This is a genomic window from Rhizobium quercicola (genome assembly GCF_021168455.1).
In the GTDB taxonomy this organism is placed as follows: Bacteria; Pseudomonadota; Alphaproteobacteria; order Rhizobiales; family Rhizobiaceae; genus Ferranicluibacter; species Ferranicluibacter quercicola.
The window spans coordinates 55917-113299 of sequence record NZ_JAJOZR010000015.1 but is presented as its reverse complement, the minus strand read 5'-3'; the positions used below and the strand labels follow the sequence as shown (position 1 = coordinate 113299).

51 protein-coding genes and 1 pseudogene (2 of these 52 cut by a window edge) are annotated in these 57383 nt (G+C 64.3%); 16 read left to right on the top strand and 36 right to left on the bottom strand.

Translation table 11 applies throughout. The features are described from left to right. Nucleotides 1-209: the start of an ABC transporter ATP-binding protein gene (locus LRX75_RS20445; protein ID WP_231816491.1), read on the bottom strand. Its footprint begins 889 nt before the window's first position; the window shows 209 of its 1098 coding nt (coding positions 1-209); its start codon is at nt 207-209; its stop codon lies beyond the left edge, outside the window. Between the two features lie 94 nt (nt 210-303). Further along, nucleotides 304-1533 (bottom strand): extracellular solute-binding protein, encoded by a 1230-nt coding sequence (locus tag LRX75_RS20440; RefSeq protein ID WP_231816490.1) that lies wholly within the window; start codon nt 1531-1533, stop codon nt 304-306. A 178-nt stretch (nt 1534-1711) separates the two neighbouring features. Here LRX75_RS20440 and LRX75_RS20435 point away from each other — a divergent pair, with 178 nt between their 5' ends. The 4 genes from LRX75_RS20435 to LRX75_RS20420 all read left to right on the top strand — a co-directional run bounded on the left by LRX75_RS20435 (nt 1712) and on the right by LRX75_RS20420 (nt 5454). Next, nucleotides 1712-2887: an ROK family transcriptional regulator gene (locus LRX75_RS20435; RefSeq protein WP_420851242.1), complete on the top strand. Its 1176-nt coding sequence runs from the start codon at nt 1712-1714 to the stop codon at nt 2885-2887. A gap of 246 nt (nt 2888-3133) precedes the next feature. Next, complete coding sequence (locus LRX75_RS20430; RefSeq protein WP_231816489.1) at nt 3134-3364, top strand: helix-turn-helix transcriptional regulator; 231 nt, start codon at nt 3134-3136, stop codon at nt 3362-3364. After that, on the top strand, nt 3361-4650 hold the full coding sequence (locus tag LRX75_RS20425) for a type II toxin-antitoxin system HipA family toxin (protein ID WP_231816488.1): 1290 nt from the start codon (nt 3361-3363) through the stop codon (nt 4648-4650). Before LRX75_RS20430 ends, LRX75_RS20425 begins: the two co-directional genes overlap by 4 nt. Before the next feature lie 231 nt (nt 4651-4881). Then, nucleotides 4882-5454, top strand: a complete 573-nt coding sequence (locus tag LRX75_RS20420) for a hypothetical protein (RefSeq protein WP_231816487.1) — start codon at nt 4882-4884, stop codon at nt 5452-5454. Here LRX75_RS20420 and atzF read toward each other — a convergent pair. From atzF to LRX75_RS20370, 10 genes are read right to left on the bottom strand one after another with little or no spacing between them, the layout of a single operon-like run. Continuing rightward, nucleotides 5436-7250 (bottom strand): allophanate hydrolase, encoded by a 1815-nt coding sequence (gene atzF / locus LRX75_RS20415; protein WP_420851241.1) that lies wholly within the window; start codon nt 7248-7250, stop codon nt 5436-5438. The genes LRX75_RS20420 and atzF overlap by 19 nt on opposite strands. Continuing rightward, nucleotides 7247-7600: a cupin domain-containing protein gene (locus LRX75_RS20410; protein ID WP_231816486.1), complete on the bottom strand. Its 354-nt coding sequence runs from the start codon at nt 7598-7600 to the stop codon at nt 7247-7249. The genes atzF and LRX75_RS20410 overlap by 4 nt, the downstream gene beginning before the upstream one ends. Then, nucleotides 7593-8261: a cysteine hydrolase family protein gene (locus LRX75_RS20405; protein ID WP_231816485.1), complete on the bottom strand. Its 669-nt coding sequence runs from the start codon at nt 8259-8261 to the stop codon at nt 7593-7595. Before LRX75_RS20405 ends, LRX75_RS20410 begins: the two co-directional genes overlap by 8 nt. After that, nucleotides 8261-9811 (bottom strand): ABC transporter ATP-binding protein, encoded by a 1551-nt coding sequence (locus LRX75_RS20400; protein WP_231816484.1) that lies wholly within the window; start codon nt 9809-9811, stop codon nt 8261-8263. Before LRX75_RS20400 ends, LRX75_RS20405 begins: the two co-directional genes overlap by 1 nt. Nucleotide 9812: 1 nt before the next feature. Next, nucleotides 9813-10928 carry a cyanuric acid amidohydrolase gene (atzD, locus tag LRX75_RS20395; protein WP_231816483.1) on the bottom strand — a complete coding sequence of 372 codons (1116 nt, stop codon included), beginning with the start codon at nt 10926-10928 and terminating at the stop codon, nt 9813-9815. Next, nucleotides 10928-11629, bottom strand: coding sequence for a biuret amidohydrolase (gene biuH, locus LRX75_RS20390; protein WP_231816482.1), 702 nt, complete (start codon nt 11627-11629; stop codon nt 10928-10930). The genes atzD and biuH overlap by 1 nt, the downstream gene beginning before the upstream one ends. 11 nt (nt 11630-11640) lie before the next feature. After that, on the bottom strand, nt 11641-12657 hold the full coding sequence (locus tag LRX75_RS20385; protein ID WP_231816481.1) for a formamidase: 1017 nt from the start codon (nt 12655-12657) through the stop codon (nt 11641-11643). Between the two features lie 16 nt (nt 12658-12673). Then, complete coding sequence (locus LRX75_RS20380; RefSeq protein WP_231816480.1) at nt 12674-13600, bottom strand: ABC transporter permease; 927 nt, start codon at nt 13598-13600, stop codon at nt 12674-12676. Beyond that, a complete protein-coding gene (locus tag LRX75_RS20375) occupies nt 13597-14730 on the bottom strand; it encodes an ABC transporter permease (protein ID WP_231816479.1) in 1134 nt (377 codons plus the stop codon). Before LRX75_RS20375 ends, LRX75_RS20380 begins: the two co-directional genes overlap by 4 nt. A 57-nt stretch (nt 14731-14787) precedes the next feature. Then, on the bottom strand, nt 14788-15915 hold the full coding sequence (locus LRX75_RS20370; protein ID WP_231816478.1) for a BMP family ABC transporter substrate-binding protein: 1128 nt from the start codon (nt 15913-15915) through the stop codon (nt 14788-14790). Between the two features lie 380 nt (nt 15916-16295). Here LRX75_RS20370 and LRX75_RS20365 point away from each other — a divergent pair, with 380 nt between their 5' ends. After that, a complete protein-coding gene (locus tag LRX75_RS20365; RefSeq protein WP_269456286.1) occupies nt 16296-16916 on the top strand; it encodes a GntR family transcriptional regulator in 621 nt (206 codons plus the stop codon). A gap of 36 nt (nt 16917-16952) precedes the next feature. Here LRX75_RS20365 and LRX75_RS20360 read toward each other — a convergent pair whose 3' ends face one another. The 13 genes from LRX75_RS20360 to LRX75_RS20300 all read right to left on the bottom strand — a co-directional run bounded on the left by LRX75_RS20360 (nt 16953) and on the right by LRX75_RS20300 (nt 32553). Continuing rightward, on the bottom strand, nt 16953-18746 hold the full coding sequence (locus LRX75_RS20360; RefSeq protein WP_231816476.1) for a bifunctional diguanylate cyclase/phosphodiesterase: 1794 nt from the start codon (nt 18744-18746) through the stop codon (nt 16953-16955). A 141-nt stretch (nt 18747-18887) separates the two neighbouring features. Continuing rightward, the gene (locus tag LRX75_RS20355) at nt 18888-19688 is read right to left on the bottom strand and encodes a phosphodiesterase (RefSeq protein WP_231816475.1); all 801 of its coding nucleotides are present in this window, start codon (nt 19686-19688) and stop codon (nt 18888-18890) included. 70 nt (nt 19689-19758) lie between these two features. Beyond that, a complete protein-coding gene (locus LRX75_RS20350; protein ID WP_231816474.1) occupies nt 19759-21054 on the bottom strand; it encodes an ABC transporter substrate-binding protein in 1296 nt (431 codons plus the stop codon). Between the two features lie 50 nt (nt 21055-21104). Continuing rightward, on the bottom strand, nt 21105-21926 hold the full coding sequence (locus LRX75_RS20345; RefSeq protein WP_231816473.1) for a carbohydrate ABC transporter permease: 822 nt from the start codon (nt 21924-21926) through the stop codon (nt 21105-21107). Beyond that, nucleotides 21926-22780, bottom strand: a complete 855-nt coding sequence (locus LRX75_RS20340) for a carbohydrate ABC transporter permease (protein ID WP_338110343.1) — start codon at nt 22778-22780, stop codon at nt 21926-21928. Before LRX75_RS20340 ends, LRX75_RS20345 begins: the two co-directional genes overlap by 1 nt. A gap of 71 nt (nt 22781-22851) precedes the next feature. After that, on the bottom strand, nt 22852-24012 hold the full coding sequence (locus LRX75_RS20335; protein WP_231816471.1) for an ABC transporter ATP-binding protein: 1161 nt from the start codon (nt 24010-24012) through the stop codon (nt 22852-22854). Between the two features lie 147 nt (nt 24013-24159). Then, nucleotides 24160-24477 (bottom strand): helix-turn-helix domain-containing protein, encoded by a 318-nt coding sequence (locus LRX75_RS20330; protein ID WP_338110342.1) that lies wholly within the window; start codon nt 24475-24477, stop codon nt 24160-24162. Then, nucleotides 24474-25838, bottom strand: coding sequence for a type II toxin-antitoxin system HipA family toxin (locus tag LRX75_RS20325; RefSeq protein ID WP_231816469.1), 1365 nt, complete (start codon nt 25836-25838; stop codon nt 24474-24476). The genes LRX75_RS20330 and LRX75_RS20325 overlap by 4 nt, the downstream gene beginning before the upstream one ends. 333 nt (nt 25839-26171) lie before the next feature. Continuing rightward, nucleotides 26172-27275 carry an ABC transporter ATP-binding protein gene (locus LRX75_RS20320; protein ID WP_231816468.1) on the bottom strand — a complete coding sequence of 368 codons (1104 nt, stop codon included), beginning with the start codon at nt 27273-27275 and terminating at the stop codon, nt 26172-26174. Between the two features lie 10 nt (nt 27276-27285). Then, a complete protein-coding gene (locus tag LRX75_RS20315; RefSeq protein ID WP_231816467.1) occupies nt 27286-29229 on the bottom strand; it encodes a glycoside hydrolase family 127 protein in 1944 nt (647 codons plus the stop codon). 29 nt (nt 29230-29258) lie between these two features. Beyond that, entirely contained in the window at nt 29259-30128 is an 870-nt protein-coding gene (locus LRX75_RS20310) for a carbohydrate ABC transporter permease (protein WP_231816466.1), read from the bottom strand. Next, nucleotides 30128-31054, bottom strand: coding sequence for a carbohydrate ABC transporter permease (locus tag LRX75_RS20305; protein WP_231816465.1), 927 nt, complete (start codon nt 31052-31054; stop codon nt 30128-30130). Before LRX75_RS20305 ends, LRX75_RS20310 begins: the two co-directional genes overlap by 1 nt. A 254-nt stretch (nt 31055-31308) precedes the next feature. Next, entirely contained in the window at nt 31309-32553 is a 1245-nt protein-coding gene (locus LRX75_RS20300) for an ABC transporter substrate-binding protein (protein ID WP_231816464.1), read from the bottom strand. Between the two features lie 195 nt (nt 32554-32748). Between LRX75_RS20300 and LRX75_RS20295 the strand changes: the two genes are divergently transcribed. After that, nucleotides 32749-33762, top strand: coding sequence for a LacI family DNA-binding transcriptional regulator (locus LRX75_RS20295; RefSeq protein WP_231816463.1), 1014 nt, complete (start codon nt 32749-32751; stop codon nt 33760-33762). A 274-nt stretch (nt 33763-34036) separates the two neighbouring features. Here LRX75_RS20295 and LRX75_RS20290 read toward each other — a convergent pair whose 3' ends face one another. From LRX75_RS20290 to LRX75_RS20280, 3 genes are all read right to left on the bottom strand, one after another. Beyond that, entirely contained in the window at nt 34037-34420 is a 384-nt protein-coding gene (locus tag LRX75_RS20290) for a type II toxin-antitoxin system VapC family toxin (RefSeq protein WP_231816462.1), read from the bottom strand. Beyond that, nucleotides 34417-34617 (bottom strand): type II toxin-antitoxin system VapB family antitoxin, encoded by a 201-nt coding sequence (locus LRX75_RS20285; RefSeq protein WP_231816507.1) that lies wholly within the window; start codon nt 34615-34617, stop codon nt 34417-34419. Before LRX75_RS20285 ends, LRX75_RS20290 begins: the two co-directional genes overlap by 4 nt. A gap of 171 nt (nt 34618-34788) precedes the next feature. Further along, nucleotides 34789-36189, bottom strand: a complete 1401-nt coding sequence (locus LRX75_RS20280; protein ID WP_231816461.1) for a helix-turn-helix domain-containing protein — start codon at nt 36187-36189, stop codon at nt 34789-34791. A gap of 126 nt (nt 36190-36315) precedes the next feature. On the opposite strand from LRX75_RS20280, the gene LRX75_RS20275 reads away from it, so the two are divergent. The 8 genes from LRX75_RS20275 (at nt 36316) to LRX75_RS20240 (ending at nt 44431) form a co-directional block, all read left to right on the top strand. Continuing rightward, nucleotides 36316-37908, top strand: coding sequence for an isocitrate lyase (locus LRX75_RS20275; protein WP_231816460.1), 1593 nt, complete (start codon nt 36316-36318; stop codon nt 37906-37908). 427 nt (nt 37909-38335) lie between these two features. Continuing rightward, nucleotides 38336-39694 (top strand): NAD(P)H-dependent oxidoreductase, encoded by a 1359-nt coding sequence (locus LRX75_RS20270; RefSeq protein ID WP_231816459.1) that lies wholly within the window; start codon nt 38336-38338, stop codon nt 39692-39694. Between the two features lie 9 nt (nt 39695-39703). After that, complete coding sequence (locus LRX75_RS20265; RefSeq protein ID WP_231816458.1) at nt 39704-40009, top strand: putative quinol monooxygenase; 306 nt, start codon at nt 39704-39706, stop codon at nt 40007-40009. 19 nt (nt 40010-40028) lie between these two features. Beyond that, entirely contained in the window at nt 40029-40946 is a 918-nt protein-coding gene (locus LRX75_RS20260) for an NAD(P)-dependent oxidoreductase (RefSeq protein ID WP_231816457.1), read from the top strand. Nucleotides 40947-40977: 31 nt separating this feature from the next. Beyond that, nucleotides 40978-41973 (top strand): DctP family TRAP transporter solute-binding subunit, encoded by a 996-nt coding sequence (locus LRX75_RS20255; RefSeq protein WP_231816456.1) that lies wholly within the window; start codon nt 40978-40980, stop codon nt 41971-41973. An 80-nt stretch (nt 41974-42053) separates the two neighbouring features. Then, nucleotides 42054-42605 (top strand): TRAP transporter small permease, encoded by a 552-nt coding sequence (locus tag LRX75_RS20250; RefSeq protein WP_231816455.1) that lies wholly within the window; start codon nt 42054-42056, stop codon nt 42603-42605. Nucleotides 42606-42609: 4 nt separating this feature from the next. After that, nucleotides 42610-43890: a TRAP transporter large permease gene (locus tag LRX75_RS20245; protein WP_231816454.1), complete on the top strand. Its 1281-nt coding sequence runs from the start codon at nt 42610-42612 to the stop codon at nt 43888-43890. A 1-nt stretch (nt 43891) separates the two neighbouring features. Then, nucleotides 43892-44431 (top strand): gluconokinase, encoded by a 540-nt coding sequence (locus LRX75_RS20240; protein WP_231816453.1) that lies wholly within the window; start codon nt 43892-43894, stop codon nt 44429-44431. Here LRX75_RS20240 and LRX75_RS20235 read toward each other — a convergent pair. The 8 genes and pseudogenes from LRX75_RS20235 to LRX75_RS20200 all read right to left on the bottom strand — a co-directional run bounded on the left by LRX75_RS20235 (nt 44411) and on the right by LRX75_RS20200 (nt 55340). Next, on the bottom strand, nt 44411-45322 hold the full coding sequence (locus tag LRX75_RS20235; RefSeq protein ID WP_231816452.1) for a LysR substrate-binding domain-containing protein: 912 nt from the start codon (nt 45320-45322) through the stop codon (nt 44411-44413). The genes LRX75_RS20240 and LRX75_RS20235 overlap by 21 nt on opposite strands. A gap of 669 nt (nt 45323-45991) precedes the next feature. Next, nucleotides 45992-48292, bottom strand: a pseudogene (locus tag LRX75_RS20230) (DUF1989 domain-containing protein); the annotation flags it as partial. A gap of 32 nt (nt 48293-48324) precedes the next feature. After that, on the bottom strand, nt 48325-49680 hold the full coding sequence (locus LRX75_RS20225; protein ID WP_231816450.1) for an NAD(P)-binding domain-containing protein: 1356 nt from the start codon (nt 49678-49680) through the stop codon (nt 48325-48327). 68 nt (nt 49681-49748) lie between these two features. After that, a complete protein-coding gene (locus tag LRX75_RS20220; RefSeq protein WP_231816449.1) occupies nt 49749-50882 on the bottom strand; it encodes an aminomethyl transferase family protein in 1134 nt (377 codons plus the stop codon). Between the two features lie 50 nt (nt 50883-50932). Further along, nucleotides 50933-51973 (bottom strand): heme-dependent oxidative N-demethylase family protein, encoded by a 1041-nt coding sequence (locus LRX75_RS20215; RefSeq protein WP_231816448.1) that lies wholly within the window; start codon nt 51971-51973, stop codon nt 50933-50935. Nucleotides 51974-51985: 12 nt separating this feature from the next. Continuing rightward, the gene (locus tag LRX75_RS20210) at nt 51986-52951 is read right to left on the bottom strand and encodes a PDR/VanB family oxidoreductase (protein ID WP_231816447.1); all 966 of its coding nucleotides are present in this window, start codon (nt 52949-52951) and stop codon (nt 51986-51988) included. Beyond that, a complete protein-coding gene (locus LRX75_RS20205) occupies nt 52948-53550 on the bottom strand; it encodes a dimethylamine monooxygenase subunit DmmA family protein (RefSeq protein ID WP_231816446.1) in 603 nt (200 codons plus the stop codon). The genes LRX75_RS20210 and LRX75_RS20205 overlap by 4 nt, the downstream gene beginning before the upstream one ends. Before the next feature lie 77 nt (nt 53551-53627). Then, a complete protein-coding gene (locus LRX75_RS20200) occupies nt 53628-55340 on the bottom strand; it encodes a trimethylamine N-oxide permease (RefSeq protein WP_231816445.1) in 1713 nt (570 codons plus the stop codon). 580 nt (nt 55341-55920) lie between these two features. Between LRX75_RS20200 and LRX75_RS20195 the strand changes: the two genes are divergently transcribed. Further along, complete coding sequence (locus LRX75_RS20195; RefSeq protein WP_231816506.1) at nt 55921-56502, top strand: helix-turn-helix domain-containing protein; 582 nt, start codon at nt 55921-55923, stop codon at nt 56500-56502. An 88-nt stretch (nt 56503-56590) separates the two neighbouring features. After that, a protein-coding gene (locus tag LRX75_RS20190) for a class II glutamine amidotransferase (protein WP_231816444.1) crosses the window boundary here: on the top strand, nt 56591-57383 show its 5' portion. Its footprint extends 110 nt past the window's final position; 793 of the gene's 903 nt are visible here — the first part of the coding sequence; it begins with the start codon at nt 56591-56593; its stop codon lies off the right edge, out of view.

Sequence of the window (57383 nt, the reverse complement as noted above, 5' to 3'; positions counted from 1 at the left end):
AGCATGTCGATGCGCTGGCCGGCCAGACGGATCTCGCCGCCGCTCTGCTGGCTGATGCCCATGACGATCCGCAGGAGCGAGGATTTGCCGCAGCCGGACGGGCCGAGGATGGTCACGAACTCGCCCTTTGCGACGGAGAGCGAGACCGGATGCAGCGCGCGGCTGGCGCCGTAATCCTTGGTAATATCGGTGATCTCAAGCATGGTCATGGCTGTTTCCCGATGGGTCGGAGGAGACGTTTTAGGCTCTGGACCTGCCCCCGGCGGTCGCGGGGGCCACCGCGCAAGGGGCCGGGAAAGCCGGCTACTCGTTGAGAACCTTCTCGTCCAGCGCTTCGGAGAGTGCCGTCGCCATGTCCCAGAAGGCGGTGACGCTGAGGCGCGGATAGACGCTCGAGGGCAGCATGTGGGCCTGCGTCGCCGCCGGCACCTGATCGCTGGTCACGTCGGTGCGCGGCGAGCGGGAGGCCTTGGTCTCGAGCTTCCAGAGCTGGAACTCCTTGCTCATGGCCATATCGATCAGAAGGAGGGCCGAGGCCACATGGCTGGCATTGGCCGGCACGAACATCGCGTCGCCCGAGCCGACCTGGCCCTTTTCGAGCAGCGTCAGGCGGATCGTTTCCGGCACCTGCTTGGTGGCGAGGAAGGTCATCACCTGGTCTTCCCAGACGGTGCCGATCGCAAGTTGGCGATTGTTGATCAGGTTGAGCGTATCGGCATTGCCGTTGGTCAGCTCGGCGACCGCCAGCAGGCGGCGATAATAGTCCCAGACCGGATCGAGGCATTCCGAGCCCATGGCCCATTCCTCGGCCTCATCCCGCGTCTGGTTCGTGTCGGTCAGCTGTGCCTTGCAGTCGCCCGTCAGAAGGTCGAGCGCCAGCGAATAGAGGAACCCGCTGCCCGAGCCGCCCTTGGCGGGCGAGGTGACGCCGAGGCGCTTGGGGTTCTTCTCCGCCCAGGCAAGCAGGTCGGCAAAGCTCTTCGGCACCTCCGCCGGCGTCACGACCGCGCTGTCGTAACCGATGGCCGTCTGGTTGAGGTGGACGAGCGGGAAGCTGCCGCCATGGGGCTTGCCGAAGATGGTCTCGCTCAACACCGGATCGTAGTGTTCCATATTGGGCAGGATCCTGGTCAGCGCGATCTTGCCGACGACGCCCTTGGAGGAGAGCAGCGGATAGCCGCCGCCGCCGGCGAAATAGACGTCGACGGGCGAATCCTGGCCCGCGGCCTGCACGGCGATGAGCTGCTGGTTCGCCTGGTCGCCCTTGACGTCGGAATAGCTGACCTTGATGCCGTATTTCGCCTCGAAGCGGCGGATCAGCTCCTTCCAGGTGTCGCCGAAGCTGCCGGCGAAATTGTACATCGTCACCGTTCCCTCGGCTTTGGCGGCGGGCACGACGACCTCGTAGAAATTATCGCGGGTGACCGACGAAAGGTCGAAGGTCAGGTTCTTCATATTGGTCTCGGCCGCGCGGCACGGCGCGGTGGTGGCCGTCAAGGCGAGAACGGCGGCGGCAAGAATGGTCCTGAACATGGGGGCTCCTCGGGATCCGGTGGATGCGTGGCTGAGACACATGTGCGTCTGCGGCATGGGCAATTTGCTGACGCCTTATTACTACACATTAAGTGTAATATTTATGACGGTTCTGTAAAATGTGGGAGCATCGGCGCGATATCGTTGCCGCGCGGGGTCCGGCGGGATATCCAGAGCCATGACATCGGAGCGGACACGGACGGGTGAGCGCGGAACGGCGGCGGAGCGGGACGCCTTCGCGCGGCTGCCGCTTGCCAGCGACAACGAGCGCATGATCCTCGACATCATCCGCCGGCATGGCGCGATGGCGCGCGCGACGATCACCAGCCACACCAACCTCACGCAGCAATCGGTCCACCGGCTGGTCGAGGGGCTGGTGGCGCGGGGGCTGCTGCGCACCGGAGCGCCCATCGGCGGCACGCGCGGTCAGCCGAGCCCGACCATCGAGCTCGCGCGCGACGGCGCCTGCGCGATCGGCATTTCCGTCAACACGGACTCGGTCATCCTCTGCATCGGCGACCTGGCCTGCGACCTCATCGTGGAGCAACGGCTGGCGCTTCAGCCGCGCGACCGGCAGGAGACGCTGCGCGCCATCGTGGTCACGCTCGATGCGCTGCTCCGGGATCATCATATTCGCAGGGACACGATCGCCGGCCTCGGCTTTTCCATGTCGGGGTTCTTCGTGTCGGAGGATCGCGCCTTCAACGCGCCGGAGCCGCTTGCCGATTGGTCGCTCCGCGATCTCCGCCCGGAGCTGGAGCGCGTTTTCGGGCTGCCTGTCTGGCTGGAGAACAATGCGACGACGGGGGCGATCGGCGAGAGCATGCGCGGCGTCGGCCTCTGGTGCCGGACCTTTGCCTTCCTCTCCTTCAATTACGGCTTCGGCGGTGGCCTGATCCTCGACGGCCGGCCGTTCCACGGCTTTCACGGCAATGCCGGCGAGTTCAGCGGCATCTACATGCCGGGCGAATCCGAGCGGCGGCCGGCGCTGCAATATCTTCTGGCGCGGCTGCAGGAGAACGGCATCCCCATCGACAGCGTCGATGCGCTCCGCCGCGATTTCGACCCCGCCTGGCCCGGCGTCGAGGACTGGCTGGCCGAGACCATGCCGCAGGTGGACAGGCTGGTGGCCACCCTCATCGCCGTTCTCGACCCGCAGGCCATCGTCTTCGGCGGGCAGCTGCCGCCGGAGCTTGGACGGATGATGATCAAACGGGTGCACCTTCCCTCGCAGCGGGTGCACCGCTATGGCGTCGGGCCGAAGGAGGCGCGCCTTGTGCTTAGCGAGACGCTCGGCGACGCCGCCGCCATAGGGGCGGCGCTCCTGCCGTTGAAGATGCGGTATTTTAGTTGATCTCTCCTGTTCCCGAAGAGCCCGCCGAGATCCGAGCTAGAAAGTGATCATCAGGAGCCGTGGGGAACTTGCCAAGGGTGAAGGTATTGCCGCTCCTCGCTCGCCCTCGATCTCGGCGCACGATAATATTCCCGGTCGGGAAAATGGTCATCAATATGAGAGACGAATTTCTTAAAATTCCCGATCGGTAAATTTAACTCGACAATACCGTGGATCAGCTGCTATTTTCCCGATCGGGAAATAAATATGGCTCAACAAGTTAAAACTCCAGCCGACATCGGCGCCCTAGTCCGCAGCGCACGCAAGGAGCAAAACTTGCGGCAGGACGAGCTTGCCGGCGTTTCGGGTGTCGGCCTCCGGTTCATTGTCGATCTCGAAGCAGGCAAGCCGACAGCACAGATTGGAAAAGTCTTGCAGGTTCTTCAAACACTTGGTTGTTCGATTGACATTTTGGCCCCTGGGGAACGTCGAAAGTGACGGTAAGGGTTCTCAATGTGTGGTGGGATGGTCGCTTCGTTGGGCAATTCACCCAAGATAGACATAGCGACATTGGCTTTGCTTACACCGAAGCTTGGCTTGAGGATGAAAAGGCGCTTCCGCTTTCCGCCTCCCTTCCAAAGCGACGGGAGCGCTTCTCCCGTCGTGAATGCCGACCATTCTTCGGTGGTCTATTGCCCGAGGAAAGCCAGCGTCTGGTCGCGGCGCAGGCACTGGGAGTCTCACCTGCGAACGACTTCGCACTTCTCGATCGCTTGGGCGGGGACGTGGCTGGCGCGCTCCAGCTTTTGCCGGAAGATGAGGAGCCGACAGAAGAAGGGTCGATCACGGGCCAGCAACCGGCATCGCTGGACGATGCCGGGATTGTTCGGATACTGGACGCACTTCCGACACGGCCGTTATTGGCCGGCCAAGGAGGCCTGAGGCTTTCGCTCGCTGGCGCGCAATCCAAGGTACCGCTTATTCTGATAGACGGCCAACTCGCGCTTCCAGTGCCGGGACAGGCAACAACGCATATTCTCAAGCCGCCAATCGCGCGCTTTCCAGGAACAACCGAGAATGAAGCCTTCGTGATGAGGCTCGCAGCAGCGATCGGCCTGGATGTTGCGCCTGTCGAACCCAGATCGGCAACTGGGCGTCCATTCCTTTTGGTTGAGCGTTATGATCGTTATCGCGATGCCGAAGGTCTGGTTCGCCGCATTCACCAGGAGGACTTCTGCCAAGCACTTGGTGTACCACCCGAAACGAAGTATGCCAGCGAGGGCGGGCCGACCTTCAAGGATTGCTTCGAGCTGTTGCGTCGGGTCTCTGAGCGGCCGAGCACGGACATCGCCAAGCTCTTAGATGCTGTGATTTTCAACCTCATTGTCGGAAACGCAGACGCCCACGGAAAAAACTTCTCCATTCTATATGACGACCAGGGGCCGAGAATGGCTCCGTTGTACGACCTGCTTTCCACGGTGACCTATCCAGATCTTTCACCGAAAATGGCTATGCGGATCGGCCAGCGAGCAACGCTTGCCGATATGGACGCTGATGGTTGGCAAGCCTTCTCGAAGGAGACAGGTGTCGGCTTATTTTTAGTACGCCGTCGCGTGAGAGAACTAACCGATGCCACAGGGGACGCGATTCCCCGTTTATCAGAAAACATGTCCCCACTTGCCGCGGATTCCTTGACGTTAAATCACGTAGCGGCTCTGATCGCAGACCGCGCCAAACGCGTGGCCCTGAGCATGGAACTCAACAGCGCCAAGCACCTCCGCTGATATTATCCAAATATCGAATTGTAGCCCCGCTCGCAGCGCGCGCGACCGGGTAGCGGTGAAACCTGTTGAAACCAGACATCGCTGCAGAGCAATGAGGCAAAGAGGAGCGTTCATTTTTCTCTTGAAACCACTGTTTTTCCTTGAAGCGAGGAAAGGAGATCATGATGGCTACTATCGACGTGGATTTTGCAGTCTACAAGGCCCTCACCATCCGGCGTGAAACAGAGGAATTTGGCCATCAGACGCTCAGACCTCGTCAAGCTCGGCTGGCGAAACCTGGTCGGAGACCGCATCGAATTCATGTCGCAGAAGGGATCGGAAAAATATGCGCCGTCGATTAGCCTGCCGCTTAAAAGCGAGCTCGCGAGGCCCTGGATCAAGTCACGCATGATCAGCCGACATTCCTTATCAACGAATAGGGCAAGGCGTTCGCCGGCAATGGCTTCTGAAACAAACTACCCCAGTGACGCAACCACACGGATTTGCCGAAATGCTCGGCGCACGGCCTCAGAAAAGACGTCTGCGACGACCTTCGCCGAGGCAGATGCTACCGAATATCAGTTGATGGCGATCTTTGGCTGGTCTGATTCCAAGATGGCGCAGAACTCCACGAAAGCCGCCCAATCCAAGCGCACCATCGATGCGGGTTTCGAGCGCCACAAAGCCTACGGGGCCCGCAGTAATGTCCCACGTCTATCGAGCCGGAATTCCGGTGAGGCTCATCAAGGGAAAACCGATGGGAAATCAACATCCTTGGGCTCAAATGGTGGGCTCCGCAGGGAATGTCACGCCTTCGCGCAATAAGCGCGCCATCCCCCAAAGGCGCTGATATCCGCAGCGCCGGCCGCGATCGCGACCGGCTCGCAAAGAAAGCCCTTGGCCGACGTGCCATCGGAAAGGGCAATCGTGCCGATGCCGAGCGGCGCGGGAATGGCGGCGACGAAGCGGCCGAAGGCCGACGGTGTCAGTCGCCAGATCTCGACCTCGATATGCGTTCCTTCTCCATCCGCAACCCGGATCATGCCCGGCTTTGGCGGAACCGTGCCGGCAAGGGCATAGAGCCGGTAGTCGGCGGTGGTGCGGGCGGCGCGGGAGAATTGCCCGTCGAGCGCGACGAGCTGGTGGTTGAGCGGCATGCCGGAGAGATGCGCGCCGACCACGACGAGGTCGATCAGGCCGTCCCCGGACGTGTCCGGTTCAGGCGCCACAGTTGCGGGCTGCGGCCAGCCAGTGGCGCCGAGCGTCAGGCCGCTTGCGGCGTGAAGCGTTTGCCCGAGCGTTGCGACGAGGCCATCCTTGCCGGCGGGGGCCAGCAGGGTGACGCTGGCGGGCAGGCCGTCCGGCCGCGTGGCGGTCGGCACCGCGATGCCGCAGAGGTCGAGCAGGTTGACGAAGTTGGTATAGGTGCCGAGCCGCGAATTCTCGCGGATCGGCTCGGCTTCGAGCTCGGCCAGCGTATAGTGGCGCGGGGCCGTCGGCACGCAGAAGAGATCGACCGAGGCGATGACCGGCGCGAGCCGCTTCTTCAGCGCCTGCAGCGCATAGAGGCCGTTGAAGGCGTCGGCTGCCGACAGCGCCTTCGCGCCGCCATAGATCTTGCGCGTGACCGGATGGAACGCGCTTTCCCGCGTGTCGAAGAAGCTCTTCACCGCAGCATAGCGCTCCGCCACCCAGGCGCCTTCGTACAGCAGGTTGGCCACGTCGTAGAAGGGTGCAAACGGGATCTCCACCAGGCGGTGGCCGAGCCGTTTAAGCGTGTCGAGCGCCTGCCCGTAGGCCGCTTCCATCGCCGTATCGCCGAAGAAGGCGCGGTCGGCCGGGGCGGGCACGCCGATGGTCAGAACGGGCGGGGCGATGCGCGCGCCGGCCGGCAGCGCGCGGGAATAGGCGTCCGCAGGGTCCGGTAGGGCCGCGACGGAGAACACGGTCCAGGCATCCTCGACCGTCAGCGCGAAGATGGAGACGCAATCGAGCGTTCGGCAGGCGGGAATGACGCCCGTGGTAGAGAGCGCGCCGAGGCTCGGCTTCAGCCCGACGATATTGTTGAGCCCGGCGGGAATGCGGCCGGAGCCGGCCGTGTCCGTGCCGAGCGCGAAGGAGACGATGCCCTGCGCCGTGGCGACCGCCGAGCCGGAGGAGGAGCCGCCCGGCACGAGCGAGGGGTCGATGGCGTTCTTCGGGATCGGATAGGGCGAGCGGACGCCGACGAGACCGGTTGCGAACTGGTCGAGATTGGTCTTGCCGATCACCAGCGCGCCGGCCTCCCTCAGGAGGCGGACGACCTCCGCGTCGTGCTCGGGCAGATAGGCGTAATCCGGGCAGGCGGCCGTGGTGGGCATGCCGGCGACGTCGATATTGTCCTTCACCGCGAAGGGAATGCCGAAAAGCGGCCTTGCGGAATCATAGGCGCCAAGCCGGCTTGCCTCTGCCAGCACCGCCTGCCGGTCGGCGAGATGCAGGAAGATGCCGGGATCGTTCACCTGCGCGATGCGGGCAAAGACCCGCTCGACGATATCGGCGACGCTGCCGCCGTTGCGATAGAAATCCGACAGCGAGGCGATGTCGAACGCCGGGAGATCGGGTGCGGACATACCGGTCATGTCCTGTCCTCCTTAAGGATCGTCACGGGTCGGTCCCACTGGATCAGCACCACGCATCCGGGTTTGCTCCAGACCGAATGTTCGGTTCCCACCGCGTTCACCACATAGCTCCCTTGCGCATAATCGCCCGTCTCGTCCGACTGCACGCCGTCGAGAACGAAGATGGTTTCGAGCCCCTCATGGCGGTGGCGCGGCACGGAGGCGCCGGCTGCGTATTTCAGCAGCGCCACGCCCGGCTGATCGTCGTCGAAGCGCTTGATCCAGTGGATCGTCACGCCCGTGCGGAAGGCCTCGAACGGCAGGTCCTTCCAGCCGCCAGATGTCGAGAAGTCGCGGGTCGTTTCAGGCATCAGACAGTCCTTTCAGAATATCGTCGATATGGGCCGTCCAGCCGACGATCGCGCCCTGAGCGCGGATCATGGCGATGGCGGCAGCCTTGAAGTCGGGGAAATAGCTTTCGGTCGCCTCCTCGCAGAGCAGGCATTCATAGCCGCGATCATTGGCCTCGCGCATGGTCGTCTGCACGCAGACCTCCGTGGTGACGCCGGCGAAGACGAGCTGGGTGATGCCTTTCTCCTTCAGAATCGCGCCGAGCGGGGTGGCGTAGAAGGCGCCCTTGCCGGGTTTCTCGATCACGATCTCGCCGGCGATCGGCGCGACCTCCGCCAGAATGTCCGTGCCCGGTTCGCCCGCGATCAGCACGCGCCCCATCGGGCCTTCGTCGCCGATGCGCAGCGCCGGGTTGCCGCGGTCGCGTTTGGCGGGCGGCAGGTCGGAGAGGTCGGGCCTGTGGCATTCCATCGTGTGGATGACGGGCAGGCCTGCGGTCCGAAATCCCGCGATCAGCCGCTGCACGTCGGGCACGATCCGGCCGATGCGGGAGACGTCGTTGCCGAGGCTGGCACCGAAGCCGCCGGGTTCTGCGAAATCGCGCTGCATGTCGATGACGATGAGCGCCATCTCGCCCGTGCGCGCCGGGAAGGCGAAAGGGTCTGCCGTGATCTCCGCCATCAGTGATGCCCCGCCATATGTGCCCCGATCACGCCGATATCGGCGCCGCGCGCCGCCGTTTCGTAGACCAGCCGTCCTTCGGAGATGACGACGATGCGGTCCGACAGTTCGAGAAGCTCGTCCAGATCTTCCGACAGCAGCAGCACGGCCGTGCCGGCATTGCGCGCCTTCATGATGCGGGCACGGATTTCGGCGACCGCCGAGAAGTCGAGCCCGAAACAGGGGTTCGACACGATCAGCAGATCGACGTCGCCGGTCAGCTCCCGCGCGAGCACGGCGCGCTGCACATTGCCGCCGGAAAGCGCGGCGATCGGCGACGACGCGGATGCCGTCTTCACCTTGAAGTCGGAAATGAGGGCGCGTGCGCGCGTCTTCATGCCCGCCCTGGAAAGCCAGATCGCCTGCCCGCCGTCCGGCTTCAGGTCGAAGGTCCGGAAGGCGAGGTTTTCGCTCACCGTCATGCGCGGCGCGCAGGCGTTCTGCAACGGCTCTTCCGGGATGAAGCGGACGTTGTTCTTCCGCGTTTCGGCCCGCGTCGCGCCATAGGCCGCGCCATTGACCTCGATGCTGCCGGAGAGGGGCGGGCGCTGGCCGGCGAGGATCTCCGTCACCTCCTTCTGCCCGTTGCCCGAAATGCCGGCAATGCCGACGATCTCGCCGGCACGCACGCGCAGGTCGTTGATCTCGATGGTCTTCAGCCCGGAGCGGTCCGGCGCCGTGACCCCGGAGAGGCGGAGCACCGTCTGCGCCGTGTCCGTCACCGGCGCGCGGCTGTCGAGTTCAGCAAGCTTCACGTCGCCGATCATGAGGGCCGCCATGTCGGCGGTCGAGAGTTCGCCGATGCTACCGGCGCCCACCAGCTTGCCCCGCCGCAGGATCGAGACGGCATCCGCGAACTTGGTGATCTCGTGGAACTTGTGGGAGATCATCAGCACGGTCAGCCCGCCGCTGTCCGTCAGGCCGCGCACGAGACCCAGCATTTCGTCGGCCTCCGCCGGTGTCAGCACCGAGGTCGGCTCGTCGAGGATCAGGAAGGAACGGCCCAGATAGAGCTGCTTGACGATCTCGAGCTTCTGCTTCTCGCCGGCGGCGAGCTCGCGCACCGGCCGGTCGAGCGGGATGCGGAACGGCATGCGCTCCATGAAGCGCGCGAGGTCCTTGCGCTCCCGTCCCCAGTCGATCACGGCCGGGACGTCGGCGCGGCTGATCACGAGATTTTCCGCACCCGTCAGCGAGGGCACGAGGGTGAAATGCTGGTAGACCATGCCGAGCCCGAAGGTGGCGGCATCCCGCGGCGAGGCGACGGAAACCTCGCGGCCATCGACCACCAGAGACCCCGCAGTCGCGTGGTAGAAGCCCATGATGCATTTGACGAGCGTCGATTTGCCCGCGCCGTTTTCGCCGAGCAGCGCGTGGAAGGAGCCGGCGGGCACGCGGATCGACACATCGTCCAGCGCCGTGAAGCCACCGAAGCGCATGGTCATGCCGATGGTCTCTATGCCGGCCGCCGTTCCGGGCTCCGGCAGCGGGGTATCGCGAACGACTGGCATGTCAGCTCTCCTTGTCCATGGTTGCGATGTCCACGGTTGCGATGCGGTCCACGATGATGGCGACCGGTCCGCCGCCCGGCGGCCCCTGATGCTCGGCGCCGCCAGAAACATAGAGGTCGGTCATGCCGAAGACGCCAGCGAGCACGCCGCCGACGAAGGCGCGGGCGTGGCGGGTGCCGGCGATGTCGGAATCGTCCAGCATGGTGTGACGCCGCCCGCCGACCATGCCCGAGGGGTCGGGTTCCGCCTTGGCGAGAACGGCGGTCAGCCGCGCCGTCTCCGGCAGTCGTGCCTGCGCGGCGCGGACGGATACAGTGTCGATGGCGCTCGCCATGACGGCGTGATCGATGGCGAGCGGCCCGCGCCAGGCCCGGCTCATGCCGAGCACGATGATCTCGTGATCCGTGAGCTCGACGCCCGCGGACGTCGAGGCGCAGCGGGAGAAGAGGTCGAGACGGGCGCCGATGACGGCGTCGGTGATCTCCCCGGCATCGATCTCGCCCAGCGCCACGGCGACGCCGAGGGCGGAGGCGCCGCGCGACAGGCCCATGGATTTCAGCGTGTCCCGGGTGGCCACCGCCGCCCCGGCCGCATCCGCCTCATGGACGCGGGCAAGCGTCAGCAGCGGGCATTTGATCTGGACGAAATGCACGTCCTCCGGGGCGTCGATCCCGGCATCCGCCATCGCCGCCTTCACCCCTTGTGCGACCAGAAGCACCTGCTCCCGCCGGCCGAGATGGTGGTAGGGGAGATGCGGCGTGCGCGATGCGCCGATGGCGAGCGCCGGCGCATCCATCGTCTCCGTCGCGTCGGCCACGCTCTCGCGGGCAAAGACCGTCCAGTGCGGCGACAGCGCACCCTCCGTACCGCCGGACATGACGAGGCAGGGGGCGGCCACGCCGAGCCTTGCGAACAGCGCCTCGAAGCTCGCGGTGGCATAGCCGCGGGTGAAATCGTTGACGCAGCCATTGCCCTCGGTCTTGCCGAGGATGGCGACGACCGTTTCCGGCCTCAGGCCGGCCGCAAAGAGCGCTTCCACGCCCGACACATCGGCCGGGCCGCTCGCAGCGACCCGCCAGACACGGGCTTGCAGCAGGTCGCGGTGCGCAGGCGCCATCAGGGCAGGGCCTCGATCAGCTTCGCCGCATCGCTGACCGCCCCGAAGACGCCGCCCTGCATCTTGACCATCTTGATGGCGGCGAGGTGGTTGCCATAGTCGGTCGCGCCGCAGCAGTCTTCCAGAAGCAGGCATTCGAAGCCCCGGTCATTGGCCTCCCGCATGGTGGTGGAGACGCACACATCCGTGGTGATGCCGGTGAGGATGAGGTTCTCGATGCGCTTCTGGTTGAGGATCAGCTCCAGATCGGTCGCGCAGAAGGAACCCTTGCCCGGCTTGTCGATGATCGTCTCGCCCGCGATCGGATAGAGCTCCGGGATGATGTCCCAGCCGGGCTCCCCGCGCGTCAGGATCCGGCCGCAGGGGCCGGCGTCGCCGATGCCGGCACCGATGCGCTGCGAGCGCCAGCGCTTGTTGGCCGGCAGGTCGGCGAGATCGGGGCGATGGCCCTCGCGGGTGTGGATGATGTGGTAGCCCTTGGCGCGCATGGCCGCGAGCACCGCGCCGATCGGCTTGATCGGCGCCTGCACCAGCGAGAGATCGTAGCCCATGTGATCGACATAGCCGCCCTTGCCGCAGAAGTCGGTCTGCATGTCGATGATGATGAGAGCGGTATTGTCGGGCCGCAGCTTGCCGTTATAGGGCCAGGGATAGGGGTCGGCCGTGATATGGCGTTCCGCGGTTTCGGTCGTCGCATCCATGATCGTCTCTCCTATTCCGCCGCCAGTTTGGCGCTCTCGCCGTATTTTCGCGTGGGTTTTTCGAAGCCGCAGGGGGTGCCGTCGGTCACCTTGACCTCGTCTTCCCAGGGCAGCCGGTAGGTGCCGGCGACGAGATCGTGCATGTAGCTGTAGGGCGCGTCGCCCGCCCCGCCGGCAACGGCGACATAGCCGCGATGGCCGAGCTGGTAGATGTTGTTTTCCACGCCCCAGCCGCGCCGCGCCTCGCGCACCAGATCCGGCCGGACCTCCGCCGTGATGATCTCGTTCACCCGGCCCGCCGTGCCATGGGCAATGATCGTGCCCTCGAAATCGCAGATCATGCCTTCGCCCATGCTGTCGAACGTGCCGTCCGAGCCGCACATGCACACGCTGGCCGTGACCATGAGATTGCAGAAAGCGTTCGACTGGTTGGTGAAGCGCCAGGATTGGCGGATCGGCGCGGTGTAGCCGGCGGTGCGGATCATGATCTCCGCGCCCTTGTAGGCGCATTCGCGCGCCATCTCCGGGAACATGCCGTCATGGCAGATGATGAGCGCGAGCTTGGCACCTTTCGGCCCGTCGATGACGGGGATGCCGAGATCGCCCGGCTCCCATGGCTCGACCGGCACCCAGGGGTGCATCTTGCGATAATAGAGCTTCAGCTCGCCCTGATCGTCGATGACGATGCCGGAATTGTACGGCATGCCGTCCGGATTCCGCTCCATGATGGAGAAGCAGCCCCAGATGGCGTTCTCCCGGCAGGCCGTCTTGAAGGCCGCGACCTCCGGACCGTCGAGATCGCACATGATCTCGGGGTTGATGTCCATGGACAGGCCGTGCAGCGCATATTCCGGGAAGACGACGAGATCCATGCCGGGCTGGTTGCGCCGCGCCTTGGCCACGAGATCGACGACCAGCTGCGTCTGCCGGGCCAGATCCGCCTTCGTCACCGTCAGCGGCAGCTGAAGCTGCACGAGACCGATGCCGACGCCGTGTTCGGATTTGTTCAGACCACCCAGACCGTTCATGGGAAAGCTCCTTGCGTTATTTCGTCAGGGACAGCTCGCCCGGCGCGCCGGTGAGCGCGCGATGGGGCGAGGATGTGGCAATGAGAATGGCGAGCGTCAGCACGTAGGGTGCCGCGTAGAACAGATAGTAGCCCTGCGTCACGCCCACCGACTGCAGCGCAGGCCCGAGCGCGCCGGTGCCGCCGAAGAGCAGGGCGGCGAGGAAGCAGTTGATCGGGTTCCAGCGGGCGAAGATGACGAGCGCGACCGCCATGAGGCCCTGGCCCGAGGAGATGCCCTCGTTCCACGAGCCGGGATAGTAAAGCGAGAGATAGGCGCCGCCGACGGCCGCGAGCGCGCCGCCGAGGGCCGTTGCCAGCAGGCGGACGCGGTCGGGGTCGATACCCATCGCGCGGGCGGCATCGGTGGAATCGCCGACAACGCGCAGGATCAGGCCGGGGCGCGTGTTGCGGAAGGCCCAGGTGAGAAAGAGCGCGAGCAGGAAGCCCAGGAAGAACAGCACGTTGATGTTCAGCGCCGCCTGCACCTGCGGATAGGACGACCAGGTGCCGAGCGCGATGGAGGGCAGCTTGGGCGCAGCCGGCTGGATGAAGGGCTTGCCGAGGAAGAAGGCGAAGCCCAGCCCGAACTGCATCATGGCGATGCCGATGGCGATGTCGTTGACCCGGGGAAAGCGGCAGATGAAGCCGTGAATGAGCCCGAAGACCGAGCCCGCGGCCATGGCGGCGAGCACGCCTGCCCAGGGCGACCCGGTCAGCACCGCCACGGCATAGGCGGTCATCGCGCCGAAGACCAGCGTGCCCTCCAGCCCGAGATTGATGCGCCCCGAACGCTCGGTGATCGCCTCGCCGAGCGAGACGAAGATGAAGGGCGTGGAGACGCGGATGGCGCCGGCGAGGATGGCGAGCGGCACGCCCCAGAGACCGATATCCGTCTCGCTCATAGGTGGCGTCCTTTCCAGAGATCGGGATTGAAGACCTTGAAGCGGCCGTAGAAGGTTTCGCAGAAGAGGATGACGATGAAGAGCGTGCCCTGCAGCGCGACGACCGTGGCATCGGGCAGACCCATGCGCCGCTGGATCAGACCGCCGGAGGCCTCCAGACCGCCGAGCAGGACGGCGATGGGAACGATCGCCAGCGGATTGTGCCGGGCGAGAAAGGCGACGAGGATGCCGGTATAGCCGTAGCCGGCGGCCAGCGACGCATTGGCGCTGCCCTGCACGGCGGCGACCTCAAGCATGCCGGCAAGCCCCGCGAAGCTGCCGGCGATGGCGGTGAAGCCGACGATCAGGCGCCCCACCGGCAGGCCCTGGATCTGCGCGGCGCGGACATTGCCGCCGGCCATACGCGCGGCAAAGCCGAAGCGCGTCGCCTCGATCAGGACATAGGACAGGATGCAGGCGAGAACGGCGAGGACGAGGCCCCAATGGACATCCATGCCCGGGATGGCGCCGATCCGATAATCCGCCGGCAAGGTCATGGTGGACGGCTTGTTGAGGCTGGCGGGATCGCGCAGCGGCCCCTCCACCAGCTGGTTCATCAGGGCGATGGCGATATAGGAGAGGAGCAGCGAGGAGATCGTCTCGTTGACGCCGCGATAGTGGCGCAGGAAGCCGACGGCGCCGATCCACACCGCGCCGACGGCCATGGCCGCGAGCGCCATGGCGATGAGCGTGGGATAGGGCGGCAGGATGCCGGTCAGCGGCGTGGCGATGGCCGCCGCGGCGACGCCGCCCAGCACCAGCGCGCCCTCGCCGCCGATGATGACGAGGCCGAGCCGCGCCGGCAGCGCCACGCAGAGCGCGGTGAGGAGGAGGGGTGCCGCCCGCGACAGGCTGTTCTGGATGGAGAACCAGCTGCCGAAGCCGCCGGCATACATGATCTGGAACAGAGCGACCGGCGACTTGCCGATCGCGAGGATGAAGATCGAGAACAGCGCGAGACCGGCAAGGATCGCCGCCAGGCCGATGACGACGGGCTCGGCCCGCCGCGCCAGCCATTCGAGAACCGGGCGGAGGCTCGAGCCTCCGCCGGTGTCGAGCGACAGCGTGGAATGATTCGCTTCGACGGACATGACGCGTCTCCCTCAGGGGATGATGGGCTTCCTCGGATGGTCGGGCTTCGCAGGACCTCAGGACGTGGAGCCGAGCACGCCCTCGACGAGATAGGCCATGCTTTCCAGATCGATCGCATCCTCGGCATAGGCCTTGTCGGCGGGGATCACGGCATTGCCCTTGTTGTCCTTCAGGGGACCCTTGAACACGGACAGCTTGCCCGTCATGGCCTCGGCATGGGCGGCCTCGAAGGCCTTGCGACCCTCTTCCGACACGCCGGGGCCGAGCGGGCTCATCTTGACGAAGCCGTCCTTCAGGCCGCCGCGCACGAAGTTTCCGAGCGTCTCGCCGGCCTGCGCCTTCTTGATGAAGTCGGTATAGACGTTGCCCCAGGCCCATTCGGCGCCGGTCAGGTATTTTTCCGGTGCGAGCGGGCTCTGGTTGGCATGGTAGCCGCAGACGAAGGCGCCGCGACCGGCCGCGGTCTCGACCACCACCTTCGGGCTGTCGACATGGCAGGTGATGACGTCGACACCCTGATCGACCAGCGCATTGGTGGCCTCCGCCTCCTTGATGGCGAGCGACCATTCGCCGGTGAAGATGACCTGGCAGGTGATCGCAGGATCGACGGAGCGGGCGCCGAGCAGGAACGCATTGACGTTCTGCAGCACCTGCGGGATCGGCTTGGCCGCCACGAAGCCGATCTTCTTGCTTTTGGACGCATGGCCGGCGGCGATGCCGTTCAGGTACTGGCCCTGATGGATATAGCCGAAATAGGAGCCGGTGTTGGCCGGATGCTTGCCCTCCTGCCAGAGCCCGCCGCAATGGCGGAACTGGGTGTCGGGATATTTCGCGGCCATGGCCAGCATATGGGGGTCGAAATAGCCGAAGGAGGTCGGGAAGATCAGCGCGGCGCCGTCGAGATTGATCATCGATTCCATCGTCTTCTGGACATCGACGGTCTCGGGCACGTTTTCTTCCTCGACGAGCGTGATGCCCGGCATGGCCTTGATGATGGCCGCACCTTCCGCATGCGCCTGATTGTAGCCGTAGTCGTCCTTGGGGCCGACATAGATGAAGCCGACGGTAAGCGCCGTCTGCGCGAAGGCGGAAGACCCCATCAGGCCCGGGACGGCGCCTGCCGCAAGGCCGACAGCGGAGGCTTGAAGGAAACGGCGGCGGTTCATGGAAAGGCGGTTGGTCATCATCATGCTCCCCGTGCGGCACTGGGCCGGTGGCTGTTGGACAAGAAACTGTATGCAATGACCGTGCCATGTCCGAAGGCGTTGTAAGGATTGGACTTTCTGCAGGGATAGAGACCGGCCTGATAAAACTGTATGCAGTTTTGATGGATGATGCCTATTTTTAGATCGCTGCCCGGATCATATGCTGACCGGATCGCAGGATTTCATCGGGAACGATCGTTGTCATCTGTTTAAGATCATATTTTCAATGTATTAAACAGGAGATTGACATGCTTCGGTCTGCCGGTCATCTGTATGCAGGATCTGAGACTGGCATCGAGACGACTGTGACGCAGGCAAAACAGAGACCCATCATCCGCGCCGGAACGACCGTCGAGCAGATGGTGCGCGCGATCGCCGACATGATCGTGACCGGCGTGATGGTGCCCGGCGAGCGGCTGGACGAGCTGTCGCTGGCGGCGCGCTTCGAGGTGTCGCGCACGCCGGTGCGCGAGGCGCTGCGCGAACTCGGCGCCATGGGCCTGGTCGGCCGGGAGCCGAACCGCAGCGCGATCGTCAAGAACGTCGAGGAGGCCCATCTCCGCGCGATGTTCGAGGCGATGGCGGAGCTCGAGGGCATCTGCGCCCGGCTGTCGGCAACGCGGATGACGGCGGACGAGCGGAACGCGCTTGAGCGCGAGCACCGCACGTCGATGCAGCTCGTCGGTTCGGGCGTGGCGGAGGATTACGCCGCCTACAACACCGATTTTCACAACCGGCTCTACCGCGGCGCCCATAACGACCATCTTCTCGAACTCGCGACGCAGACGCGCGCCCGGCTCGCCCCGTTCCGCCGCGCCCAGTTCCGGCTCGCCGGCCGCCTGTCGAAATCCTATGCGGAACACGACCGCATCGTCACCGCCATCCTGCGCGCCGACGCCGCGGCCGCGGGAAAGGCCGCCTATGATCACGTCGCGATCGTCAGCGACGCGAGCACCGTCTTCGCCGCGACGCGGGGCTGACGCTCTGGGAACACCCCTGCCGAGACGACGGGCGGATTACGTCAGGCCATCCATGACGAGGCCAGAGCGGCTGGCCTTGGCACGGCTTTTCAGCTCCGCGACCCGGGTGGTGACGGCATTGACGTCGGTGAGGATCGTGCCCTTTTCCAGCGCCAGAACGCCGACGCTGCAGCGCATCAGCGGATAGGCCTGCTCGACGCCCGAGCGACCATAGCCCATGATGAAGCCCCGGGCGCGGTCGTCGTCCGAATAGAGCTCCTCCACGCCGGTTTTGAAGGCACAGAGCAGCCGCGTCAGCATGTCCTCCACCTCGGCCGCCGGCAGATCCGACAGGCCGACGAAGAAATCGTCGCCGCCGACATGCCCGACGAAATCGCCGTCGCCGATGAAGTGGCGGCGCAGCAGCGCCGAGAACAGGGTGATGGCGGCATCGCCGCGGTGAAAGCCGTAATTGTCGTTGAACGGCTTGAAGTTGTCGAAATCGCAGTAGCAGAAGAAGCGCATGCGGTCGCCGTCGAGCATGGCCTCGTGCACATGGTCGCGGATGGCACGGTTGCCGGGCAGGCCGCTCAAGGGGTTCTGGTCGCGTGCGAACGTCAGCTGCTTCTCGCTGATGATGCGCAGCAGCGAGGCGGAGGAGAGGATACCGGCATAGCGCATGTTCTCCGTGAGAATCAGGCAGTCGCTGCCGTTCGCCCCGGTGAAGATATCGAGCATTTCATGCGCCGGCATATGGACGTCGGCGACCGGGGCTGGGGTGACGAAGCTGGCGATGCGCCGCTGATAGACCCGGTTCTGCAGGAGATCGCGGCCGAACGGGTGATAGATCATCTCCTTCAGGTGATATTCGTGGATGATGCCGCGCGGCTCGTCATTCGCGTTCAGCACGGGAAAGAAGGCCTGCTGCGGTGCGGTGCGGAACAGCTCGAAGATCGTGTCGAGCTTGGCGCTTTCCTGCACGGTCGGCAGATGCTCGACCTGCCGGCGGATGAGCACGCTGTCGGCCGAGGCCGTGCGCCGCTTGGTGTCGTCGGCCTGGGCGAGATGCGGATAGCTTGCCTTCAGATCCGCATGGCAGACGGTCGGCATCGCCAGGAAATAGCCCTGCAGGAGATCGCAGCCGAGATCGCGGCAGACATGGAACTCCGCCTCGGTCTCCACGCCTTCGGCAATGACGCGCGCCCCGAGCTTATGCGCCATCGTCACGACGTGGCGCACCAGCTGGCGGTTTCGCGGAAGGCTTTCGATCTGCGACACGAAATGCCGGTCGATCTTGACGTAGTCGACGGTCGCGCGGGAGAGGAGCTTCAGACCGGAGAAGCCGGTGCCGAAATCGTCGATCGCCAGCTTGAAGCCGTGTTCGCGCAACCGGTCGAGCAGTGTGTCGAACGCGGCGAAGGTCTCGTTGTCATGCCGTTCGGACAGCTCGAAGCAGAGACTGGAGGGCGGAATGCCGACCCGCTTCAGGTGCGCGTCGAGCCGGTTGAGGATCGCCTCGTCATGCGTGCCGATCAGCCGCGTATCGAAATTGATGAACAGCGTCCGCTGCGCAAAGCCGGGCAGGGCGGCGAAGGCGGCGAGCGCCCGGCTGATGACCATGTGCTCCAGCGCCAGAAGCTCGCCATTCTCGTGCGCCCGGTCGAGAAGGGCCGGCGGCGAGGCGAAGCCCAGCCGGTCGAACCCCCGCATCAGGGACTCGTAGCCGAAACACGTCCCCGTCGTCGCCTCGACGATCGGCTGCAAGGCGGTCTCGATCACGAGCTTGGACAGGGTGACGATCTGGTCACGGCCGAGATGACGGGGCGAAAACGTTTCGAGAAGGGCACTCACCGGCGGTCTCCAGAACGACAACTGTGGCGACCATCGCAGGCGAGACTGAACGTTTGGTTTGCGCAGAATGACAGTTTCATGAAGATGCCGCGCCGGGTTCCGCCCCGCGCACCCCGCGAGAAGCGGGAAGGGGCGCCGCCATCACGGCCCGGCGCAGGGGCCGGCGCGCGCGGTCCGCGTCTCCCCGACCTCGGCGGCATAGGCACGAAAGCCGAGAGCGTCGAGGTGGATGATGCGGTAGCAGGGATGACCGGCCGTCCAGAACGGATCGGGCGCGTCGATATCGGTGATGAACTTGTGGGAGCAGGCCTGTCCCGAACTATAGGCGATGCCGGTCGCGCTCGTACCGGACAGCGGCACGTGGATATGGCCGAAGACGATGTGGCGGATGCCGGCGGGATGGGCGGCGAGGAGCTGCAGCATCGAACCGTCGTCATGCATCTCGATGTTCTCGAAATGCGCGATGCCCGAGGGAACGGGCGGGTGGTGGACGAAGACGGTGACCGGCTTTTCGCCGGCGCCGGCGAGGGCGGTCTCCAGCCAGGACAGGCGCGGCGCATCGTAGATGCCGCCGATGACGCCCGGCGCGTGGCTGTCGAGAAAGAGCAGCCGGCCGAACGGCGTGTCCAGCGACGACTGGACGAAGCCGTTTTCGTCACGCGGCTGCTCCGGGAAGGCGGCGATGAAGGCCGGGCGCGCATCGTGATTGCCGAGCAGAAGGCGGATGTCGCAGGGCAGCGGCGCGAGGATGTCGCGCAGCAGCGCGTAGGCCTCCGGATCGCCATCGTTGCAGAGATCGCCGGTGACGACGACAAGATCGGCGTCCCCGTGCCTCTCCCGGATGTCGGCGATGGCCGCCCGCAGATGGGCCTCGGGATCGACGCCGTGGATGGTCGCGCCCGGCGGCAGGAGATGCGTGTCGGTCAGCTGGATGATCTTCATGGGGTCAGGCGCCTTGTCGGGATGGAACGCGGCTGCGGAGGCAAGCCTCCGCAGCCGCGGGCGGGTCGGCTCAGTTCATCAGGCCGTTGGTCTGGGCGACGATCTGGCTCAGGCCGTCTTCCGGCGTGATCTCGCCGCGCATGACGGTGCCGATGACGTCCCGCTGGGTGCGCCAGATCCGCACCGAGTCCCCGCCCGGATAACCGGCCCAGGGCAGCGAGCGATCGGCCTGCAGCGAGGCCGTCTTGACGTTCGGATGCTCGGCATAATACGGCGCCAGATAGTCCGGGCCGGTCGCGAGCCTGTTCGTCGGCAGGTAGCCGGTGATGCGCACGATGAGGTTCTGCGCCTCGGGGCCGGTGATCCATTTCAGGTACTTCCAGGCGGCATCCTGCCGGGCCTTGTCCTGCGTGAGGATGACGGCAGAGTTGCCGCCGGTGGGCACGCCGCCCTTTTCCGCATTGTCGAGCGGGAAGGTCGTGGTCTTCAGCTCGAACCGGTCGCCGACCAGCCCCTCGATCGTCTGCACATGGGCCGGCGTCGAGAAGATGAAGCCGGTGAGGCCGGCGCCGAACTGCTGACGCGACTGGTCCCAGTCGAGCAGCGTCTGGCCGCCCTCGGTGACGAAACGACGGGTAAGCTTCAGGGCGTTGAGACCGGTCTCGTTATCAAAGGCGACCGTCTTGGTGGCGGGATCCACCAGCTGTCCGCCCTGCTGGAAGATCAGCGACTGCCACAGCCAGTCGTCCGGCCAGCCATTGATGTCGTAGCCCATACCGGCGATCTTCGGATCGAGCGCGTGGATCCTGGCGGCAAGCGCGATGAGCGCCTCGAAAGTCTTCGGCATGTTGTCCGGATCGCCGCCGGCCTTGCGCACGAGATCGGCGTTCACATACAGGATCGGCGAGGAGGCGTTGACCGGCAGGCCGTACTGCTTGCCGTCCACCTGGCCGAGCGCCGCCATCTTCGGGCTGTAGTTCGTGTCGAGGAAGGCCGCGCCGCCTTCCGCCGCGATGAAGGGACCGAGATCCGTGATCTGGTTGCGCGGCGCCAGCGTGTGCACGAGTTCGCCGGTGAGGTTATAACCCGAGAAGTAGACGTCGGGCAGGTTGCCCGTGACCGCGGCGCGCAGCACCTGCTGCTGGCCTTCGTTGTAGCCGCTCGCGGGTGCCAGGAAGTTGATCTTGATCGTCGGATTGTTCTTCATGAAGGTATCTGCCAGCGGCTGATGGAATTTCGTGAAGCCGGGCAGGTTGTAGAGGACGTTCAGCGTGATCTCGTCGCTGGCCGAAGCCGTCGCGCTGAGACCGGCCATGGCAAGGCCGAAGACGAGGCCGCGGATGGCGGTGCGCCGGGTGAGGGTCATTGAGGTCTCCATAGGGACGTGGATGTTCGGGAGGGGTGGTTCGGGTGGCGTCACTTGACGCCGGTCATGGTGATGCCCGCGATGAAGTGCCGCCGGACGAGCAGGAAGCAGATCAGCATGGGCGCCGTGATGAGGGTGGCGCCGGCCATCAGCGCGCCGTAGTTGGCGCCCGTCTCGACATCCGAGAAGAACAGCATGCCGAGCGGCGGCGGCGCGAGAAGGGTGTCGGACACGACGATCATCGGCCAGTAGAGATCGTTCCAGTGCGCGACGAGCGAGAAGACCGTGAAGGCGGCAAGCGACGGCAGCGAGCCGCGCAGGACGAGCCGCCAGCAGATCTCCAGTTCCGAAAAGCCGTCGAGCCGCGCCGCCTCGATGATCTCGGTCGGATAGCTGCGGAAGGACTGGTGAAAGAGGAAGATGGCGAAGACCGAGAGGAAGAACGGCGCCATCATCGCGAAATAGGTGTTGAGCAGCTCGGCCCTGGCGAGACCGACGAACAGCGGCAGGGCCAGCGCCTGGATGGGCACGCAGAGCGCCGCGATGACCAGCGACAGGAGAAGCCGGCGGCCGGGAAAGCGCAGCTTGGCCAGCGCATAGGCGGCGGGCACCGCGGTCAGCACCTGCACCACGAGAATGCCGAGGCAGACGATCACGCCGTTCAGCATGAACCGGGCCATCGGCACCTGTCCGGCGGCGCGCGCATAGTTCTCCACCGCGTCGAACGACCTGGGGATCGGCCAGAGCGAGACGTCGAAGATCTCGGCCGGCGAGCGGATGGAGGTCAGCACCATCCAGTAGAAGGGGAGCAGCATGACGGCGGCGCCGAGCGCCAGAACCGCATGCGGAGCGAGTTTGCGCAGGACGGTCATCAATAATGCACCTTCCGGTCGAGATGCAGCGTCTGACCGATGGACAGCAGGAGCACGATGGCAAGGAAGATGAGGGTGAGCGCCGCGGCATAGCCGGTGTTCGAATATTCGAACCCTTCGAGATAGAGCGCAAAGAGCAGCGTTTCCGACCCGGACCGGCCTTTGGTCAGCACCGCCACGGTCTCGAACACCTTGAAGGCGGAGATCGAGGTGGTGACGATGACGAACATCGTCGTCGGCCCGAGCATCGGCCACGTCACAGTGAAGAAGCGGTCGAGCGGGCTCCTGGCTCCGTCGAGCCGCGCCGCCTCGTGGAGATCCTTCGGAATAGCGGTGAGGCCGGCGAGGAACAGGACCATGTTGAAGCCGAGCACCTGCCAGATGCCGATGAGCGCCATGGTCGGGATGAGCAGCGCCGGATCCGACAGGAAGCCGACCGGCGAAAAGCCGAGCCATGTGATGGCGGCGTTCACCGGCCCGAGCGACGGGTGCAGCAGAAACTGCCAGACGGTCGCCATCGCCACCAGCGTCGCCGTGACCGGCAGGAAATAGGCAACCTCCCAGAACGCCCGGCTGCGCCTCGTGCCGTGGACGAGGAGCGCGACGCCGAGGGCGAGAAACACGCCGAAGGGGATGACGAGGGCGGCATAGAGCACGGTGTTGGACAAGGCGCGCAGGAAGACCGGATCGTGGAGGGCCTTCGCGAAATTCTCCAGCCCGACGAAGCGGATCGACAGGGCGCCAAGCTGGTAATCCGTGACAGAGAAGACCGCGAGCAGCAGCATGGGCAGGATGTAGATCGCGAGCAGCAGGACGACGGCCGGGGCCGTGAACAGAAGCCCGTTGCGGATCATCCGGCGCTCGGTGCTGCCGGACGACGCGACGCCGGATGGGCGCGGCAGCGCCAGATCGGTGGACACGGCCGTCATGCCGGCACCCGCGCGCGCATGATGAGCGGCCGGCGCAGGTCGTCGGCACCGAAGAGATGCGCCCGCTCCGCACCGAAACCGAGATGGACGATGCCGTCGGACGTCACGCCCGGCCGCGCCGCCGCCGTCTGGCGCACGGTCAGGCGCACCGCGGGATCGGCCAGAAGCTGGCAGGTCATGTAGCAATCGGCGCCGTGGGTTTCGCTGCGCAGCACTGTTACGGCCAGCGTCTGTTGCAGGGCGGCGCCCTCGGCGGCAACGAACAGGTCTTCCGCGCGCAGGCCGAGCGTGGCCGGGCCGGCCTCACCGGTGCTGCGCAGGCCGAGCGCCTGCCCGCAGGCGGAAATCTCGCCCGCCGCATCGACATCGACGGGGAGAAGATTGATCGACGGCGCGCCGATGAAGCGGGCGACGGTCAGGGTAGCCGGCTGGCGATAGAGCTCGTCCGGCGTGCCCAGCTGCTCGATGCGCCCTTCCGACATCAGCGCGATGCGATCCGACATGGTCAGCGCCTCGATCTGGTCGTGCGTGACGTAGACGAAGGTCGCCCCGAGCCGGCGGTGCAGCGACACGAGCTCCTCGCGCATGTGGGCACGCAGCTTGGCATCGAGGTTGGAGAGCGGCTCGTCCATGAGGAAGGCTGCGGGCGAGCGCACCAGGGCGCGGGCGAGCGCCACCCGCTGGCGCTGGCCGCCGGAAAGCTGCGCGGGCTTGCGATCGAGAAGATGACCGATCTGCAGCAGTCCCGCCGCGCGCGCCACATCCTGCGTGATCGCGGTCCGGACCCCGGACGCCCCGAACAGGCGGCCGACCACCGGCAGGCGCGCGGGCATGGACAGGCGGCGCATGCGCAGCGGCGTGGCGATGTTGTCCCGCACGCTCATGTGCGGGTAGAGCGCGTAGGACTGGAACACCATGGCCAGATTGCGATCGCTCGGATCGACATCCGTCACCTCGGCCCCGCCGATGGCGACCGTGCCCCGATCCGGACGCTCAAGGCCCGCGATGATGCGCAGCAAGGTCGACTTGCCGCAACCCGACATGCCCACCAGCGACAGAAACTCGCCCGGCCGGATCGACAGATCGATACCCTTGAGGACGGCATCCGGCCCGAACCGTTTCTCGATAGTGCGAAGATCGATGGCTTGCGACGACATGATGCGCTCCTGTTCCGGGGCGCGTATGCCGCTTCGAGATGACAGGCGGACAACCGTTTGACGAAAGATCGATGACAGGCGGCGTGAGCGATCGACTTGGCCATCAAGAGTGTGTCGAGGGCTCCATCTCGCGCCGGGCGATAGCGCTCACCTCGTTTCTGGTTCTGGCTCTCGCAAGGATAGAGCTGTGGGACCGCTGCCAGCCCTTGGTACAAAGCCCAACGTAAACCCGAAGAGCTTCCCGATCTTGTTGAGCGTATCGAAAGTCGGATTGCCCTTTCCAGTCTCGATTTCGGCGACTTGTCGCTTGGTCATCCCCGTGAGTTCAGCGAACTTTTCCTGCGTCAATCCGAGAGACTTTCGGATGTCGAGGACCGCATCTGGCAGACGTAGCTCCGCCGCGGCTGAACACTCGCGGAGTCGTTGACGCCGAGCCCGTATCTCCTCTCTGGTGAGCTGCCTCATTTTGGGCATGAAGAATTTCCCGTCGTCATAAATTCATGTCTACGGCTTGAGGCTTCCAGGACCCCCTCGCAGACAGGGATCAGGTTTGCCGCCGCTCGCTTAGAGACGTCATCGCGGATGCCGAACGCGTTCAGATTTCCCAGCGAAAGTATTTTCTCCGCAAAGCCACTGATTTCGTCTAACAATCCCTGCGCCTCGCAGGGATTGTCGGGAAAGACCGCCTGACATACCGTGAGCCAGTCGGGCGCTGTATCCCTATGAATTTCCCTCATGGCCGCCCAACGGGTCGAACGGGCGATTCCTTCCGCAGCAAGACGCATGGGTGCAAAGTCGAACAGAGGCGCTAGACGGACAGAGCCGTCTGGCCCTTTGGAAAGAGCTGTATTGCGGCCGTGGTTATCCGGGTTGCCGAACGCTCTGTTGGCTATGTCTCTCTTCATGTACTCAAGGATATCTGCGAAGGGCTCTTCAGAATTGCGACGGAGAACATCAATGTAGTCCTCGTGGCTTGCAAGGTGGCCAAACTCCGCCACCCCAAGTGCCGAGACCATGCTTTCCTGGCCAAAGCGCTGAACCACCCCGTCCTTTACCTGCCGGTCGAACCTTGGGATGATAAGGACGCCTTCTGCGTACACGGAAGGTTCGTGAACATGCAGACCAAGTTCCTGAGCCAGTTTCGAATAACCTGCCTCGCCCTCCAGTATCAGTCGGTCCTGTTCATCACGACTCCTGAGCAGCTTGACAATGACGTGCCTGACAGCTTCGTCGTCGTGGACAAAGGCATCCGGATAGTAGAGCCCGTCAGAGGCCAACGTCATTGATGCTTTTGGCCACTCTCCTTGAAGGCCGCTCGAACCTGATGCAATCATACCGAACCTGTCAACGACTTCGACGAAAAGGTCGGTTCTTTCAAGTATATCTCGCTCCGTGACGCCTACGCGACGCACGGCAGCAAGTCTCTGCTCCTCGGCCTCAGCCGCTTCTTTGATGCGAAGATTGCCAATCGGATTGCCACCCGCTCGCAGAAGCAACGGAAGGTCGGACGCTCGTGCATCGACCCCTATCCGCAGATGCTCGGCAAGCTTTCGCCGCGCATGGCCTTGCGGCATCAGATCCAACATGAATGGTGGCCATGTCTGGCGGTAATATCTTTCCAAGCTGACGGGATAGTTTATCGAGAGAGCTCTCGCGTCCTTAACAGGTTTCTCGGTGTGGAAGTCAGCTGCTGCCGTATCGACAAAGTAGTCGAGCTCGTACTCGACATCCGAATGCCCTTCATACCCAAGGCTTTGGTCCTTGATTCGCGCTACGGCAGATATATGCCACTCACCATGCCAGTAGGTTTCGAAGGTTAAAAACATCTAATAGTACCTTTTGCGGGTCTTATAGACGAAAAATCGGCCAAGAACAACCCCTTTAGGGGTGTAAAACGTAAATGCGCTTTTCGCTGTCTGCGTGAACGAGCGATGAGAATAACGCCAGGCTCGACCGAGCTGGTTCGATCGGACGGTATCGCGATGTCGCGTTGCCAAGGGAGGCTCGCCAAGAGATGTACTTGCAAACGACTGGCTGATTTCGGCTTGTGACGAAGCGACAGGACGTCGAAACTCAGGTCCGATCGATGTCTAAAGACTGTGCCGTGTCCGTCGTCATGCCATTGCCGAGCAAGACGTCGTTGTTTCTCCAGTCTGTGGTCATGGATCGGGGGTAAGCGAAACGCCTGTCTCTCCGTCGAAAAGATGCATCTGGTTCATATTGACGGACAGAACGATCTCTTCTCCCGCTTTAGCGCCCGCCTCGGGGTCGATGCTCGCGCAGAGGGGCGTGGCTCCCACGTCGAAGTAGATCATCGTCGAAGGACCAAGGGGCTCAACAAGGTCAATCCTGGCGCGCAGCGGGACATATCCCGGACGCTGCTGTTCGGCGCTCAAGGATTCAGGGCGTATCCCGAACGTAACAGGCCGGCCAATATCGTTTGCGTAGAAGACGGCGCGTTCCGGCGGGACAGGCAAATCTGTGCCATCTTCAAGCCGCACGACGAGCCGATCCGCGGTCTGGAGAAGCCGGGCTTGCAAAAAGTTCATCGATGGCGAGCCGATGAAGCCAGCAACGAAGCGGGTGGCGGGATGGTGGTAGAGATGTTGCGGCGGGCCGCATTGCTCGATCAGTCCGCCATTCATCACAACGACCCGGTCTGCCATCGTCATGGCCTCGATCTGGTCATGTGTCACATAAACAGTGGTCGTGGGCAGCACCTGATGCAAACGTTTGATCTCGGTCCGCATCTGCACGCGAAGTTTTGCATCCAGGTTTGATAGCGGCTCGTCGAACAGAAATACCTTCGGATTGCGCACAATCGCCCGGCCCATGGCGACGCGCTGGCGCTGCCCGCCGGACAGCTGGCCGGGGCGGCGGTCGAGAAGCTCCTCGATATGCAGCGTGCGGGCGGCGTCAAGGATCCGTGTCTCGATCTCGCTCTTCGGCAGTCGTTGCTGTTCGAGACAGAAGGCGATGTTCTCGCGCACGGACATATGCGGGTAAAGCGCGTAGTTCTGGAATACCATGGCAATGTCGCGTTTGCCCGGCCCCAGGCGATTGACCACCTGATCGCCGATGACGATGTCGCCGCCGGTGATGTGCTCAAGCCCGGCGATCATCCGGAGCGTCGTCGATTTGCCGCAACCGGACGGGCCGACGAAGACGACGAACTCCTTGTCCTCGATCTCCAGATCGATGCCGCGTACGGCCTCGTAAATGCCATAGGATTTGACGACATTTCGCAGTTCGAGCCGGGCCATCGTCTGTCTCCTACTTTTCGTTCAGCCACACAAGCATCGCGCCGGGGTCGCGATTTGCCCAGAGATGATAGGGGATCGCCTTGAAAGCGCGGGGAGTGAGCGCCGGTGGTGTCGTGCGGTAAAGCCCGTCCCAATCGCCCGTTTCGGCCTCCAGTGCCTCGCCCGTCAGCACGGCAGCGCCGCCCAGCAGGTCCGGATCATAGGCGACGTCGAGCCTTGCCTCCGCCGGCAGCCGCAACCGCTGCGGCTCGGTTCCGATATCGGTTTCCTCGACGCAATAGACCACGGGACCGCGCTTCAGTGCCACCCGTCCGGCATCCTCGCCGACCGCCGGATGCGCATAAAGGCGATCGACCGGCATATCGAAGGACAGACGCACCTCGTCGCCTTCGCACCACGTTCGCTGGATCGCCACATAGCCTTTTGTGACTTCCGTCTCCACATCGACGGCCTCACCATTGACCGTCACCCGTGCTGCCCCGCACCAGCCAGGGATGCGCAGATGCAGTGTGAAGGATGAGGGCGTCTCAAGCTTGAGCGCGAGCCGGATATCGCCGTCCCAAGGATAGCGGGTGTCCTGGGTGAGCCGCACGATGGTTTGCCCAAGCGTTATCTCCGCCGTGTTGGCCCCGTAGAGATGCACGGCAAGATCCGCATCCGTCGCGGAATAGACATATCCGCCGAGCGAGGTGATGAGGCGGGCGATGTTGGTCGGGCAGCAGGGGCAGTAATGCCACTTCCAGCGGCGGTTCTGGCCGTGGCTCTCCAACACGTTCTCGTAGAAATAATGCTCGCCGTCGCGCGAGATACCGGACAGCGCGCCGTTGAAGAGCACGGTTTCCAGCTTGTCGGTGTATTTTGCATCCAGATCGAGCTGCGCCATGCGGTGGCTCCAGAACCCGAGCGCAACGGCAGCGCAGGTTTCGGCATATGCTGTCTCGTTGGGCAGGTCGTATTCCCGCGTGAAGCCCTCGTTGGAGGCGGATGGACCAAGCCCGCCCGTGACGTAGAGCTGGCGGCCGGTGAGGTTGTCGAACAGCCGCTCGCAGGCTGCCTTCAGGGTCGGATCGTCGTTCTCATGCGCGAGATCGATCATGGCGGAGAAGAGATACATGGCGCGCACCGCATGGCCGACGACCTTTGTCTGCTCTCGTACCGGCATGTGTGCCTGACTGTAGGCGTAGGTCTGGTAGACGTAATCCTCCGGGTTCTCGTCGCGACGGCGGGCCTCCTCGTCGTAATAGGAGGGCATCTGGCCGCGCTCGTTGACGAAGTAGGTCGCAAGGGCCAGATGGCGCGGATCGCGCGTCACGCGGTAGAGCTTGACCAGCGCCAATTCGATTTCCTCATGGGCATCATAGCCGCGCAGCTTGCCGGGCTCCGGGCCGAACGTGTCGATGATTTGATCGACGGCGCGGATCATCACGTCGAGGAAGCGTCGCTTGCCGGTCGCTCCGAAATAGGCGACGGCTCCCTCGAGCAGATGCCCCATCGAATACATCTCGTGAAGATCGCGCAGGTTCGTCCAGCGTTTCTCCGGCTCACGGCGGATGAACCAGCTGTTGAGGTAGCCGTCGGCCATCTGCCCCTGTTCGAGTTTCTCGACGATCGCGTCGATCTTCGCCTCGATCTCGGCGTTCGGATGCGCTTTCAACGTGTAGCTTGCGGCCTCGATCCATTTGCCGAAATCGCTATCGAAGAAATGCTGCATCGACAGCCCGCTCGGCTGGATGCGGCGCACCAGCGGTAACGGCGGCTTGTCGAAGTCGAGGACCTCCAGAAATCCTTCCTCCTCCAACCGCATATGCTGGGTGGGGATGGTGACGTTGCGCACGGTGTTCGACCAGCTTTCCCAGAACCCGCCGGTGAAATCCACGCGGGCATGATCGACGGGGACAAACCGGCGGGGTGAGGTCAACGGCTGGACGCGCGGAGAGGCGGGCGTGGACGACATGGGAGAAGCCTTTTTGGAATGCACGATGCTTATTTTACGGCGCCGGCGGTGAGACCGCGCACGTAATAGCGTTGCAGGAGGAGGAACAGGATGATGCAAGGGACCATGGTGACGGTGACGCCGGCTTGCAGCGCACCCCAGTCGATGATGCCGTAGATGCCGGAGGAGACGTTGACCAGCATGATCGGCAGCGTGAACTTGTTCTGATCCGACAGGAAGATCAGCGCGGCGAGGAACTCGTTCCAGGAATTGAGAAAGGCGAACATGGCGATCGTCGCGACGCCGGGCAGGGCGATCGGCAGCATGATCCGCCTGAGAATCGTCCATTGCGACGCCCCGTCGATCCGTGCCGCCTCGATCAGCGCGCGCGGCACCGCATCGAAGGCATTGCGCATCATGAAGATCGAGAAGGGGAGCTGGAAGGTCACGTAGATTAGCACAAGGCCGAACAGATTGTTTTGAAGTTTGAGCACCTTGAGAATGAGGAAGAGCGGCGTGAGGATCGACTGGAACGGGATCATCATCGTCGCCATCACCACGATGAAAAGCGCGGACTGACCGGGAAAGCGGAACTTCGAGAAACCGTAGCCGGCGGGAACGGCGACGAGCACCGTCAGCACCACAGTTCCGAGCGCAATCATGACCGAGTTCCCGGCATAGACGGTCCAGCCGGCACCGACCGTATTCAGCCGCCTGTAGTTCTCCAGCGAGAAGGCCTTGGAAAACAGTGCGACGGGATGGGCCAGAGCCTCTGCGGCCGGCTTGAAAGAGTTGGCGAACGACCAGACGATCGGTAGCAGGAAGAACAGCGCAAAGACGATCGAGACGAGGATGAAGGCTGCAAAGCCGAGCCGTTCGCGGGCCGGCATCGGTGCGGAAGTGGGAAGGGTGCGGCTCATTAGCTTTCCTCCGGCCGCTGGCGCAGGAAGGCAAGCTGGATCGAGGATATTGCGACGAGGACGACGAGCAGGACGAAGGACATGGCCGAGCCGTAGCCGAGGCGATAGGAGGAGAAGGAGGCGAGGTAGATCGAGAACACCGCGGAGATGGTGCTGTTCGACGGGCCACCCTGTGTGATGATGAAGAACTGATCGAATGCGAGCATCGACGACGTCACGTTCAGCACCAGGGCCAGAAGAAGCGAATTGCGCATTAACGGCAGCGTGATCCGGCGAAAGCGGCTGAACACGCCGGCGCCGTCGATCTTGGCCGCTTCGGTCACGTCGGCGGGAATGGCCTGAAGGCCGGTGAGAAGGATGACCATGGTGAAGCCTGCCGTCTTCCAGACCACCATGAGGATGATGACGCCGAGCGCCGGCCAGAAGCTTTCAAGCGGCCGCGGCGCGCTGTCTACGAGGCCAAGGCCCCGCAACAAATGGGCAAAAACGCCATTGTCAGGATTGAGCAACCACATCCACAGCGTCGAGGCTGCGCCGAAGCCGATGACGACCGGCATGAAGTAGACCGTACGGAAAAAGCCGGCAAGCCTGAGCGGACGGTCCACCAGCAGTGCCAGGGGCAAGGCGATGACCATGATGGCGGCTGTGACGAGCACAGTATAGAGCAACGTGAAGCCGAGCGAATGCCAGAGCTGCATGTCCGCCAGCAGTTCTGCATAATTGCCGAGCCCAATGAACTTCCGGCGTCCGAGCAGCGGCCAGTTGTGAAGGCTCATCCAGAGCGCCATGACCAGCGGTACGACGAAAAGGCCGAGAATGAAGACGAGGCTCGGTGCCATGAAGGCGAGGCCGAGCCAGCCCTTCGGCTCAGGGTCGTTGCTCGCAGCCGTCACCGTCTGCGTCGGTCTGTGGGCCGTCGAAGCCAAGATTTCGCTCCTTGTTGATGATGGGACGGGGTTGACGATGGGACGGGCGGCAGGCACGACGTGATCGTTTCGGGTCGCATCCGCCCCTCATCCGCCTGCCGGCCCCTTCTCCCCGCTCGCGGGGCGAAGGGGCTCGGAGCGACCGTGTGCCACGTCCCCTCGCCCCGCACGCGGGGAGAGGGTTAGGGTGAGGGGCGGCCAAGACCGCAAACAGGATTGGTCATGACGATCCCGGACGGCGATCCGTAAAGCCCTTACGGGTTGGTTCGCTCAAGAACCTTGGTGAAAGCGTCCTGCGCCGTCTTGATCGAGCCGTCCACATCCTCGCCGAAGATCGCGCCCTGGATTAGATTAACGAAGGGTCCGGTGCGGCTGACGAAGAGTTCGTCCGAGGAGAAGGTATAGGGCGTGCGTGCCTTCGACAGGATGTCGTAGGAAACCAGATTGCGCTTGTCGAAGCTCGCATAGGCATCGCCTGCGAGATCGGTGCGCGAGGGCATGCCGGATTCCTTGGTGATGTAGACCTGCTGCTCCGGCGTCATGTAGAAATCGACGAAGTCGAGCAGGACCTTCTTCTTTTCCTCATCGATGCCCTTCATGACGGCCAGCGTATCGCCACCGGCAAAGCTGGAGGCGCCGCCCTTGGGGCCAGGGATCGGGGCGACGGCGAACTTGACGTCAGGATATTTGCTCGTCAGCAGGTTGACGATATAGGACCCGGTCATGAGAACGCCGACCTTGCCAGAGGCGAAGGCCTCGACCGCGTTGTTGCCGTTGCCAGAGCGGGAGGTGGGATGGATCGCGCCGGCCTTCCACATGTCGCGATAGGCCGCGATGGTCTCGCGCAGAGCCGGCGTATCCACCGTTGCCGTGCGGCCGTCTTCGCTCAGGATGTCGGCGCCGGCCGCCCAGAGATGCGGCAGGAAGTCGTAGATCAGCCAGCTGCCCGAATTGGCGACGAAGTAGAAGCCATAGGTCTCGTTGCCGAGCCCTGCGATCTTCTTCGCGTCCGTGGCAATCTCTTCGAGAGATGCCGGTGCCTTGTTCGGATCGAGCCCGGCCTTTTCGAAAAGATCGATATTGTAGGCGATGATCGAGGCATCAGGCAGGGCCGGTACGCCGTAAATCTTGTCCTCATAGGTCGCGAGGCGGATATGGGAGGGACTCATCGCGCTCGCGTAGGGGCGGCTTTTGACGAATTCGCTTATGTCTTCCAAGCCATCGGCTGCTGCAAATGTCGGCAGGTAGATCAGGTCCAGTACCGCACCATCCGGTGCTGCCCCGCCAGCAATGGCTGCGCCCAGCTTCGGCACCATCTGCTCGGCGGTGATCTGCGTCACGATGATCTTGTCGGAGTGGGAAGCGTTGTAATGATCGGCAAGACCCTGAAGAACGGCGCCTGATGAGGTACGAACCCACAAGGTAACATCGGTTGCATTCGCCAGGGTGGTGCTGGCAACAAGTGACAGCGCAGCAAGCGCCAATTTTATCTTTAGCATGGAGCGTTCCCTTTTTTCGTTGTCGCCAACTTTCCTCGACAGGCCGGACATTGACGTGACATGGACGGTAATCGAGAATATTTCTCTTGTCGACAGCGTGAACACAAAGCGAGCTGTGTGAAATGCTAAAACCTTTTATCACTTAGGATATTTCTTGATAGAACGTTTTATCAAGCGAGCGGTGAGGTTGAATGAATGAGCACGGGGCATCGAAAGAGAGCCACAATCCGCGATGTTGCGCTGGCCGCGGGCGTCAGCGTGTCCACGGCTTCAAATGCGCTGAACGGACAAGGCCGAACGAATTCTGAGACCCGGGACCGGGTAAAGCGCATCGCCGAGGAGATTGGATTCAGGCCAAATGCCCTTGCACGAGGATTGCTCAGCCGGCGCAGCCATTCGATTGGCGTCATCACCAATGACACCTACGGTCGATTGACACTGCCGATGACGGCCGGGGTGTCGGAAGCACTGGTCGATCATGGTGTGTCGGTTTTTCTGTGCGCCACCAACAACGATCCACGGCTGGCCCAGCTTCATCTTGAGGCTCTGCTGGATAAACAGGTCGACGGTATAATCTTCACGGCCACCAGGCTGGATCACACGCCTCATGTCGATCTTTCGAGCCTGCCGATGCCGGTCGTCTATGCGTTTGCCGAAGGGCCTGCAAACAGCGTATCTTTCGTTCCCGACGACAGCCAGGGCGCGCGTCTCGCTGTCGAGCATCTCATTTCTTTGGGATATCGACGAATCTTGCATATTACGGGGCCGGAGGATTTCGTTGCTGTGCGCCGTCGTGCGACAGCCTATCGTGGCTGCCTCGATGCCATGGGCGAAAAAAGCGAGGTGATGTTCGGAGCCTGGGGCGAGGAATGGGGGCACGAAGCGGTGCACCGGATCCTTTCGCGCCCGGAACCGCAACCAGACGCGATCTTCTGCGGGAGCGATGAGACCGCTCGAGGCGTCATAGACGCGTTAAGAGACCACGGCCTATCTGTGCCGAGCGATATTGCAGTTGTCGGTTTTGATAACTGGCATGTCGTCGCCGCCCAAACACGTCCCGCGCTGACCACGATCGATATGGGTTTGAAGGAACTAGGCCGCAAGGCAGGCTTGGCGATGCTGGACCTGACTCAAGGAAAACCCGTAGAGTTCGGGATCAAAGCCATAGGTTGCAGCCTTGTCATCCGAAAATCCTGCGGGGCCGTTTGAAGGATATAGAAATTTGCGTCCGATCTTGTTGGGTGGATTGAAGGAGAGAAAACGCCTTCCACCAATCTTCGGTGCTTTTACATGGAAGGTTAGGATACGGTGGCTGTGAACCTCTCGCGGACAAAAAAATGGTCGCGCTGTTCTGGGGCGCGTATGCCGCTTCGAGATGACAGGCGGACAACCGTTTGACGAAAGATCGATGACAGGCGGCGTGAGAATGCGCCGCACGACCGTCAAAGGCGGAGTGACCGCGCGAAGGTTCGTCGCTGCATGTCTAGTGGGGATGATCCGTGGACGGATAAAGCGTCGCCCCGACCTTTTGAGCCGCAGCCGCTAGGCGCTTATCCCTCGTCCATAAGCTGGATCGCCGGTCGAGAAGGGTTGACGTCAACAGATGGGCATCCGTGTAACCGATCCCCATACTGAAGATCGAAAAGCGATCGATGACCGTCATGACCTCCGCATGCGTCGCGATGACGGCTTCACGCTGAGCCGTCAGAAACGCGATGACCGCATCCCGTTCCCGCAGACTGCCGAGGGCCAGTTCTCCGACGACGAAGGGGTGGCACAGCAGCCGGTCATCTCGGATGATCCTGGCCAACGCCTCGTCGCCGTGTCGAAAGTGATCAATCCAGATCGAGCTGTCGACAAGGATCACCTGCCCACGTCGCTCCGGCGGCGCGGCGCCGCCTCGGCCTCGGGCATCGTGCCGCCAAGCGCAATCAGCCGCTTGCCGGATTCGACCCGGATCAGCGTCTCGAGCGCCTGGCGCACGAGAGCAGCTGTTTCCCGTGTGCCCGTCAGCGACTTGGCCCGTTCCATCAGGGTGTCATCGAGACTGATCGTCGATCGCATATGCAGCTCCCAAAGGTTGATGCGCTCACTAGCACCAATCGGTGCGAAAATCCATGCCTGATCGGGCCGGCCAGTGTTACCATGCGCATTGCGGGTCATCCCCTTCGCATCCATCGAGGCGAGGGGGCAGAAGCGAAGCTCCCGGGCTGGACGAGGGCTCCGGCGCTCGTCTCACGTATCCGCAAAGCCGAACGGTGCCGCCGTTCGGCGGAAGTCGTCGATGAGGATCTGGCGGCCGATCGGGGGTTCGGCGCGGGAGGTGCAGGTGGCGCGCTGGCAGAGGCGGCAGGCGATGCCGACGAGGGTCGGGGTGCGGTCGCTGTCGGGGCGGACATAGATCAGGCGATCGGCGTGCTGCGCATCGCAGACCAGCGCCACGGCGCGATCGACGCGCGTGACGCCATAGGCGCCGCCGCCGGCACTGACCGTGCGGGCAATCGAGAAGAAGCGTTGCCCGTCGGGAAACTCCAGCCATTGCGTGACGATCTCGCCCGGCATGCGGAAGACCTGGTGGACATTCCACAGCGGACAGCCGCCGCCCGAGGCGGAGAAGGGGAAATGCGCGCCATCCAGCCGCTTGGACACGTTGCCGGCGGCATCCAGCCGGATGAAGAAGAAGGGCACGCGCTCCTGTCCGGGCTTCTGCAGCGTCGTCAGCCGGTGCGCCGTCTGCTCGAAACTGGTGGTGAACTGGCGCGACAGGGCGGCGAGATCGTAGCGCCGGGTTTCCACCGCCTTGGCGAAGGCGCTGTAGGGCATCAGCAGTGCGGCCGCGACATAGCTCGCGAGCGACCGGCGCGCGAGACGGGCGCTCGTTTCCGTCGGGAAATGGCCCTCCTCGACGGCGTCCGTGATCTCCTTGCCGAATTCGAGATAAGCAAGCTGCTGGGCCAGCTGAAACTGTTGGCTCGCCATGTCCAGCGACTCGTCGAGCAGGATCTGCTTGTGGTGCAGGTCGTGCCGACGCAACGAGTCCGACATGATGGAGGAGGGGAGGCGGCGGATGCGAAGCCCGTGCCGCTCCAGCAGATACTGGGCGATGCCGCCCTTGTCCTTGACGGTGGCGGCCAGTCTCTCGGCCACGGTGTCGAGCGTGGGAAAACTGTTTCGCCGCGCGGCGAGGAAGCGGCGCGTGGCCGCCACCGGATCGACCGTCTCCAGCCTTTGCGCGCCCTGGTCGGGCAGGCGCTCGGCAAGGGCGAGCTGCTCCTCGCGATAGGCGGTGTAAAGCCGCAGCAGCGCCTCGCTGAAGCCCGGAAAGCCGTTCGCCACCTCCGAGATCTCGGTGGTGGAAAGGTCGATATCCGCGAAGATCGGGTCCTTCATCACCGTCTGCAACCGCGCGGCGTGATCGGCGCCGCCATCGCCGGCGAGATCCGCCATGTCGATCTTGTAGGATCGCGCCAGCCGCAGAAGCACCTCTGCCGTGACCGGCCGGTGATTGCGCTCCATCAGGGCGATGTAGGATGCCGAGATCTCGAGGTCGGCGGCCATGTCGGACTGGGTCAGGCCGAGATTGCGCCGCAGCCGTCTCAGGCGCGCGCCGACATAGACACCCTGCTTGTCCGACATGACACGTCTCCATCCTTACAACATTACAAGCAAAATTTGTAACGTTTGACAAGTGCACACCGAAGCCTCTGACGCAGTGGAAAAAGCCGGATTATCAAGGCTCCATCAAAACTGAGGAGTGTTCTGATGGCTTACAAGACCGACTACCGCAAGATCGAATACCTGATTTCCGCCAATGCGAGCTGGAGCGGCGTCACCGCCGAGGCCGTCAGCCGCATGCGGCTGCAGAACCGCTTCAAGACGGGTCTCGACATCGCGCGCTACACCGCCGACATCATGCGTCGCGACATGGCGGCCTACGATGCCGATCCGGCCAACTATACCCAGTCGCTCGGCTGCTGGCACGGCTTCATCGCCCAGCAGAAGATGATCTCGATCAAAAAGCACTTCGGCACCACGAAGGGCCGCTATCTCTACCTCTCCGGCTGGATGGTCGCGGCGCTGCGCTCCGAGTTCGGGCCGCTGCCCGACCAGTCCATGCACGAGAAGACCAGCGTTCCCGCGCTGATCGAGGAACTCTACACCTTCCTGCGTCAGGCCGATGCCCGCGAGCTCGGCATGCTGTTCCGCGATATCGATGCGGCTCGCGAGGCCGGCGACATCGCCCGCGAACGCCAGCTGCAGCAGGCGATCGAAAATTACCAGACGCATGTCGTCCCGGTTATCGCCGACATCGATGCCGGCTTCGGCAATGCCGAGGCGACCTATCTTCTGGCCAAGAAGATGATCGAGGCCGGGGCCTGCGCGCTGCAGATCGAGAATCAGGTTTCCGACGAGAAGCAGTGCGGCCATCAGGACGGCAAGGTCACGGTTCCCCACGAGGACTTCATCGCGAAGATCCGCGCCTGCCGCTATGCCTTCCTCGAACTGGGCATCGACAACGGCATCATCGTCGCCCGTACCGACTCGCTCGGTGCCGGCCTCACCAAGCAGATCGCCGTCAGCGCGTCCGCCGGCGATATCGGCGACCTCTACAATTCCTACCTAGATTGCGAGGAAGTTGCCGACATCAGCTCGCTCAACGGCGATGTCATCATCAACCGCGGCGGCAAGCTGATGCGCCCGAAGCGCCTGCCGTCCAACCTCTACCAGTTCCGCGAAGGCACCGGTGCGGATCGCTGCGTTCTCGATTGCATCACCTCGCTCCAGAACGGCGCCGACCTGTTGTGGATCGAAACGGAAAAGCCGCATATCGAGCAGATCGCCGGCATGGTCGATCGCGTTCGCGAGGTCATTCCGAATGCGAAGCTGGTCTACAACAACTCGCCTTCGTTCAACTGGACGCTGAACTTCCGCCAGCAGGTCTTCGACGCCTGGGTCAAGGAGGGCAAGGACGTCTCGGCCTATGATCGCGCCCGGCTGATGAGCGTCGATTACGACACGACGCCGCTCGGACAGGAGGCGGATGAGCGGATCCGGACGTTCCAGCGCGATGCCGCACAGCGCGCCGGGATCTTCCACCACCTGATCACGCTGCCGACCTACCACACGGCGGCCCTGTCGACAGACAATCTGGCGAAGGAGTATTTCGGCGATGCCGGCATGCTCGGCTACGTCAAGGGCGTCCAGCGCAAGGAGATCCGGGAGAGCATCGCCTGCGTCAAGCACCAGAACATGGCCGGCTCCGACCTTGGCGACGACCACAAGGAATATTTCGCCGGCGAGGCGGCCCTGAAGGCCGGCGGTTCGCACAACACGATGAACCAGTTCGCGGCCTGAGGCGGTCGAGGGGGCGGCCCCTCGGGGTCGCGGGCAACCGCGTCCTCGAGGCGTTCGCGAAAACAGAGCGAGGTACGCAAAAGCGCGGGGTGAGAGCCCCGCGCTTTTGCGTTTTCCGTGATGCGGCGGTCGAATGGCGACGATCACGCGAACCCTCTGACAATGTAGAATTTCTAATCTTTTCTCCGATTATTCTAAATGGAGCTAATTTCTCTTCCCTCGTAATGTCATGTCAGAAGCCGCTTCGGGAGGCGGCTGAGAGGGGGGCGGACAGAGGACCGCGCTCTTCGGGAGGAGACGAAACACGCAATCGACGCCGTTTCCACGGGCGGGCAGCCATGCCCGAACCCGGGACCGATGTCCTTTGCCGATCCTGTCTCCGGCCGGTCTCTCTTCACCTGCGTTGTCCCCAGCCGAGGATCTTGAAATGAATCTCTATTCACTGCTTCAACTTCGTGCCGACAAGGGCCGTCCGGTCCGCGTCGGGCTGATCGGCGCCGGCAAGTTCGGGTCGATGGTCATGGCGCAGGTGCAGCGCATCCAGGGCCTGCACCTCGTCGGCGTCGTCGATCTCGACGTCGGCAAGGCCAAGGACTCCATGGCCCGCGTCGGCTGGCCGAAGGAGCGCTATGCCGCCACCAGCTGCGGCGATGCGATCAAGACCGGCACGACCTTCGTCACCGACGACGCCAAGGCGCTCTACGAATGCGGCGAGATCGAGTGCATCATCGAGGCGACCGGCCATCCGATCGCCGGGACGCGCCATGCGCTTGGCGCCATCGAGCACAACAAGCACGTCGTCATGGTCAATGTGGAAGCCGACGTCATGGTCGGGCCGATCCTCGCCGAAAAGGCGCGGGCCAAGGGGCTGATCTATTCCATGGCCTATGGCGACCAGCCGGCACTGATCTGCGAGCTCGTCGACTGGGCCCGCGCCACCGGTTTCGAGGTGACGTCGGCCGGCAAGGGCATGAACTTCGAGCCGCGCTACCGCTACTCGACGCCGGATACGGTCTGGGGCCTCTTCGGCTGGACCGAGGAACAGGTCGCCGCCGACAATCTCAATCCCAAGCTCTACAACTCGTTTACCGACGGCACCAAGGCGGCGATCGAGATGGCGGCGGTCGCCAACGGCACCGGTCTCGATTGCCCGGATGACGGCCTGGCCTTTCCCCCGGCCGGCCTGCACGATCTCGCGCGCGTCTTCCGCCCCACCTCCGACGGCGGCCGCATGGCGCGCGCGGGCCTCGTCGATATTGCCGCCAGCCAGGAGCCGGACGGCCGCGAGGTGTTCAACAACATCCGCTACGGCGTGTTCGTCACCTTCAAGGCGCACAATGAATATGCCCGCGCCTGCTTCAAGCAATACGGCCTTCTGACCGATCCGTCCGGCTGGTACGCCTCGATGTGGCGTCCGTTCCACATCATCGGCCTGGAAACCTCGGTCAGCGTTCTCTCCGCCGTGCTGCGCAACGAGCCGACCGGTTGCTCCAAGGAATTCCGCGGCGATGCGGTGGCGACCGCGAAGAAGGACATGCAGCCGGGCGAGATGCTGGACGGCGAGGGCGGCTATGCCGTCTGGGCCAATGCGATCCCGGCCGCCCGCAGCCTCGACCTCAAGGCCCTGCCGATCGGCCTTGCACACAATGTCAAGCTGAAGCGCCCGATCAAGAAGGACCAGATCGTGTCCTTCGACGATGTCGAGATCGTCAACGACCTCGATGTCGTGCGCCTGCGCCAGGAGATGGAACAGAGCTTCCATCCCTCCAAGCTCGCCGCCGAGTGAGGGCCGGAGATGTCCGCGAACGCTTTCGTCGTCATCGCCGAATTCCAGGTGAAGGCCGGCCAGCTCGACGCGTTTCTGACCGCTGCGCAGGACGATGCGCAGCACTCGGTGACGGACGAGCCCGGCTGCCGGCAGTTCGACGTGATCTGCCCGGAGGCTGCCGGCGACACCGTGGTCTTCTACGAGGTCTATGACGACCGGGCCGCTTTCGACGCGCATCTGGAAACGCCGCATCTGGAGCGCTTCCGCAAGGCCTTTCCCCCGCTTATCGTCGAGGAGCGGCCCGTCCGCTTCGCGACGCGGCAACATCCCTAGGGGGAAGGATTTGAACGACATGACGGAAATGCGCGCCACCATCCGGACTATCGCGGTGATCGGCACCGGCATCATGGGCGGTCCCATGGCCGGCCGGCTGGCGGAAGCGGGCTATGCGGTCACCGCATGGAACCGCTCGCCGGACAAGGCCCACGGCCTGAAGGCGCGTGGCGTCGAGACGGCCGCCACCGCGCAGGACGCTGTCCGGCATGCGGATGTGGTGCTCTGCATGCTCAGCTCCGGCCCGGTCTGCGAGGCGGTGCTGAACGGCGAGGGTGGCGAGGGCGGCGTGATCGCCGCCATGCGTCCGGGCTCGGTCCTCCTCGTCATGAGCTCCATTCCGGTGGAGACGGCGGTGGCCTTGTCGCAGGCCGCGGCACGACGCGGCCTCGATTGTCTCGACGCCCCGGTTTCGGGCGGCGAAAAGGGCGCCAGGGACGGCACGCTCGCGATCATGGCCGGCGGGCCGGCCGACGTTGTCGGGCATCTCGCACCGGTCTTCGCCCCGCTCGGCCGTGTGACCCATGTGGGGCCGGCCGGCAGCGGCGCGCTGACGAAGCTCGCCAATCAGCTGATCGTGGCCTCCACGATCTGCGCCGTGGCGGAAGCACTGACGCTTGCCGAGCGCGGCGGTGCCGATCCGGCCAAGGTCCGCGAGGCGCTCCTGGGGGGCTTTGCGGATTCCACCGTCTTCAAACAGCACGGCCTGCGCATGGTGGAGCGCGATTTCAAGCCCGGCGGACCGGCGAAGTATCAGGTGAAGGATACCTCGACGGCCCTCGGCTTTGCCCGGCATCACGGCCTCAGACTGCCGATCAGCGAGGAGGTTGATCGTCTGTTCCAAGCTATGGTGGATCATGGCGACGGCGATCTTGATCACAGCGCCGTCATCCTCGAACTTCAACGCATGAATGCGCGCGGGGACAGTCCCGCGTAGAACCGATCCAACGTTATCTGGGAGGAATGAAATGAGACACTTTACGCTTCGCAGCCTGATGGCCGCCGCAACCCTGCTGACCGCAACCCTTGCGCAGGCGGAGACGCTGACCCTGTCGACGCCCGATCCGGATACGTCCGAGATCACGCTTGCCGCCAAGAAATTCGCCGAGATCGTTTCCGCCAAGAGCAATGGCGAGCTGACGATCAAGGTCTTTCCGAACGGCACGCTCTATGGCGGCGATCCCGCGGCGGGCGTCAAGCAGCTGGCCGGCGGCTCGCTCGACATGCTGCTGAACTCGACCTCGCTCTATGCGACCTTCAATCCGAAGTTCACGGCGATCGCCATTCCCTACCAGTTCCGCGACATCGACCAGCTGCGCGCCTATCTCGACAGCGAGAACGGCCAGGAACTGGAGGCCGACCTCGGCAAGATCGGCATCAAGGGCGTCGATCTCTGGTCGCGTCCGCTGCGCCAGATCACCAATTCGAAGCTGCCGATCACCACGCCGGCCGATCTGAAGGGCCTGAAGCTGCGCGTGCCGAACAATCCGCTCTGGGTCGAGTTCTTCGGCGCGATGGGGGCTGCCCCGACGCCGATGGCCTTTGCCGAGGTCTACAACGCGCTGCAGCTGAAGGTGGTCGACGGGCAGGAAAACCCGATCAACGTGCCGGTGAGCGCCAAGCTCTACGAAGTGCAGACCTATGCGACGATCAGCAACCACATCGCCGATGCCTGGGTGCTGGGCATGAACCCGGCCCGCTACGAGGGCCTGAGCGACGCCTTCAAGACGGCGCTGACGGACGCCGCCAGGGAGACGGAAGCCTGGAAGGCTTCGAACGACGCGTCCGACATCGAGAAATCCATCGCGACGCTGAAGGCCAACGGCATGCAGGTCAACGAGCTGACAGAAGCGCAGCGCAAGGCCTTCGTCGATGTGGCCGCCGGCCTCGAGGACAAGTTCGCGGCCCTCGTCAAGGACAAGGCCTTCTTCGACCGCACGCGCGCCTTCGTCACCACGAACTGAGGTCATGACGGCACCATGCCGCAATGGCATGGTGCCGGTCCCATTTCGTTGCACCGCACTCCATCCGGAAGGGCTTTCGCATGCGCGCTCCCCTTAGTTCGTTGCTGGGTACAGTCGTTCGCCTCGTCGCCGATGTCGCGGCCGGTATCGCCTGTGCCGGCATTCTCGTCGTCGTCCTGCTGCAGGTCATCGGTCGGCTTGCGGGCCACCCGCTCCCCTGGACGGAGGAGGCGACGCGCTTCCTGTTCATCTGGATGGTGTTCCTCGGGCTTGCGGCCGGTTTCCGCACGGTGGAAAGCGCCCGCGTCGTCGTCTTCCTCGTCATGGGCCGGCGCTTCTTCCAGAGGCTGGCCGTGCCGATCTATGTCGGCTCCTCCGTTTTCTTCTTCGGCCTCATGGGCTGGACGGGCTTCACGCTGATGCGCCAGCAGATCATGATGAACGAGACCGCGGCGACCGTGCCGATCCCCATGTGGCTGATCGGCATGGTGATGCCGGTGTCGGCCGTGATCGCGATCCTCGCCATTTTCGACTCGCTGCGAAACCGGCGCGAGCTCATCGCCCTTCCCGAACTCGGACTTCCGGCCGGCGAAATCGCCCATGCCGACGTGTCCATCTCGTCAGGATATTGAAGCCATGTCGGTCTTTCTTCTCGTCGCCTTCTTCGGCCTGAGCATGCTCGGCATTCCGCTCGCGGTGGCGCTGGCGCTCGCCAGCGTCGCCACGCTGACGCTCTTCACCTCCATGCCGCTCGATCTCCTGTCGCAGACGATGTTCTCCTCGATGAACTCGTTCCTGCTTGTGGCCGTGCCCCTATTCATTCTGGTGGGCACCGTGATGGAGCGCGGCCGGGTGGCCGAGCGCATCTTCGATTTCGCCGAAGCCATGGTCGGCTGGCTGCCGGGCGGCCTCGGCCATGTCAACGTCATCTCGTCGGTCATCTTCTCCGGCGTCTCCGGCTCCTCGGTCGCCGATATCGCCTCCGTCGGCGCCATCGAGATCAAGGCGATGGAACGCCACGGCTTTCCCAAGGGCTATGCGGTCGGCATGACGCTCTGCACGGCGACGCTGTCCTCGATCATCCCGCCCTCCATCCTCGTCGTCATCGCCGGCTCGATCGCCAATGTCTCGATCGGCACGCTTCTGGTGGCAGGGCTGGTGCCCGGCCTGTTCATCGCCTTCGCCTTCATGGTGTTCAACCATTTCTACTCGGTCTATTACGGCTACAATCCGCCATCGCCGTTCAACCTGCGCATGGTCGTGGTGACCGGCATCGGCGCGATCCTGCCCATGCTGACGCCGCTCATTCTCATCATCGGCATCGCCAGCGGCCTGTTCACGCCGACGGAAGCCGCCGCCATCGCCGTCGTCTATGTCGGTGTGCTCGGCGTCCTCGTCTATCGCACCCTGCCGGTGCGCGAGCTGCCGGAAATCCTCATCTCCACCGCGCGCATCTCCGGCACCATCCTCTTCATCGCCGCAACGTCGCAGATCGCCGCCTGGGTCTTCACCTATGACGGGCTGCCGGACAAGGTGGCCGAACTGCTGCAGGCGATGAACCTCGGACCCCTGTCCGGCATGCTCGTCATCTTCGTCTTCCTCCTGATCATCGGCATCTTCATGGAGGCGATCCCGGCCATGTTCATCCTCATTCCCGTGCTGATGCCGCCGGTGCAGGCGATCGGCATCGACCCGATCCACTTCCTCATCGTCACCGTGATGACGCTGACGCTCGGCCTCGTCACCCCTCCGGTCGGCGTCTGCCTGTTTGCCGCGGCGCAGGTCGCCAATATGAAGGTGGAGGATGTGATCCGGGGATCGCTGGCGCCGATGGCGGTGCTGACGCTCGCGATCTTCGCGCTCGTCCTCTTCCCCGTCCTGACCCTCGGCCCCATCCGCCTGCTCGGCATGTACTGAGATGACGGCGTCTTCTTCTCCCTCCGGCTTCGTCGTCGTCATGGGGACGGCGGGCACGGGCAAGTCCGAGATCGCACGGCGGATCGCCGGCCGGATCGGCTGCCGCTTCGTGGAGGCCGACGAGCTGCATGCACCCGAAGCCGTCGCGCAGATGCGTGACGGCTTCGGGCTCACCGACGAGCAGCGCAGGCCCTGGCTCGACGCCGTCTGCGACCGGGCGCTCGCGCAGGACGACCGGCCGGTGATCATCGCCTGCTCGGCGCTGAAACGGAGCTATCGCGACCTTCTGCGGGCGCGGCTCGGCAGTGCGCGCTTCGTCTCCCTGGAGGGAACCGCCGCGCTGATCCTCGAGCGGCTGCAGGCCCGTCGCGATCACTTCGCCACCGCCTCGCTGCTGGCAAGCCAGCTTGCGACGCTGGAAACGCCGCAGCCCGACGAGGATGCCCTGCGACTGGACATCGCCTCCTCGCCGGAGACGCTGACCGACCTCTCCTGCGCGTGGCTGTTCGATGGGGCCGTGTCAGCCCGGCATCGCGCCTGAGGGGTAGGCGGCCTGCCAGAGGTCGCGTTCGGTGCGCAGCCAGTCGAGGAACAGGCGCACCTTCTTCTGCCGCAGATGGTCGCGCGGGCAGACGATCCACTGGGTGGAGATGCGCACCTCCGGCGGCGCGACGACCGGGCAGACGAGGCGGCCGCGCCGCAGTTCCTCGTCCATCATCAGCGTGCTTTCCAGCGCGATCCCCATGCCGCGAACGGCGGCATCGATGGCCATGTGGCTGCGGTCGAACAGCACGCGCCGCCAGCGCTCCTCCGTTGCCACGCCCGCAAGCGGAAACCAGCTGTTCCACTGCGCCTGCGACTTCACCGAGTGGATCAGCCGATGGGCCGGAACCTCCTCGGCCCGCAGGCTGTGTGCGGCGGCGTAGTCGGGCGAGCACACGGGATAGAACTGCTCCTCGGCGATGCTCTCGACATAAAGGCCCGGCCATCGCCCGTCGCCGTGACGCAGCTCGATATCGACCAGCTCCTGATTGAAGTCCGTCGGTTCGTTCGTGCCGTCGAGGCGCAGTTCCAGATCCGGATGACGATCGAGAAAGTGCCCGAGCCGCGGTAACAGCCATTTGTTGGACAGCGTCGGCGTCGCGCGCACCGTGAGCGTGGTCACCGAGCGGAAGCCGCGCAGGGTCGCGGTCGCCTGCTCGATGCTCTCCATCTGCCCCGATATCATCGAGAAATAACGCTCACCGGCCTCCGTCAGCGCGATGCCGCGCCCGGCCTTCGTCATGAGCGCCACGCCGAGCTGGACTTCGAGAACCTGGATCTGCTGGCTGACGGCCGAAGGCGTCACGCTCAGCTCCTCGGCCGCCCGCGCAATGCTGCCGGCGCGTGCGGCGGCGTGGAAGACCAGTATGGCTTTGATGGGAAGCTGCATCGCGGGTTCCGGGTTGACGCGCGAACCTAAAGCATTTCCCGCCGGAGCGAAATCGCTTCGCCGTCGGACAATCCGGCAGAAACAACCGGATAGACCAGGATCGGCGCGCGCATTGCGACCTGTGATCGTCTCTCCCGCCGCACACAGGCGAAACCGGGCGCCCTTCGGCGTCGACGGCCACCGCACGGGTGCACGGCAGCCATGCGAAAACCAGCCTACCGGTCCTTCGCCGCGTCCCGTACATTGCGGTCAGGATTTAGCAGGACAAAGACCATGAAGACGGAAGCTCCCCGGAACCGCATCGCATTCGGCCAGAAGATCTGGGACGCCATCGTCCTCACGCGCTCGCACGAAACGCGCCGCATCCTCAACAATCACGGCTACAAGGGCTGATCACGTCGGGGAGGGCCTAGTTCTCCCGGATTTGACGTCGGCAGCAGCGTGAGCTGCCACCCCGCGGCGCTCGCCTGTTCGATGCGCCAGGGCATCCACGCCCGTTCTCCGCAGCGTGAGGCTATCGGCATGAGGGCCTCTGTCAGGCTCAGGCCTACAGACTATGAAACTTACCTACACACCCCTGTTTGCCGCACCACGGGGATCGTCGATCACCGTTGAGGCCGGGCTTTCGTCGGGTGCCACGCCTTTTTTAGGGGCGTCCGCGGGCGCTTCGGTTCGTACGCGTGTCTTCTGCGGGTCGAAATGCGGGAAGGGGACGATGGTTGCCGGGATGCGTTTCTGGTGGCCGTCGAGCTTGCCGATCTCCACTTTCGTGCCGATCTCGGCAAAGGCGATGTCGAGGCGGGCGAGTGCGATGCTGCGCCCGAGGATCGGCGATTTGACGGCGCTGGTGACGACGCCCACCTGTGCCCGCCCGACATGCACGCCGTCGCCATGGCCGATCGGCTCGTTGCCGGCAATGTCGAGGCCGACCATGCGGCGATGGGGGTGGTCGCGGCGGCGCGCGATGGCGGCGTCGCCCACATAGGCGTCCGGCTTGTCCTTGGGAATGGTGAAGCCGATGCCGGCCTCGAACGGGTCCGTCTGGTCGGAGAAATCATAGCCGGCAAAGACCAGACCCGCCTCGATGCGCACCATGTCGAGCGCGGCCAGGCCCATGGGCGTCAGCCCTTCCGGCGCGCCTGCCGCCATGACGGCATCCCAGACGATCACGGCATCCTGCGGATGGCACCAGACCTCGTAGCCGAGTTCGCCGGTATAGCCGGTGCGGGACACGAGGACCGGCCGGTCGGCAATCCGGCCGATGGCGAAGCGAAACCATTTCAGCTCGGCAAGCGTCGGCTGATGCGGCGGCGTCACCATGACCGTTGCGAGGATGTTGCGCGCGCGCGGCCCCTGAACGGCGATATTGTGCAGCTGGTCGCTGGAATTGCGCACGAAGGCCTTCAGGCCATGCTTGTCGGCGAGGTCCCGCAGCCAGGCGCCGGAAAAGTCGTCGCCGCAGACGAAGCGGAAATTGTGCGGGCCCAGCCGGAAGATCGTGCCGTCGTCGATCATGCCGCCCGTCTCGTAGGTCAGCGGCGTATAGACGATCTGCCCGACGGCGAGCTTCTTCACGTTGCGCGGTACGGCGCGCTGCAGCAGGTCTTCGGCATCCGGGCCGGTGATCTCGAACTTGCGCAGCGCGGAGAGGTCGATGATGACGGCGCGCTCGCGGCAGGCCCAGTATTCCGCGATCGGGCCGGCATCGGTGTAGCAACTGGCCAGCCAGAAGCCGCGATAGTCCTCGAAGGTGCGCGTCAGCGCGGAGGTCCGCGGGTGGAAGCCCGTTTCGCGGCTCATGCGGGGTTCGGCATCGGGTGTCATGCGGTGGGCGCTTCCCTTTTCAAACGGACTGTCGGCATCGTAGACGCGGACATGGATATCGGTCGGCACCCATCCATTGGCCGGGTCGATGTCGTCGGCGCAGGAGGACGCGGCGCAGACGAGGTCGGTCAGCGCCCGCAGGAGAACATAGTCGCCCGGCCGCGACCAGGGCTCGTCCATGGAGATCCGGTCCTGCGCATCCACGAACGTATTGTAGAAGAAATTGATGGCCGGCCAGCCCTTGCGCTCCGCGATGCCGAAAGGGGCGAGAACCCGGTTGAAGTTCTCCGTGCAGTTGGAATGGCCGGGATAGCCCATGTCCTCGTAATATTTGGCGGTGCAGGCGAGCAGGAACGTGTCGTGCCGGCCGACCGTATCCTGCACCACCTCCACCAGAGGCCGCATGCGCGCATCGAAATATTTGGAATGCAGGCCGGGGCCCGAAAAGCTCGAGCCCATCAGGGTGCGCGTGGTCGTGGGGTCGATGCCGAACTCGGCACCCTGCGCCAGATCGCCCGCATCGAAGGCGAGGAAATCCGAGCACTGGCGGCCGTCGACATCGATGATCTGGATATATTGCCCCGCCTTCACCCGGAAGGCCGAGGCGGTCGCCGCCGCGATGCGCACCTCCGCCACGACCCGGGGGGCGAGCGGCGGCGGGATCTCGCCGGCACGCTCCACGATCGGCAGGATCTCGACCAGAATGTCCGTCGGCGTGTCCTGCGCATCGGGTGCCATGGGCCGGCCGGGGGCGGCGACAAGGCAGAAGAGGTCGGCGCGCGCTTCCAGCGTCACGGCGGCGCCGGCCGGCGTTTCCGCGTCGAACAGGGTGGCTGATATCGGGGGGTCCTGCCGCGGCATATCGAGGATCTGCGCGACGGCCGGGGGGATCCGGTAGGCGGACGGGGACGGGGACAGGGCCGGGCCCGGCGACAGGGTGGCGGCAAGGCCCTGCAGGCTGCCCGGCGGGCCGAAGCCGTGGATCTCGACCGGCTGCGCGCCCTCCAGATTGCGCAGCGTCACGCGGTCGCCGGGGCGCAGGGCCAACAGGCGCGCCTCGCCGCCGCGCAGGATGGCGGAAGTCGGCCGGAGCGCCGGCACGGGCGTGCCGGTTTGCGCCATGTCGCTCGTCCAGATCCGTGTCATGTCGTCTCCCTGTTCCGCCCGGTTCTTCGGCTTTATTCCGCCGCTTCCTGCACGCCCAGAAAGGCTTCGAGCGAATCGTCCAGCGCCTCCATCCAGGGCGTGTGGTGCACCGGCGCCATGTCGCCGGTGAGAACGGACGGATAGGACTTGTTGCGATAGGTCAGAATGCCCTCGACCTTGTGATGCTCCCATTCCTTGAAAAGCTCGGCGACCTTTTCCACGTCGAAATCGGGATAGTCGGTGGCCGACAGCAGGTCGCGGACGTAATCCGTCTGGTAGTCGATGGCCTCGAACGGGTTGGTCAGAGCCTCCTCGCGGGCGCGCCAGTCCTTGATGTCGGCCTCCTGCGCGGCGGCGTGCGGAAGCGCGATCCGGCCGAGGATCACGTCGCGGGCAAACCAGGCCTGCGCGTCGAACATGTTGAACGTATAATACTGGTCCTGCATGCCGATGTAAAAGAGATGCGGGTTCCGCTCCCAGACGACCCCCTTGTAGAGCCCGAGCGGGTAGAGCCGGTTGTTGGTCTTCAGCCGCAGATCGTCGGGCAGGAAGGGGAAGGAATGCTGGTAGCCGGTGCAGAGCACGACCGCATCGACCGTCTTGCTCGTGCCGTCGATGAAATAGGCGGTCTTGCCGACGAAGCGGGCGATCAGCGGCTTTTCCTCGAACGTGTCGGGCCAGTCGAAGCCCATCGGCCTGGTGCGATAGCTGAAGGTGACCGAGGCCGCACCATATTTGTGGCACTGGGTACCGATGTCCTCGGCCGAGTAGGAGGAGCCGACGAGCAGCACGTTCTTGCCGGCGAATTCGTCGGCGGCGCGGAAGTCGTGAGCATGCATCACGCGGCCGAGAAACCCCTCGATGCCGGGGAAGGCGGGCATGTTCGGCACGGAGAAGTGGCCATTGGCGACGACCACGTCATCGAATGCCTCGGTATAGTGCTCGTCCTTCTGCAGATCCTTGACGGTGACCGAGAAGCTCTGCGTTTCCTCAGACCAGACGACGTTGCGCACCGGCGTCAGGAACCGGATATAGGCGCGCACGCCGCTCTTCTCGACGCGGCCGGCGATATAGTGGTGCAGCACGGCGCGCGGCGGGTAGGACGGAATGACCCGGCCGAAATGCTCCTTGAAGGAGTAATCGGCAAATTCCAGGCATTCCTTGGGACCGTTCGACCAGAGATAGCGGTACATGGAGCCGTGGACGGGTTCGCCGAACTCGTCGAGACCGGTGCGCCAGGTGTAGTTCCAGAGACCGCCCCAGTTGCTCTGCTTCTCGAAGCAGACGACCTCCGGCACGTCGATGCCGGCGCGCCTGGCCGTCTCGAAAGCTCTGAGGACGGCCAGTCCGCTCGGACCGGCACCGATGACGGCAACGCGTTTCTTCATGTTCGATCTCCATCCTGACGGGAAACCGGCGGCACGCGGGCTCGCGGCGCGCCGGCGGTGTCTTTGTTTCAGCCCTTGGCGGTGCGCTTCAGCTTTTTCGGGTCGTCGAAGGGCAGGGCGTGGGCGGCGGCGGCGATCGGGCCGCTCGCATTCATCACCTGAAGCGACGTGCCGGGCACCGCGCACGCCACCGCGAGCCGGGCGATCGCCATCGATGCCCCTGACATCGGCGAGACCATGCCGCAGGTGGCAACGCCGACCTGCCGGCCGTCCTGCATCACCGGCGCGCCCTCGTCGGCCGGCACCGCGCCGTCCAGACGCAGGCCGAAGATCCGGAAACGCTCGCGCCCCTTGAGGCGGGCATGCTCCTCGGCGCCGCGAAAGCCCGTCTTGCCGGGACTGACGGTGAAGTCGAGGCCGAGCTCCCAGAGCGTGTCGCCCGGCCCCTCGTCGGCAAAGGGATATTTCTGCGAATTGTCGTAAGGGTAGAACAGCAGGTAGCTTTCCACCCGCAGCATATCGAGTGTGGTGAAGCGGCAGGGGATGATGCCCATGTCGGCACCTTCCGCGAGGATGCGATCCCAGATCGCGGGCGCGTCCTGTCCGCGGCAGAAGATCTCGTAGCCGCGCTCGCCGGTATAGCCGGTGCGCGAGATCATCACGGGCAGGCCAAAGAGCCGCGTCTGGAGATGATGGAAATAGGGGAGATCGCGAATGCCGGGAACATGCGGCGCGAGGTAGTCGACGGCAAGCGGCCCCTGCAGCGACAGGTCGTGCAGGTCGTCGTCGAAGCGGATGGAGACGTCGCGGCCGACGGCCGCCTTCTGCAGCTCCTCGTGGCCGGTTCCCGAGCCGTGCACCACCATCCAGCTGTTGGGCGAGATGCGGTAGATGATGCAGTCGTCGGTGAACTTGCCGGCGTCGTTCAGCATGCAGGCATAGGCCGATTTGCCGGGATAGATCTTCTCGACATCGCGCGTGGTGGCGAGATCGATGACATGGGCGGCATGCGCGCCGGTGATGTGCACCTTCTTCAGGCCGGACACGTCCATCAGACCGGCTTTCGTGCGGATCGCCAGATATTCGCGATCGGCGTCGCCGTCATAGGACCAGGCGGTGCCCATGCCGCTCCAGTCTTCCAGCTTCGAGCCGAGTGCCCGGTGGCGGTCGGCCAGGGTCGAAAATCTCCAGGATGCCGTCATGTCGTCCTCCAAATCGTCTATCGGTCGTCTGGCGTCGGGTGAAAAACGGGTCAGTCCGGCGCAAAGCCGGGCGAGGTCGGCAGGCCGTCGTCATGGCGCGACAGCCAGGCGACGGTCGTGTCGCGGAAGCGGGCAAGACCCTTGTAGTCGGCAATCGGCTGCGGCAGGCTCGCCAGGACACGGTGGAAGCGGCGCGCCCATTTCTTCTGCGTGACCAGTTCGTCCATCTTGATCAGATAGCAGCGGATCGAGAACACGATGGCGTTGGAGCGCGGGAGCCGCCAGAGCGCCTGCAGCTCGACGCGCAGATGCACCTTGTCGCCGACGTTCTCCGGTGTCACGCTCGCCTTGTCGATGCCCCAGCGGTGGTAGTTTTCCGGGCTGGTGTCGAGGCGCGGATGGATCGTCATCGTCCAGTTCAGCCGGCGCACGGGGCGGCCCTGCTGCAGGTTGAGGAGAAACTTCAGCGCGCGCTCGAAGACGCCGAGATCATGGGCCAGCGGCACGGGGGCGTGCCACTCCATGAAGTTCATGCCGAGGTCGAAATCGAGCGACCAGTCGGCCTGCGTCGTCACCATGCCCGCATCCATCCAGAGATTGTCGTCGCGCTGGTCGAGCAGGCAGAAATCGCCCTGGCACTGGCGGGTGATGTACTCCATCGGCCCCTGCGGAAGGGTGGAGGCGTCGCCGAAGGTGAAATGCTGGTCGAGCCCGAGCGGCCGGTTGATCCAGTGCCAGCGGTCGCCGTCGCGTGTCAGGGTGAAGGTCTCGGGATAATGCGTCGCCATCGACGTCATCAGCAGTTCCACGAGATCCCACTCCGCCGTCATCATGTGCGGCAGAGACTGGCAGCGCAGCGGGTCCTGCGCGAGCGTGATCGCGCGGTCCTGCATCTCGGCCACGTAGTGCTCGTCGATATGGATCGGAAATTCGGTCGCCGACTGCACGGGGCCGGGCACGTGCTGCTCGATGTTGACCGTATAGGTGTAGTCGTCGCGCTCGAAGGGAAAGGGAAATGCCCGGATCGCCGTCGGGCTGTTGGCGAAGGTGTAATCGTCGCGGAAGGTCTCGGCATTGAACGAAAGGGTCATGGTGTCACTCCGTCACAGGTCGAGCACGAGTTCGCGGCCGCGCAGCCGCGAGACGCAGGTCATGATGGTTTGGCCGCAGGCTTTCTGGCTGTCCGTCAAGTAATGGTCGCCATGCAGCAGGTCGCCGTCGGCCGACAGCACGCGCGTCTCGCACTGGCCGCACGCACCGCCCCGGCAGAGGTAGGGCGCGTCCACCCCGGCCGCCTCGATGGCCTCCAGCAGGGTCTGGTGGTCGGCAACGACGGTGGAAATGCCGGATCGGGCAAGCCGCAGGGCGAAGGGCTCACCCCCTTCGGGCGCAAGGAAGCGCTCGGCATGCAGCGCGCTCTCCGGCCATCCGGCGGTCCGAGCGTCGGCCAGCACGCCCTCGATCATGCGCTCGGGTCCGCACACATAGAGATGCGTGCCGAGCGGCTGGCGGTCGAGGATGTCGCGCACCGACAGCCGCTCTTGCTTTTCGCTGACATAGAGATGCAGGCGGTCGCCGTGCCGGGCCGCAAGCTCTGCAGCGAAGGCGCCGCTTGCCGTATCGCGCATGGCGTAATGCAGCTCGAAGGGGAGATCGAGTGCTGCAAGCTCGCGTGCCATGGCCGCAATGGGCGTGATGCCGATGCCGCCGGCCACGAGGATATGGCGACGAGCGGTGCGGTTGACGGGAAAGAGATTGATCGGCGCCGACAGGGTCAGCGCCGTGCCGACGGTCAGGTGATCGTGGATGAAGGCCGAGCCGCCGCGCGATTGCGGGCTGCGCAGCACGGCGACCTCGTAGGCCGCGCCGCCGGCCAGCGTCGAGCCGAGGAGCGAATAGGCGTTGCGGATGAGGCGGGTGCCGCCATCGAGCGTCAGCACCGTATGGGACCCGGCCGAATAGGGCGGCAGGGCCTGCCCGTCGCGCCGGGCCAGCCGCAGCCGCTTGACGGTCGGCGACAGGGCCTCGGTCTCGATCACCCGCACGGGATACTGGACGCCGCCGCTCATGCGCCGAAGGCCTCTGCCGGCGGGATCTCGCCCGGCGCTTCGGCATCGATGCACACGCCCATGAAGGCGCCGAGGCGGCGGGAATAATGATCGCGCACCAGAAGGTGCAGACCGCACTGGGAGCACACAGCCGGGCTTGCCCACACCCCGTCGGTGAAGCCCTTGCAGTGAACGCACTGGACGCGGCGCGTCGGGACGCCGCGATGCTCCGTCTGGATCGCGTCCGCATCGATGCCCCGCTGCAGGGCCTCGCGCGTGACGCGGCCGATGAAATCCTCGCTGCCGCTGATATAGAGCCGCGTTCCCATGGTCGCCGACGACAGCGTCGTTGCGAGTTCGGACAGCAGATCCTCGACACCCGATGCGACATGCAGGGCCGCGCAGGAAAGGGACGCCAGATCCGTCTCCTGCCGGCGATCGGCGCTGCGCGGTGCCGGCGAGAAAAGGATGGTCGTGCGGGCGAGGGCATCGTGGCCGCGAAAGGCTTCGGTCACGGCCGACGCACCCTCGCCTTCGGCAAGGACGATATGCCGCGTCGCCTGGCGAACCGGTGCGAGCGTGCCGTAGAGCGGGCGGCTTTTGATCGGGGAAGGCTGCATGGTCATGTCTCGAAGGGATGTCAGGCGATCCGGGAGCAGACGGCGCAGGCGCGCCGTCCCTTGTGCTGGCGCGTGTCTCAGGCGCTGAAGAACCAGTTGGACAGGAACACCACGGCCACGCCGGCAACGAGCGTGAGATAGGGGAGGATGCCAGCCTTGCGGTGCATGGTTTGACCGGGCTTCACGCCGAGATCTTCCAGCATCTGCGCCGGGAACTGTCCGCGGTCCTGGATGTAGTGGCGGAAGAAGAAGACCGGGATGATCAGCGCGGCGGTGATGATGCCGGCCCAGAGCGCCATCGGGTTCCAGACCTTGGCGCCGGCCCCCATGAAGACCGCATTGAGGAAAGCGAAGATGCCGCCGAGCGCCAAGAGAACGGTCGGCGCCCGGTAGGGTCGCGCTATATGCCCGGAGTCGATCCGGTGTAGCCAGCCCGCATTCAGGTTGAGAAAGTTGAAGATGATGTAGCCGCAGTTCGACACGGCGAGGATGAAGAAGAAGCTGGTGGCATCGGCGCAGGCGATCGCCAGCACGACGAGGTTGACGATCAGGTCCGTCCACATGGCCCGCGTCGGTGCGCCGTGTTCGTTGACGTGGGAGAGATATTTCGGCAGCCAGCCATCGACGGAGCCCTGGTAGAGCGTGCGCGAGGATCCGGCCATCGCCGTCATCAGGCAGAGCATGAGGGCGAGGATCATCAGCATGACCAGCAGGCTCTCGATCAGCGCGCCGCCGCCCACCATGTGCGCCATGGCCGCCGCGACGCCCGAGCCATCGACGATCGGCGTGGCGAGCATGCCGTTCAGCCCGAGGACCCCCTGGAAGGTGAAGGGAACGAGGCTGAAGAGCGCCAGGCAGAGAAGGCCCGAGAAGAAGATGGCCTTGAACGTATCCTTGCCGGGATCGCGGAACTCGCTCGTGTAGCAGACGGCGGTTTCGAAGCCGTAGGTCGACCATGCCGCGATGAACATGCCGCCCAGCACGAGCGTCCAGCCGGCGATGTTCCAGGCACCCGGCTCCGGCGCATAGGCGGTGGCAAGCGGCACGAGCGGCGAGAAGTTCGACCAGGTGACGCCGCCGGTAACGAGCGGCACGACCCCAACGATGACCATGGGGATGATGACGACGAGGCCGATATATTTCTGCACCTTGGCGGTGCCGAGAATGCCGCGATGCTGCACGGCGAAGGTAACGAGCATCAGGATGGCGCCGATGAAGAAGGCCGCGTTGAGCGAGAGCGAAACGGGCCCGAGCGTCGTCTGGAAGAGCGTCCAGGTGCGGATGGACGGCGTCAGCGCGGAGACGGCGGCGGCCGCCTTTTCCGCGTCGGGTACCGTCAGCGTCGCGCCGTTGGCGGCGATCCAGTCGAGGACGGCGGCGCTGTCGACGGCCGGCACGGGCGCGAGCGCGTTGAGGATGTAGGCGGCGGCGATCGAGCAGCCGAGCGAGAGCACGGGCGACCAGGCAAACCAGTTGCACCAGACCGACAGCGGCGCGATGGGCTTGGCATAGCGCACCCAGGCCGAGGCGCCGTAGATCGAGGCTCCGCCCGACTTGTTGGGGAAGAGGCCGGCGATCTCGGCATAGGTGAAGGACTGGATGAAGCCCATGATCATGGAGACGATCCAGACCGCGAAGGCGAGCGTGCCCACCGTGCCGGCGATGCCGCCGATGGAGAAGAGGACCAGGGCCGGCACCCCGCTGGCAACCCAGAAGGCGCCTGTCCAGTTGATGCTACGATGCAGTTTTCCCGGCTCCGAAAGCTCGGAGCTTATGACCGTTGTCGACATAGCTGTTCCCCGCCACGTTCTGTTTTGTGTAAGTCGGACTGCTATTGGCGCCGATGGAGATCGGCTGGCATGTGCAGAGGGCCTTGGCGACGGCCGAACCCGTGCTGCATGAAATCGTCCGGGACCCGGGCGATCCGGTACGCCGTGCGCGCTTGCCCTGTTCTGGCGGCATCGGGTGTCTGTCCGTGCCGGCTGTCGGGTTCTTGGCGGCGATCATGCTGCCGGGTTTCCGGTTTGTCAAAGGTTCTTCTTTAAGAGAAACAAATTTTCTTCTTAATTTTTAGACTTGCAAATTTTATGGGCAGAAAGTGCCTTTAAGGGCAGGGATTGGCCAATCTCTAGCCTTTTCCGGATCGATTAGAGATTGCCGCAGATCACACCGCGCGACATAATGGTGTGCCGTACCGCCGTCGGGACCATAGACCCTGTCGCTGCAGAGCCTGTCGGCCTTGCAGGCCGGCACCCTCTTCAACGAACGGGAGACGATGTGTCGGAACCGGCCAAACCTGTCCTATCCAAGCCCGTCATCCTCGCCCAGGACCCGCATGCGGTTCGCGAGCCGAAGGAAAACAATCTCGAAATGGCGATCGGCCACGAGGTCCGCGCCTATCGCAAGCGTCTCGGTATCACCGTGTCGGATCTTGCGGGCGCGACCGGGCTTTCGGTCGGCATGCTGTCGAAGATCGAGAACGGCAACATCTCCCCCTCGCTGACCACGCTGCAATCGCTGTCGAAGGCGCTCGGCGTGCCGCTGACGGCCTTCTTCCGCAGCTTCGAGGAGCCGCGCAACGCGATCTTCGTCAAGGCGGGAGAGGGCGTCAACATCGAGCGCCGGGGCACGCGGGCCGGCCACCAGTACAGCCTGCTCGGCCATATCGACAACAATACGAGCGGCGTGACGGTCGAGCCCTATCTGATCACGCTGACGACCGAGTCCGACGTGTTCCCGACCTTCCAGCACGAGGGCATGGAGTTTCTCTACATGCTGGACGGCGCCGTGACCTACCGGCATGGCGACCGGACGTTCGAGATGGAGGCGGGCGACAGCCTGTTCTTCGACGCCGATGCGCCGCACGGTCCGAGCGAGCTGACGAAGCTGCCCGCGCGCTACCTGTCCATCATTTCCTACCCCACCAAGCGCAATAGCAACGACGGGCAATGATTGCCTTAAAAGAAAAAAAGTTTCTTGGTGATTGATATATCGCAGGGCGCATGTTAGCCATTGACCATCGAACAACGGGATGGTGGCGATGTGCGGCATTGTGGGATTGTTTCTGAAAGACGAGACGCTGCGGCCGGAGCTCGGCCGCATGCTGTCGGACATGCTGATCATCATGACGGACCGGGGCCCGGACTCCGCCGGCATCGCGATCTATAACGCGCCGACGGCCGGTACCTGGAAGCTGACACTGCAGTCGGCGGAGCCGGGCGTCGATTTCGCCGGCCTGTCCGAGGCGCTTGCGGCCCGCGACATTTCCGCCCGCGTCACGGTCAAGGATACGCATGCGGTGGTCGAGACGACGGCCGACGTCGCCGACGTCCGCGCGTTTCTTCAGGAGGCCCGTCCGCAGATCCGCATCATGGGCACCGGCGAAAGCGTCGAGATCTACAAGGAAACCGGCCTTCCCCGGGATGTGGTCGACCGGTTCGACGTTCGCGCGATGAGCGGCACGCACGGCATCGGCCACACGCGCATGGCGACGGAATCGGCCGTGACGACGCTGGGTGCGCATCCGTTCTCGACCGGCGCCGACCAGTGCCTCGTTCACAACGGCTCGCTCTCCAACCACAACAATCTGCGCCGCACGCTGATCCGCGAGGGCATGACCTTCGAGACGCAGAACGACAGCGAGGTGGCCGCCGCCTATCTCACCGCCGAAATGGCCAAGGGCAAGGATCTGGGCGAGGCGCTGGCCGGCGCGCTCGACGATCTCGATGGTTTCTTCACCTTCGTCGTCGGCACGAAATCCGGTTTCGGCGTGGTGCGCGATCCGATCGCCTGCAAGCCGGCCGTCATGGCCGAGACCGACCAGTATGTCGCGT

Bases quoted from the DNA above. Each gene is read 5' to 3' on its own strand.
- LRX75_RS20405 (WP_231816485.1), bottom strand. From the start codon at position 8,261: ATGGCGGAGATCACGGCAGACCCTTTCGCCTTCCCGGCGCGCACGGGC.
- LRX75_RS20240 (WP_231816453.1), top strand. From the start codon at position 43,892: ATGACGGCGTCTTCTTCTCCCTCCGGCTTCGTCGTCGTCATGGGGACG.
- LRX75_RS20400 (WP_231816484.1), bottom strand. From the start codon at position 9,811: ATGCCAGTCGTTCGCGATACCCCGCTGCCGGAGCCCGGAACGGCGGCC.
- LRX75_RS20200 (WP_231816445.1), bottom strand. From the start codon at position 55,340: ATGTCGACAACGGTCATAAGCTCCGAGCTTTCGGAGCCGGGAAAACTG.
- LRX75_RS20310 (WP_231816466.1), bottom strand. From the start codon at position 30,128: ATGAGCCGCACCCTTCCCACTTCCGCACCGATGCCGGCCCGCGAACGG.
- LRX75_RS20295 (WP_231816463.1), top strand. From the start codon at position 32,749: ATGAGCACGGGGCATCGAAAGAGAGCCACAATCCGCGATGTTGCGCTG.
- LRX75_RS20215 (WP_231816448.1), bottom strand. From the start codon at position 51,973: ATGACCCTTTCGTTCAATGCCGAGACCTTCCGCGACGATTACACCTTC.
- LRX75_RS20260 (WP_231816457.1), top strand. From the start codon at position 40,029: ATGACGGAAATGCGCGCCACCATCCGGACTATCGCGGTGATCGGCACC.
- LRX75_RS20250 (WP_231816455.1), top strand. From the start codon at position 42,054: ATGCGCGCTCCCCTTAGTTCGTTGCTGGGTACAGTCGTTCGCCTCGTC.
- LRX75_RS20350 (WP_231816474.1), bottom strand. From the start codon at position 21,054: ATGACCCTCACCCGGCGCACCGCCATCCGCGGCCTCGTCTTCGGCCTT.
- LRX75_RS20335 (WP_231816471.1), bottom strand. From the start codon at position 24,012: ATGTCGTCGCAAGCCATCGATCTTCGCACTATCGAGAAACGGTTCGGG.
- LRX75_RS20225 (WP_231816450.1), bottom strand. From the start codon at position 49,680: ATGAAGAAACGCGTTGCCGTCATCGGTGCCGGTCCGAGCGGACTGGCC.
- LRX75_RS20220 (WP_231816449.1), bottom strand. From the start codon at position 50,882: ATGACGGCATCCTGGAGATTTTCGACCCTGGCCGACCGCCACCGGGCA.
- LRX75_RS20385 (WP_231816481.1), bottom strand. From the start codon at position 12,657: ATGAACGGTCTGGGTGGTCTGAACAAATCCGAACACGGCGTCGGCATC.
- LRX75_RS20340 (WP_338110343.1), bottom strand. From the start codon at position 22,780: ATGATCCGCAACGGGCTTCTGTTCACGGCCCCGGCCGTCGTCCTGCTG.
- LRX75_RS20300 (WP_231816464.1), bottom strand. From the start codon at position 32,553: ATGCTAAAGATAAAATTGGCGCTTGCTGCGCTGTCACTTGTTGCCAGC.
- LRX75_RS20265 (WP_231816458.1), top strand. From the start codon at position 39,704: ATGTCCGCGAACGCTTTCGTCGTCATCGCCGAATTCCAGGTGAAGGCC.
- LRX75_RS20275 (WP_231816460.1), top strand. From the start codon at position 36,316: ATGGCTTACAAGACCGACTACCGCAAGATCGAATACCTGATTTCCGCC.
- atzF (WP_420851241.1), bottom strand. From the start codon at position 7,250: ATGACCGGTATGTCCGCACCCGATCTCCCGGCGTTCGACATCGCCTCG.
- LRX75_RS20255 (WP_231816456.1), top strand. From the start codon at position 40,978: ATGAGACACTTTACGCTTCGCAGCCTGATGGCCGCCGCAACCCTGCTG.
- LRX75_RS20345 (WP_231816473.1), bottom strand. From the start codon at position 21,926: ATGACCGTCCTGCGCAAACTCGCTCCGCATGCGGTTCTGGCGCTCGGC.
- atzD (WP_231816483.1), bottom strand. From the start codon at position 10,928: ATGGCGCCTGCGCACCGCGACCTGCTGCAAGCCCGTGTCTGGCGGGTC.
- LRX75_RS20270 (WP_231816459.1), top strand. From the start codon at position 38,336: ATGAATCTCTATTCACTGCTTCAACTTCGTGCCGACAAGGGCCGTCCG.
- LRX75_RS20245 (WP_231816454.1), top strand. From the start codon at position 42,610: ATGTCGGTCTTTCTTCTCGTCGCCTTCTTCGGCCTGAGCATGCTCGGC.
- LRX75_RS20370 (WP_231816478.1), bottom strand. From the start codon at position 15,915: ATGACCAACCGCCTTTCCATGAACCGCCGCCGTTTCCTTCAAGCCTCC.
- LRX75_RS20375 (WP_231816479.1), bottom strand. From the start codon at position 14,730: ATGTCCGTCGAAGCGAATCATTCCACGCTGTCGCTCGACACCGGCGGA.
- LRX75_RS20430 (WP_231816489.1), top strand. From the start codon at position 3,134: ATGGCTCAACAAGTTAAAACTCCAGCCGACATCGGCGCCCTAGTCCGC.
- LRX75_RS20330 (WP_338110342.1), bottom strand. From the start codon at position 24,477: ATGAGGCAGCTCACCAGAGAGGAGATACGGGCTCGGCGTCAACGACTC.
- LRX75_RS20320 (WP_231816468.1), bottom strand. From the start codon at position 27,275: ATGGCCCGGCTCGAACTGCGAAATGTCGTCAAATCCTATGGCATTTAC.
- LRX75_RS20280 (WP_231816461.1), bottom strand. From the start codon at position 36,189: ATGTCGGACAAGCAGGGTGTCTATGTCGGCGCGCGCCTGAGACGGCTG.
- LRX75_RS20285 (WP_231816507.1), bottom strand. From the start codon at position 34,617: ATGCGATCGACGATCAGTCTCGATGACACCCTGATGGAACGGGCCAAG.
- LRX75_RS20195 (WP_231816506.1), top strand. From the start codon at position 55,921: ATGGCGATCGGCCACGAGGTCCGCGCCTATCGCAAGCGTCTCGGTATC.
- LRX75_RS20380 (WP_231816480.1), bottom strand. From the start codon at position 13,600: ATGAGCGAGACGGATATCGGTCTCTGGGGCGTGCCGCTCGCCATCCTC.
- LRX75_RS20355 (WP_231816475.1), bottom strand. From the start codon at position 19,688: ATGAAGATCATCCAGCTGACCGACACGCATCTCCTGCCGCCGGGCGCG.
- LRX75_RS20235 (WP_231816452.1), bottom strand. From the start codon at position 45,322: ATGCAGCTTCCCATCAAAGCCATACTGGTCTTCCACGCCGCCGCACGC.
- LRX75_RS20210 (WP_231816447.1), bottom strand. From the start codon at position 52,951: ATGAGCGGCGGCGTCCAGTATCCCGTGCGGGTGATCGAGACCGAGGCC.
- LRX75_RS20410 (WP_231816486.1), bottom strand. From the start codon at position 7,600: ATGCCTGAAACGACCCGCGACTTCTCGACATCTGGCGGCTGGAAGGAC.
- LRX75_RS20435 (WP_420851242.1), top strand. From the start codon at position 1,712: ATGACATCGGAGCGGACACGGACGGGTGAGCGCGGAACGGCGGCGGAG.
- LRX75_RS20325 (WP_231816469.1), bottom strand. From the start codon at position 25,838: ATGTTTTTAACCTTCGAAACCTACTGGCATGGTGAGTGGCATATATCT.
- LRX75_RS20440 (WP_231816490.1), bottom strand. From the start codon at position 1,533: ATGTTCAGGACCATTCTTGCCGCCGCCGTTCTCGCCTTGACGGCCACC.
- LRX75_RS20315 (WP_231816467.1), bottom strand. From the start codon at position 29,229: ATGTCGTCCACGCCCGCCTCTCCGCGCGTCCAGCCGTTGACCTCACCC.
- biuH (WP_231816482.1), bottom strand. From the start codon at position 11,629: ATGGATGCGACGACCGAAACCGCGGAACGCCATATCACGGCCGACCCC.
- LRX75_RS20365 (WP_269456286.1), top strand. From the start codon at position 16,296: ATGGTGCGCGCGATCGCCGACATGATCGTGACCGGCGTGATGGTGCCC.
- LRX75_RS20205 (WP_231816446.1), bottom strand. From the start codon at position 53,550: ATGCAGCCTTCCCCGATCAAAAGCCGCCCGCTCTACGGCACGCTCGCA.